44 protein-coding genes (2 of these 44 cut by a window edge) are annotated in these 57671 nt (G+C 45.2%); 23 read left to right on the top strand and 21 right to left on the bottom strand.

What is annotated here, in order from left to right:
* The 9 genes from AEA42_RS20525 to ampD form a co-directional block, all read right to left on the bottom strand.
* Positions 1–1649, bottom strand: partial view of a M13-type metalloendopeptidase gene (locus AEA42_RS20525; RefSeq protein ID WP_055648712.1) — the 5' portion only. 394 nt of this gene lie to the left of the window's left edge; only the first 1649 of its 2043 coding nucleotides appear in the window; its start codon is at positions 1647–1649; its stop codon lies off the left edge, out of view.
* A 211-nt stretch (positions 1650–1860) separates the two neighbouring features.
* Complete coding sequence (locus tag AEA42_RS20530; RefSeq protein ID WP_055648713.1) at positions 1861–4080, bottom strand: patatin-like phospholipase family protein; 2220 nt, start codon at positions 4078–4080, stop codon at positions 1861–1863.
* A 225-nt stretch (positions 4081–4305) separates the two neighbouring features.
* Positions 4306–8778 (bottom strand): EAL domain-containing protein, encoded by a 4473-nt coding sequence (locus AEA42_RS20535; RefSeq protein WP_055648714.1) that lies wholly within the window; start codon positions 8776–8778, stop codon positions 4306–4308.
* A 137-nt stretch (positions 8779–8915) separates the two neighbouring features.
* Positions 8916–10343 carry a dihydrolipoyl dehydrogenase gene (gene lpdA / locus AEA42_RS20540; protein ID WP_011715641.1) on the bottom strand — a complete coding sequence of 476 codons (1428 nt, stop codon included), beginning with the start codon at positions 10341–10343 and terminating at the stop codon, positions 8916–8918.
* Between the two features lie 149 nt (positions 10344–10492).
* Positions 10493–12499 (bottom strand): dihydrolipoyllysine-residue acetyltransferase, encoded by a 2007-nt coding sequence (gene aceF, locus AEA42_RS20545; protein ID WP_055648715.1) that lies wholly within the window; start codon positions 12497–12499, stop codon positions 10493–10495.
* 12 nt (positions 12500–12511) lie between these two features.
* Positions 12512–15178: a pyruvate dehydrogenase (acetyl-transferring), homodimeric type gene (gene aceE, locus AEA42_RS20550; RefSeq protein WP_055648716.1), complete on the bottom strand. Its 2667-nt coding sequence runs from the start codon at positions 15176–15178 to the stop codon at positions 12512–12514.
* Between the two features lie 80 nt (positions 15179–15258).
* Positions 15259–16011, bottom strand: a complete 753-nt coding sequence (gene pdhR, locus AEA42_RS20555) for a pyruvate dehydrogenase complex transcriptional repressor PdhR (RefSeq protein WP_011070781.1) — start codon at positions 16009–16011, stop codon at positions 15259–15261.
* 450 nt (positions 16012–16461) lie between these two features.
* Positions 16462–17313, bottom strand: coding sequence for a beta-lactamase regulator AmpE (ampE, locus tag AEA42_RS20560; RefSeq protein WP_037426342.1), 852 nt, complete (start codon positions 17311–17313; stop codon positions 16462–16464).
* A 223-nt stretch (positions 17314–17536) separates the two neighbouring features.
* The gene (gene ampD / locus AEA42_RS20565) at positions 17537–18082 is read right to left on the bottom strand and encodes a 1,6-anhydro-N-acetylmuramyl-L-alanine amidase AmpD (RefSeq protein WP_055648717.1); all 546 of its coding nucleotides are present in this window, start codon (positions 18080–18082) and stop codon (positions 17537–17539) included.
* A gap of 237 nt (positions 18083–18319) precedes the next feature.
* On the opposite strand from ampD, the gene nadC reads away from it, so the two are divergent.
* Both nadC and AEA42_RS20575 read left to right on the top strand, forming a co-directional pair.
* On the top strand, positions 18320–19201 hold the full coding sequence (gene nadC, locus AEA42_RS20570; RefSeq protein WP_055648718.1) for a carboxylating nicotinate-nucleotide diphosphorylase: 882 nt from the start codon (positions 18320–18322) through the stop codon (positions 19199–19201).
* 604 nt (positions 19202–19805) lie between these two features.
* Positions 19806–20234 (top strand): prepilin-type N-terminal cleavage/methylation domain-containing protein, encoded by a 429-nt coding sequence (locus tag AEA42_RS20575; protein ID WP_055648719.1) that lies wholly within the window; start codon positions 19806–19808, stop codon positions 20232–20234.
* 46 nt (positions 20235–20280) lie between these two features.
* On the opposite strand, the gene AEA42_RS20580 is transcribed toward AEA42_RS20575, so the two are convergent.
* Positions 20281–21114: an O-antigen ligase family protein gene (locus tag AEA42_RS20580; RefSeq protein ID WP_197278470.1), complete on the bottom strand. Its 834-nt coding sequence runs from the start codon at positions 21112–21114 to the stop codon at positions 20281–20283.
* A 916-nt stretch (positions 21115–22030) separates the two neighbouring features.
* On the opposite strand from AEA42_RS20580, the gene pilB reads away from it, so the two are divergent.
* From pilB to AEA42_RS20620, 8 genes are all read left to right on the top strand, one after another.
* Entirely contained in the window at positions 22031–23740 is a 1710-nt protein-coding gene (gene pilB, locus AEA42_RS20585; RefSeq protein ID WP_055648721.1) for a type IV-A pilus assembly ATPase PilB, read from the top strand.
* A gap of 119 nt (positions 23741–23859) precedes the next feature.
* A complete protein-coding gene (locus AEA42_RS20590) occupies positions 23860–25131 on the top strand; it encodes a type II secretion system F family protein (protein ID WP_037426357.1) in 1272 nt (423 codons plus the stop codon).
* Positions 25132–25265: 134 nt separating this feature from the next.
* Complete coding sequence (locus AEA42_RS20595) at positions 25266–26192, top strand: A24 family peptidase (protein ID WP_037426360.1); 927 nt, start codon at positions 25266–25268, stop codon at positions 26190–26192.
* Between the two features lie 133 nt (positions 26193–26325).
* Complete coding sequence (coaE, locus tag AEA42_RS20600) at positions 26326–26943, top strand: dephospho-CoA kinase (RefSeq protein ID WP_047534370.1); 618 nt, start codon at positions 26326–26328, stop codon at positions 26941–26943.
* Positions 26936–27670 carry a cell division protein ZapD gene (gene zapD, locus AEA42_RS20605; protein ID WP_037413632.1) on the top strand — a complete coding sequence of 245 codons (735 nt, stop codon included), beginning with the start codon at positions 26936–26938 and terminating at the stop codon, positions 27668–27670. The genes coaE and zapD overlap by 8 nt, the downstream gene beginning before the upstream one ends.
* Positions 27671–27737: 67 nt before the next feature.
* A complete protein-coding gene (gene yacG, locus AEA42_RS20610; protein ID WP_037413634.1) occupies positions 27738–27947 on the top strand; it encodes a DNA gyrase inhibitor YacG in 210 nt (69 codons plus the stop codon).
* Between the two features lie 86 nt (positions 27948–28033).
* On the top strand, positions 28034–28429 hold the full coding sequence (gene mutT / locus AEA42_RS20615) for an 8-oxo-dGTP diphosphatase MutT (RefSeq protein ID WP_037413635.1): 396 nt from the start codon (positions 28034–28036) through the stop codon (positions 28427–28429).
* Positions 28430–28572: 143 nt separating this feature from the next.
* The gene (locus AEA42_RS20620; RefSeq protein WP_011070769.1) at positions 28573–29109 is read left to right on the top strand and encodes a thioredoxin family protein; all 537 of its coding nucleotides are present in this window, start codon (positions 28573–28575) and stop codon (positions 29107–29109) included.
* A gap of 73 nt (positions 29110–29182) precedes the next feature.
* On the opposite strand, the gene AEA42_RS20625 is transcribed toward AEA42_RS20620, so the two are convergent.
* Together AEA42_RS20625 and rhlB are read right to left on the bottom strand one after the other, a co-directional pair.
* Positions 29183–30109, bottom strand: a complete 927-nt coding sequence (locus tag AEA42_RS20625) for an exopolyphosphatase (protein ID WP_055648722.1) — start codon at positions 30107–30109, stop codon at positions 29183–29185.
* On the bottom strand, positions 30110–31429 hold the full coding sequence (rhlB, locus tag AEA42_RS20630) for an ATP-dependent RNA helicase RhlB (protein WP_037413639.1): 1320 nt from the start codon (positions 31427–31429) through the stop codon (positions 30110–30112).
* Positions 31430–31580: 151 nt separating this feature from the next.
* Between rhlB and trxA the strand changes: the two genes are divergently transcribed.
* Both trxA and rho read left to right on the top strand, forming a co-directional pair.
* Positions 31581–31907 (top strand): thioredoxin TrxA, encoded by a 327-nt coding sequence (gene trxA / locus AEA42_RS20635; protein ID WP_011070766.1) that lies wholly within the window; start codon positions 31581–31583, stop codon positions 31905–31907.
* Positions 31908–32119: 212 nt separating this feature from the next.
* Positions 32120–33385 carry a transcription termination factor Rho gene (gene rho / locus AEA42_RS20640; protein ID WP_037413641.1) on the top strand — a complete coding sequence of 422 codons (1266 nt, stop codon included), beginning with the start codon at positions 32120–32122 and terminating at the stop codon, positions 33383–33385.
* A 113-nt stretch (positions 33386–33498) separates the two neighbouring features.
* Here the strand turns inward: rho and AEA42_RS20645 are convergent, their stop codons facing one another.
* From AEA42_RS20645 to AEA42_RS20660, 4 genes are all read right to left on the bottom strand, one after another.
* A complete protein-coding gene (locus tag AEA42_RS20645; protein WP_037426369.1) occupies positions 33499–36957 on the bottom strand; it encodes a zinc-dependent metalloprotease in 3459 nt (1152 codons plus the stop codon).
* A 22-nt stretch (positions 36958–36979) separates the two neighbouring features.
* Positions 36980–37849, bottom strand: a complete 870-nt coding sequence (locus tag AEA42_RS20650; protein ID WP_037426371.1) for a hypothetical protein — start codon at positions 37847–37849, stop codon at positions 36980–36982.
* 62 nt (positions 37850–37911) lie between these two features.
* Positions 37912–38331, bottom strand: a complete 420-nt coding sequence (locus AEA42_RS20655) for a hypothetical protein (protein WP_055648723.1) — start codon at positions 38329–38331, stop codon at positions 37912–37914.
* A 301-nt stretch (positions 38332–38632) separates the two neighbouring features.
* Positions 38633–39562, bottom strand: coding sequence for a LysR family transcriptional regulator (locus AEA42_RS20660; protein ID WP_037426378.1), 930 nt, complete (start codon positions 39560–39562; stop codon positions 38633–38635).
* 119 nt (positions 39563–39681) lie between these two features.
* Between AEA42_RS20660 and AEA42_RS20665 the strand changes: the two genes are divergently transcribed.
* Positions 39682–40704: a zinc-binding alcohol dehydrogenase family protein gene (locus AEA42_RS20665; RefSeq protein ID WP_055648724.1), complete on the top strand. Its 1023-nt coding sequence runs from the start codon at positions 39682–39684 to the stop codon at positions 40702–40704.
* Entirely contained in the window at positions 40701–40985 is a 285-nt protein-coding gene (locus tag AEA42_RS20670; RefSeq protein ID WP_037426384.1) for a putative quinol monooxygenase, read from the top strand. The genes AEA42_RS20665 and AEA42_RS20670 overlap by 4 nt, the downstream gene beginning before the upstream one ends.
* A 64-nt stretch (positions 40986–41049) precedes the next feature.
* On the opposite strand, the gene AEA42_RS20675 is transcribed toward AEA42_RS20670, so the two are convergent.
* The 4 genes from AEA42_RS20675 to AEA42_RS20690 all read right to left on the bottom strand — a co-directional run bounded on the left by AEA42_RS20675 (position 41050) and on the right by AEA42_RS20690 (position 45479).
* Entirely contained in the window at positions 41050–41781 is a 732-nt protein-coding gene (locus AEA42_RS20675; protein WP_055648725.1) for a fumarate reductase iron-sulfur subunit, read from the bottom strand.
* Positions 41781–43787 (bottom strand): fumarate reductase flavoprotein subunit, encoded by a 2007-nt coding sequence (locus AEA42_RS20680; protein WP_055648726.1) that lies wholly within the window; start codon positions 43785–43787, stop codon positions 41781–41783. Before AEA42_RS20680 ends, AEA42_RS20675 begins: the two co-directional genes overlap by 1 nt.
* A gap of 63 nt (positions 43788–43850) precedes the next feature.
* The gene (locus AEA42_RS20685) at positions 43851–44522 is read right to left on the bottom strand and encodes a fumarate reductase cytochrome b subunit (RefSeq protein WP_037413654.1); all 672 of its coding nucleotides are present in this window, start codon (positions 44520–44522) and stop codon (positions 43851–43853) included.
* A 231-nt stretch (positions 44523–44753) separates the two neighbouring features.
* The gene (locus AEA42_RS20690; RefSeq protein WP_047534338.1) at positions 44754–45479 is read right to left on the bottom strand and encodes a fumarate reductase cytochrome b subunit; all 726 of its coding nucleotides are present in this window, start codon (positions 45477–45479) and stop codon (positions 44754–44756) included.
* 427 nt (positions 45480–45906) lie between these two features.
* On the opposite strand from AEA42_RS20690, the gene prmA reads away from it, so the two are divergent.
* The 3 genes from prmA to fis all read left to right on the top strand — a co-directional run bounded on the left by prmA (position 45907) and on the right by fis (position 48253).
* On the top strand, positions 45907–46788 hold the full coding sequence (gene prmA / locus AEA42_RS20695) for a 50S ribosomal protein L11 methyltransferase (RefSeq protein ID WP_037413663.1): 882 nt from the start codon (positions 45907–45909) through the stop codon (positions 46786–46788).
* A gap of 174 nt (positions 46789–46962) precedes the next feature.
* The gene (gene dusB, locus AEA42_RS20700; RefSeq protein WP_037413666.1) at positions 46963–47931 is read left to right on the top strand and encodes a tRNA dihydrouridine synthase DusB; all 969 of its coding nucleotides are present in this window, start codon (positions 46963–46965) and stop codon (positions 47929–47931) included.
* 16 nt (positions 47932–47947) lie between these two features.
* Complete coding sequence (gene fis, locus AEA42_RS20705; protein ID WP_006083371.1) at positions 47948–48253, top strand: DNA-binding transcriptional regulator Fis; 306 nt, start codon at positions 47948–47950, stop codon at positions 48251–48253.
* Between the two features lie 97 nt (positions 48254–48350).
* Here the strand turns inward: fis and yjjG are convergent, their stop codons facing one another.
* Complete coding sequence (yjjG, locus tag AEA42_RS20710) at positions 48351–49055, bottom strand: pyrimidine 5'-nucleotidase (RefSeq protein WP_055648727.1); 705 nt, start codon at positions 49053–49055, stop codon at positions 48351–48353.
* Between the two features lie 378 nt (positions 49056–49433).
* Between yjjG and AEA42_RS20715 the strand changes: the two genes are divergently transcribed.
* The 6 genes from AEA42_RS20715 to AEA42_RS20740 form a co-directional block, all read left to right on the top strand.
* Positions 49434–50336, top strand: a complete 903-nt coding sequence (locus tag AEA42_RS20715; protein ID WP_055648728.1) for a LysR family transcriptional regulator — start codon at positions 49434–49436, stop codon at positions 50334–50336.
* Positions 50337–50496: 160 nt separating this feature from the next.
* Positions 50497–50853, top strand: a complete 357-nt coding sequence (locus tag AEA42_RS20720; RefSeq protein WP_122040767.1) for a hypothetical protein — start codon at positions 50497–50499, stop codon at positions 50851–50853.
* Between the two features lie 116 nt (positions 50854–50969).
* Positions 50970–51200 carry a hypothetical protein gene (locus tag AEA42_RS20725; RefSeq protein WP_055648729.1) on the top strand — a complete coding sequence of 77 codons (231 nt, stop codon included), beginning with the start codon at positions 50970–50972 and terminating at the stop codon, positions 51198–51200.
* Between the two features lie 420 nt (positions 51201–51620).
* The gene (locus AEA42_RS20730) at positions 51621–52781 is read left to right on the top strand and encodes a DNA cytosine methyltransferase (RefSeq protein WP_055648730.1); all 1161 of its coding nucleotides are present in this window, start codon (positions 51621–51623) and stop codon (positions 52779–52781) included.
* Between the two features lie 49 nt (positions 52782–52830).
* On the top strand, positions 52831–55848 hold the full coding sequence (locus AEA42_RS20735) for a sensor histidine kinase (protein ID WP_055648731.1): 3018 nt from the start codon (positions 52831–52833) through the stop codon (positions 55846–55848).
* Positions 55848–57671, top strand: the 5' portion of a protein-coding gene (locus AEA42_RS20740) for a response regulator receiver domain (RefSeq protein WP_055648732.1). 87 nt of this gene lie beyond the right edge of the window; the window shows 1824 of its 1911 coding nt (coding positions 1–1824); its start codon is at positions 55848–55850; its stop codon lies off the right edge, out of view. The genes AEA42_RS20735 and AEA42_RS20740 overlap by 1 nt, the downstream gene beginning before the upstream one ends.

A 57671-nucleotide genomic window follows, 5' to 3' on the forward strand; every position in this document is an offset into this window, starting at 1 on the left:
TTTTGGAACTCTTCACGGTCTTTATCCGACCACCAATCACGCAGGTTGCCGTCACCATCGTACTTAGCACCTTGGTCGTCGAAACCATGGCTGATTTCGTGGCCAATTACCGCACCGATACCACCGTAGTTAACCGCATCATCGGCTTCCATATTGAAGAATGGCGGTTGCAGAATCGCCGCTGGGAATACGATTTCATTGCCAACTGGGCTGTAATAAGCGTTCACCGTTTGCGGTGTCATATGCCACTCGGTACGATCGATTGGCTTACCGAGCTTGTTGATCATGTCTTGATATTCAAACTGGGCGTAACGCATATAGTTGCCCACCAGCTCATCAGGCTTGATTTCTAGCGCAGTGTAGTCTTTCCATTTGTCTGGATAACCAATCTTGTAGGTAAACTTAGACAGTTTTTCCTGAGCCGCGACTTTAGTTTCTGGCGTCATCCACTCGAGCTCATTAATACTGACTTCGAAACCTTTGATCAGATTTTTGATCATAGTTTCCATGCGGGCTTTTGCTTCTGGTTTGAAATATTGCTTAACGTACTCCTCACCGACTAACTCACCAATCACTTGGTCGGCGCCATCTACCGCCTTTTTCCAACGTGGTTGTTGTTCTTCAATACCCATTAAGGTTTTGCCTTTAAAGGCAAAGTTAAGGTCAACGAAGTTTTTGCTTAACAGCTCAGCATAGCTATCCACTAAGTGGAACGTTAAGTAATCCTGCCAAGCTGAAACGGGGAAGGCATCAAAATTAGCGCCTAACTTTTCTAAGTATGATGGCTGACGCACGATGACTTCAGTCACTTTATCGCCAAGGCCCGCACTGGTCGCAAAGGCATTGATATCAAACTTGCCAGTGAGTTTTTGCAGCTCGGCACGGCTCAGTTTGTTGTAAGACTTGTTAGCATCGCGAGATTCAACGCGGCTCCACTGGCTCTTAGCGATCATCATCTCGATGTCGGCTACGTTTTTCGCGGCACGTTTTGCATTTTTATAGCCTGCTTCAGTCAGAATATCAGTCACATATTTCGCCATTGCTTGGCGATTAGCGACAAACTTAGCGTCATCTTTTAAGTAGTAATCGCGGTCTGGCAAGGTTAAGCCCGACTGGCTTAAATACACTGCATATTGGGTAGAATTTTTCGCGTCGTTATTAACGTAGAAACCAAAGGGAATACCTGAACCGCTGGTGAGTAATTTCCCCATCACCGCGGGTAATTCACTGTGATTTTTCACTGCAGAGATGTCCGCCAGTAATGGATTTAATGGGGTTACACCTAAGGATTCGAGCAAATCGGTATTCATAAAGCTGGCGTTAAAGTCACCGATTTTTTGATTATTAGAGCCAGGAGCAGCATCTTTTTGCGCTGCGGCGGCATCGATGATTTTTTTCAACGCATCTTGGCTTTGATCGTACAGCACAGAGAATGCACCGTAGTTAGACTTGTCGGCAGGGATAGGCGTATTCGCTAACCATTTACCGTTCACGCTGTAATAAAAATCGTCTTGATGGCGAACTGAGGCATCAAAGTTTTGTAATTCAATGCCAGAAACCGCGGCGACTTCAGTTTTAGGCTCGCTGCTGCAAGCGGCTAAACCTAGGCTCAGGGCAATCCCCAGCGCCAGTGTGCTAATCTTCTTCATTGTTTTCCCCAGCTTCCGTTGAGAGTGTTGTTATTTTTTCCTGCAAAACCTTAGCATTTTGCCTAGTTTGGCTGTAGCAAGATTTTGTAAAAGGTTATGACACTTAGTGATATTTGCGCAAACCAGTATAAACGCGATTTTTAGATTATGCGGGAATAGTGTTCAGCAGGAAAAACGAAGGGCATAACCTTAGTTATGCCCTTCGATCGATTTAGAAGGCTTTACCGACAAATAAATACAAGGATTTATCACCCATATCTGTAATACCAAAGCCCAGTGCTGCCGGCCCCATGGAAGTATCTGTGCCTATGTAAAGGCTAGAAGCATAGATAAGGTCTGAGAGGGATACCTCTGAGCGTTCATACCATACATTTCCCGCCTCTAAACTTAGCCCTAAATAGAGTGGGTAATCTCTCATACCTAATAAGGCATCTCGGCCCAGATCATACTGATAGACAAAGGCGCCAAAGAGCTTATGCGCCCCTGTGAGCGAGTCCTTGTGATAACCAGAAAGGTTTAAGAAACCGCCCAAATCGGACAAGTGTAACGTATTAAGTCCGTCATTATTATTTGTCGCAAGCGACGCTTTACCCACAAAGGCATGATTGCCAACGCTGAGCGCGCCTTTCCAATCGGCTTCAACCTGAACACTAAATTCGTTTTTATTGTTATCAACGACATCGTCAAAATCTTCATTACGCACATACACATTTAAGGTGATGCGGTTACCCGAAGTCGGGAAACTAATACTGTCTAAGCTGTCATAACCAACCCTCAAGTAAGCACCGTAGGAGTTAAAATCAAAATCCTTCAGCAACCAGGCATCGTTGACGATAACGCCCTTTTCCGCCACAAGACCAAACTCGATAAATCCTTGTAAAACATAGTTATAGCCAATACCCAGTTCAACTGTGTGAGTCTTCTTGTCGAAGATTAGGGCGCGGTTGTTGTTATCGTACAAGTCCCAATTATGAATATCGTATTGATAACGGGCTCGACTATAAAACTCTTGGTCCCTATCCAAGGGTTGATAAAACTCGGTCGCAAATAGTTTTTCAAAGCCCAATTTGACTTCGTTACGCCACTCGCCGCCGTTAAAGGTTAAGTCGGTCATGGTGTAAGCCATGTCGAAACTGATGGCTGAATCGGTACTAAAATCATCTTCCCAGTTAAAGCCAAGTTGGAAGTAATTTGGCCCCCAGGATTTAGCACGGGTAGTCACAGTCAGCACTCGGCCTTCTTCGCCTTCCACAAACTCGGCATCCACGCGCTCAAATTTGTTTAAGGCATAAATCCGTTTTAACGCCTCGTTTAGCTCATCCTTAGTCACAGCTTGGCCGGCTTTCAGATCTAAGGTTTCCTTCAATAGGTTTAGACTGACCTTAGACTGGTTATCGAATACGATTTCTTTAATAGGATGCGCCACATCCGCCATTAATAACTTGCCCTTGGCCTTCTTCGCATCCACATAGGCGGCATATTCTTCAGCGCTGACACTCATGCCCTGCAATTTATCTAGCTGGCCGTTGGCGGCTTCTTTCCCTAACGTCAGGGCCAAGGGCATGATGGTAAAGTCTGTGGTGCTTAAGGCATCGATAGCGGGACGGATCAATACGTCTTTATCTGTTAGTAATTGTTTTTGCTTTTCGGTACTGGCATTGGTCAGGAAGTTAGATAACTGGTCGAGCACCGCAATCGTGCTATTCAATTTGTCTTTTTTCACCAGCGGCGAGCCGATATCTACGGCAATGATGATATCCGCGCCCATAGCCTTAACCACATCCACGGGCATATTGTTGGCAATACCGCCATCGACTAATAACTTGCCATCGATCTGAGTCGGTTGCAGTGCACCCGGCACAGTCGCAGATGCCTGCATGGCTTTGACTAAACTGCCGTGGTCGATGACGACGGGCAAACTGGTTTCTAAATCCGTCGCGACCGCACGATAGGGAATGGCTAAGGCATCAAAATCGCCAAATTGCTGTACCAGATCGGTTGATTGGCGTAATAGCTGCGACATGGTTTGCCCACGCAACAATCCACTCGGTGCCCTAACCTCTCCTTCGTTGTAACCTATGTTGAGCGGAATATTGTAACGATCACGTAACTGCTTATCTCGATAACTCAAGACGTTACGCGGAATGGTATCCGAATAACCGCTGTCCCAATCGACCCCCATCATGATGGTTTCGACTTCACTTGCACTGTATCCCAAGGCATACATACCCGCGACATAAGCGCCGATACTCGTACCTGCAATATAGTCCACAGGAATATGATGTTCTTCTAAAATTTTAAGTACACCAACATGGGCGGCGCCTTTAGCACCACCACCGCTTAACACTAATCCTATTTTTGGCCGTTCAGCCGCACATAAGGGAGTCAGCAACACACATAAAAAGAGAGAAGCTACTATTCGGCGCATCATAATGAGTACTTTTATAGGATAAAAAATTTCGAGTTAATATTAGCAAATTTATCTATTTAACCATCAGTCATATTTTATCTGAACCGATGAGTTGAAAATTTGCCATTAATGATCGCGTTATTTCATTTACGTTTAAACACAAGTGCTGTAAACAGATAATTCAACATAAAACCCCAACTTGAGCCGAGGCTAAAAATGCGCAATTAAACACACATAAATTGCAGATTAAGATTGCAATGAGTCAAGCGGAGACTGTAACTGAAGATATTTTTCAAAATCACTGACAGACATTGGTTTGGCAAAGTAATAGCCCTGAACAATATAACAGCCACGGCTAAAAAGCTGCTCTAACTGCTCAACGGTTTCAACCCCTTCAGCTACTACGGTTAATTTTAAGTTACGTGCCAATTCAATAATACTACTCACAATAGCCTGATCGGCAGAATTCGAGGCGATATCGATCAAAAATGAACGGTCAATTTTGAGTGTATTCACCTCAAAATTGCGTAAATAAGCTAAAGAGGAATATCCGGTGCCAAAGTCGTCAATCGCGACTTCAATGCCAAGCTCGTCAAGCTGCATTAAGTGGGCTTTAGCCACTTGCAACTCTTTCATTAACACTCCTTCGGTAATTTCTAAGCATAAAGATGAAGCTGGCATACGGGTGGCATCGAGAATTTTCTTCACGCCATCGATAAAGTCTGGTTGACGGAAATGCACAGCTGAAATATTGACCGACAATTTAAATGGCTCAGCGGTTTGCATTGCCCATTTTGCCCCATCCGAACACGCACGGCGTAAAACCCAGCGATCAATATCAACAACCAAACCACAAGCTTCGGCAACTTTAATAAAAATATCGGGTCGCACAAAACCATCGACGGGATGTCGCCAACGAATGAGTGCTTCCATGCCAATAAATTTATCCCCCTGCAAAATATCAATTTGTGGTTGATAATACAGTTCAAATTCTTGCCGCTCTATCGCTTTACGTAAATCAGCCTCCAAACGTAAATGGTATAACGCTTGGGCATTGCGCTCTGATGAATAATATTTGAAGTTACCACGACCTTCTTCCTTGGCATGATACATGGCCAGATCCGCATTTTTTATGAAGGCTTCTGGCTGCATTGCATCATCGGGCCAAATACTGATCCCAATGCTGGTTGAAATATAAAACTCGCGGCCAAACAACCTAAATGGCGCGACGATTTGTGCCAACAACTGTTCAGCTAAGTGGTTAATATCACTTAACTCTTTAACATTCTTCAGCAAAATAACAAATTCATCGCCACCAAAACGGCAGAGTAAATGGTCACTTCCGATACAGGATTGTAATCGATTAGATGCTTCAACTAAGAGTGCATCGCCCATACTGTGGCCATAGGAATCATTGACATGCTTAAATCTATCTAGGTCAAGAAACAGCAATGCTAACTTTTCACCACTTTGCTCAGCCGCTTGAATAGATTGCATCAAACGATTGGCGAATAACGAACGGTTAGGGAGTCCTGTTAATACATCGTAATTTGCCAGACGTCTAAGGTCGGCCTCGGTGCGTTTCCGCTCAGTGATATCTGAAAATACTACTACATAGTGAATGGCATTTTCATTCAGTGACTGCATCACCGATACGTTAAGCCATACGGGATAAACTAGGCCGTTTTGTCCGACTAACTCACGCTCACCCGTCCATGAGCTATCCTGACCAAGTAACTGGGCAACTTCCGTAGATAACCCATCCTTCATTTGCACAAATTGCGAAAATGATAGGCCGACTAAGCTCTGTTGTTCTGAGCCTATAATGTGCTGAGCGGCATGATTGGCAACACGAATATTTTCATCTACGTCTAAAATAAGTACACCTTCTGATGTATTTTCAAACGCTTGGGCTAAAAGACTGACTTCATCTTCAAGCTGCCGCTGCAAGGTTATATCACTATAAATCCCCGCTACCCGCTCAATAACTTGGGTTTGTTTATTACGAGCCACAGGACGCCCACGCACCCTCAACCAGCCCCAGTTACCATCGCGACGATGATATCGATATTCGGCTTCAAACCGATCAACCTCTCCTGCAAGCATGCTATTCCATTGCACCAGTACTTTTTCCCGATCCAAAGGATGTACGGGAAGTGATTCAAGAGTAAGTACAATTTCGTTGGCATGACTTCCCAAGACATAACCGCGGTTATCGAGATAAAAACATTGGCTATCCCTGTGCCATTCCCAAAGATCAGAGTCGCTGCCACGTAACGATTGCCTGAGACGATCATCACTCTCGGTTAGCGCTTGGTTCATCGCCATAAAGGTGCGAACCTGACGCTGTCGATACCACGCTAAACTCAGTGCAATAATTGAAAACACTAATAATAATAGACCTTTAAACCCTTGAGTCAGCCACCAGTGCTGCTCAACATAGAAGGGAAAAGTAAAGGGCTTATCTGACCAGATTCCATTGACTTGGCTTAACACCTCAAGTAGATATTCTCCCGCTGCTAAGCCTGCGAGGTTTACCTGCGACTCACCTTGGAGCAGCACGTAGTTATCTTCCTCCCCTTGATATCTGAGTCGATATTTAAATTGTATTGGCGAATCATCAAGATAATCGAGGTTAGTGATCTGCAGGCTTACCATATTGGCGTCAGGCTTAATCACCATCAACGGTTTGGGTAACAACGAAACTTGGGTATTGTTGTCGTAATAAACCGATACCGACTCCAACATCACATGATCATCGGCAATACGGTTGACCATCTTGTCCACATCAAGGTTCATCACCCCTTCAGGAGTACCAATATACAGACCTGAAACGGCAGAATAAAAATAGGCGCCTTCATTCATTTCATTAGAAATTAGGCCATCAAGTTGGTTAAACATTGAGATTTGCCCTGTCGCTCTATCTTGACGAATTAGCGAATCAGCACAGGCAACGACATTGGCATTGGTTGTTTTTTGGATAAAAAATACCGAACTACAATTTACTTGCCATTGTGAACTTAACGATACCAGTTTGCCGCCGTGGAGATTTAATTCGAATAAGCCCCTTTCATAGGAGCCAAACCACATCACACCGGGAGATATTTCTTCAATATGGCTAATTGAGGGCACAGAGTTTAAGCCACTAAACAATTGTCTTTGATCGTGAAAAAGATTTTGCTCGTCAATATAACCAAATACCTTTCGTCCACCTATCCATAACTTGCCGTCAGAGGCTCGATATAAAGTACGAATGGTCGGCCGCTTAAGCTCTGGCGAATTCCCAGTTGCCCCATCAAAGTTAAATGGCTGCGGCTCAAACAGTCCTTGCTCCCAAAAATACAGCCCCGTACCCGTTGCAATCCAAAACCGTCCTTTGAGTTTGGGATCGGCATAAGTGCCATAGATGAGTTTATTTTTAAATGCTTCACCACCATGCGTCCACTGGGCAAAACTGATCCCTTTTAAGGTCAACTTATCCACGACAAACAAACCACTCGTGGTCGAAACTAATAAATAGTGGTCAATAAAGCGACTGATCCCGTAAACACTCTCGTGCGGCTTTAATCCCTCAATATCTACGGTAATTGCTTTTTGAGTGTTTCGCCCGACAAAGCTGACATTTGACGCCCCAAACCATAATCCTTCATCACTCGCAAACACCGACCACACCATAGCGTCAGATAATTGGTGTGGCGGTTCGCCAGTATAAGTATCAAGAATGAAATCCGGTTGCGAGGCCAGTAAGGCTAAACCATCTCCAGAGCCCCCAACCCACATCAAACCTGATTTATCAAACAATATCGCCTTTAATGTTTCCATATTGGCTTGAGTTTTAAGCTCTTGTTGATAATTTTCAATCTGATGGGTATCTGGAGACCACTTTAATAAACCTGCCCGACTCGAAAACCAAATCTCACCATTATGGCCTTCAGCCATAGCAGTGCTCCAATCGGGTAATTCAGGAACAGGGAAAATCTGTAAGGTTTTTGGTTCTAATCGGTAAATCCCTCGACTCGTTGCAATCCAAATACGCTGTTTTGAATCCTCAAGCATATCCAGAATACTGCCCATAGGTTCAGTCCATTGGTAATCAACAACTTTTTCCCCGGCACTGTTAAGGAGTAACAATTGAAATTGACCCGCAACAAGAAACTGACCATCAGGCATGCTCAATAACTTGCGCCAGGGTAGATCGCGATTAACGGGTAACTGACTCACTAAAGTTAAGGTCAAGGTTGAGGGGGATAAGTCGTAAATCTGGCCGTTATCAATCAACAAGCGCCATTCTTGGGCATTTTTACGAGCAGCAGAAATTAACACTCCACCAGGGAAATGAGGGAATAAATTAGGTGACCCCATCTGGGTAAATTGATTTTTTGCGATGTCATAAAGATAGGTTGCGGCATTGGTACTGACTAACAGCATATCGCGATCGATATTGACAACTGTTGTCAAAAACTCATCAGCAAGGCGTAACTCAGAACCCGTTTTATCAATTCGCCTCACTTTAGAATTACTAACCCGATATAAACCTTGCTCGGTTGCAGCCCATATAAAACCATGGTCATCGAGTGTGAGCGCGCGAATACTGGTCGCTTCAAGTCCGTCCCTGTCGGAAAAAACCCGTTGTACAAAACTACCCGCCCAAGCCGAATGAAGACCTGAACAAAAAACCAATATTGATGCCAAAAGGAAGTGGATTATTATTTTTTTCATTTGACGACTTACTTAACACCATAGTTTTACTGTAGCAGTTCAAAAGCCTCAATTCACCCGCTTATTCACATTAGCGTTACAATTTTCTCAAGACAATAAAAAAGCGCCCTTAAGGCGCTTTTTGTAGCTCGGCTAAATTACTTTTTCTTTGCCTTTGGGTTTGGCAGGTCAGTAATAGAACCTTCGTAGATTTCAGCCGCTAGACCCACTGACTCGTGCAGAGTTGGGTGAGCGTGGATAGTTAATGCTAAATCTTCAGCATCACAACCCATTTCGATTGCCAGACCAATTTCACCTAACAGTTCGCCACCGTTCACACCCACGATAGCACCACCGATAACGCGGTGAGTGTCTTTATCGAAAATCAGCTTAGTCATACCTTCGCTGCAATCAGAAGCGATTGCACGGCCAGAGGCTGCCCATGGGAAAGTCGCTGTTTCGTAAGCAATACCTTGCTCTTTAGCTTCTTTCTCAGTCAGACCAACCCAGGCCACTTCAGGGTCTGTGTAAGCGATTGATGGGATAACTTTTGGATCGAAGTAGTGCTTCATACCCGCGATCACTTCGGCCGCTACGTGGCCTTCGTGCACGCCTTTGTGAGCGAGCATTGGTTGACCAACGATGTCACCGATAGCGTAGATGTGCGGTACGTTAGTACGTAATTGTTTGTCTACGTTGATGAAACCACGCTCATCAATCTTAACGCCCGCTTTTTCAGCGTCGATCAGCTTGCCATTTGGTGTACGGCCGATAGCCACTAATACTGCATCGTAACGTACTGGCTCAGTTGGCGCGCTCTTACCTTCCATCGAAACGTAGATACCGTCTTCACGGGCTTCAACCGCAGTGACTTTGGTTTCGAGGATCAGGTTGAATTTCTTCTTGATTTGCTTAGTGAATACGCGAACAACGTCTTTGTCAGCCGCAGGGATCACTTGGTCGAACATTTCAACCACGTCGATTTCACTGCCTAAAGATGAATACACCGTACCCATTTCTAAACCGATGATACCGCCGCCCATGACCAGCAGTTTGCCAGGAACTTCTTTCAGTTCTAATGCGTCGGTCGAATCCCAAATACGTGGGTCTTCATGGGGAATGAATGGCAGTTTGATTGGGCGAGAACCCGCAGCGATGATCGCTTGGTCAAACTTAACAACGGTCACTGTGCCGTCTTCAGCAGTCACTTCTAAGCTGTTAGGGCCTGTAAATTTACCGAAGCCATTAACAACGTTTACTTTACGCATTTTAGACATGCCGCCTAAGCCACCAGTCAACTGGCTGATCACTTTTTGCTTGAAGCTGCGTAACTTGTCTAAATCGATGGTTGGCTCGCCGAACACCACACCGTGTGCAGCAACGGCTTTGGCTTCTTCGATGACTTTAGCAACGTGTAACAGGGCTTTAGATGGGATACAACCCACGTTCAAACACACGCCACCTAAAGTGCTAAAACGTTCAACGATAACGGTTTCCAGACCTAAGTCAGCCGCACGGAAGGCAGCAGAATATCCCGCAGGACCTGCACCTAATACCACTACCTGAGTTTTGATTTCGTTACTCATGTTTTCCTCTAATTCTCATTCAATCCGTTGGAGGGGAGTAATCCTGCCAACCGAAAATGCGCCAGCGCGTAAGGTGGGCGCATTTTAACCTGTGTTTGATACTGATCACAATAAACAAAAGGCCACTCAAGATGAGCAGCCTTATTTGTTTACAGAATCAAAGTACGAATATCGGACAGAATTCCTGACAGGGTCACGCTAAAGCGTGCAGCCATTGCACCATCGATCACGCGGTGATCGTAGGATAGCGACAGTGGCAACATCAATTTAGGCTCGAACTCTTTACCATTCCACTTAGGCTTAATTTCAGATTTAGACACACCTAAAATCGCCACGTCTGGGTAGTTAACGATTGGGGTAAATGCAGTACCACCAATGCCACCTAGGCTTGAAATAGTGAAGCAGCTACCCTGCATATCAGCAGATTTGAGCTTACCATCGCGAGCACGGATAGAAATATCGGCCAGCTCACGAGATAACTCGATAATGCCTTTCTTATCCACGTCACGCACCACTGGCACAACCAAACCGTTTGGCGTATCAACCGCCACACCGATGTGGTAGTACTTCTTCTGGATCAGTGATTCACCGTCGCTGCTTAAGCTTGAGTTGAACACAGGGAACTGTTGTAGCGTTTTCGCCACAGCTTTCATCATAAAGACCAGCGGAGTGATCTTATAATCGGCTTTCTTCTTCGCCGCCGCGTCGTTCTGCTGCTTACGGAACTCTTCCATTTCAGTGATATCAGCTTCATCGAACTGAGTCACGTGAGGAATAGTTACCCAGTTGCGGTGCAGGTTTGGACCAGAGATCTTCTGGATACGGCTTAATGGAATCTCTTCCACTTCACCAAACTTGCTGAAATCCACTTTCGGTGCGGCAATCACTTGCAGACCACCACCGTTACCCGCTGCAACGGAAGTTGCCGCTGTCGCCTTAGGACGAGACAGTTCGTATTTCACATACGCCTGAACGTCTTCCTTCATGATGCGACCTTTACGGCCAGAACCCGTCACTTGAGTAAGATCCACACCAAATTCACGGGCCAAACGGCGAACCGCAGGAGATGCATGAACCGCACCAGTAGACACAGGCGCACCTGCACTTGGGTGATGTGGAACCGGTGGACGGCTCGGCGCGGCTGCAACAGGAGCTGGTGCCACTTCTTGGGCGACTGGTGCAGGTGCTGGCGCGGCGGCTTGAGGTGCAGGAGCTGCACCAGCAGTCACAGTTTCAATCGTCGCAATCACGCTACCTTGCGAAACCTTATCACCCACTTTAACGGTTAACGACAACAGTTTACCGGCGAATGGCGCAGGCACTTCCATGGTCGCTTTATCGGTTTCTAACGTGATCAAACCTTGGTCGGCGGTGATCATATCACCCACAGACACTAGCACTTCGATCACATCGACATTGCTGGCATCACCAATATCTGGCACTTGGATTTCTTTAACAGCAACCACTGGTGCTGCAGCTGCAACTGGAGCAATTGGCGCAGCAGGAGCCGCTTGAGCGACAGGAGCTGATGCTGCTGGCGCGCTCGCTTGTGGCGCTGCAGCAGGAGCCGCGCCGCCCACTTCGAGCATGATCACTAATGAGCCTTGGGAAACCTTGTCACCCACAGCCACTTTCACTTCTTTTACCACACCCGCGAATGGCGATGGTACGTCCATGGTCGCTTTGTCGGTTTCAAGCGTGATAAGGCCAGCGTCAACCTCAATCTTATCGCCAGCGGCGACTAAGACTTCGATAACTGACACATCGGTGTCACCACCGATATCTGGCACAGTGACCTCAACTAATTTGGTTGCACCCGTTGCCGGCGCTGCAACAGCAGGGGCTGGAGCCGCTTGTACTGGAGCTGGCGCAGGAGTGGCAGCTTGAGCAACTGGCGCAGCAGCTTGAGCGAATGCACCCGCTGCTTGCATCATCGCAATTAAGGTACCTTCGCTGACTTTGTCACCGACGGCCACTTTCAATTCGGCTAACACACCCGCGAAAGGCGCAGGAATGTCCATGGTCGCCTTGTCGCTTTCAACGGTCAGAATCGACTCTTCCGCTGCTAAGGTATCGCCCACAGAAGCACAGATTTCGATAACCTGTACTTCATCGCCGCCGATATCAGGAACAAAAACTTCTTTTAATTCAGCCATTTTTATTGCCTCTTACGCGTACTGTGGATTGATCTTGTCAGCGTCGATGCCGTATTCCTTGATGGCATTCGCTAACACATCAACAGGCAGCTCTTTACGATCAACCAGTGACTTCAGTGCCGCGATAACGATGAACTTAGCGTCCACTTCGAAGTGGTGACGCAGGTTGTCACGGCTGTCTGAGCGACCGAAACCGTCAGTACCTAACACTTTGTAATCGGTTGGCATAAATGCACGTAACTGCTCGCCGTAGATCTTCATGTAGTCAGTTGCTGCGATTGCAGGCGCATCACTGGAGATCACTTGGCTGATATACGCTCGTTTTGGCGTTTGCGTTGGGTGCAGCATGTTCCAACGTTCTGCCGCTTGACCATCGCGAGTCAGTTCGTTGAAGCTGGTCACGCTAAATACGTCGGCAGTGATACCAAAGTCCTTCGCCAGCGCTTGCGCCGCTTTACGGGTTTGCTCAAGAATGGTGCCACAGCTCAGTAACTGCACTTTGCCTTTACCAGAACCACTCACCGTTTCCAGCTTGTAGATACCTTTAACGATACCTTCCTCGGCACCTTCTGGCATTTCAGGCTGGATGTAGTTTTCGTTCATTGTGGTCAGGTAGTAGAAGATATCTTCTTGTTTTTCGCCGTACATACGACGAATACCATCTTGAACGATAACGGCAATTTCATAACCGTAAGTTGGATCGTAGGTAATACAGTTAGGAATAGTGTTAGCCAGTACGTGACTGTGACCGTCCTGATGCTGTAAACCTTCGCCGTTCAGGGTTGTACGGCCTGAAGTACCACCGACTAAGAAGCCACGTGCACGCATATCACCCGCAGCCCATGCCATGTCGCCAATACGTTGGAAACCGAACATTGAGTAGTAGATGTAGAATGGGATCATCGGTGTATCGTTGACTGAGTAGCTGGTCGCAGCCGCAACCCAAGATGACATTGCACCCAGTTCGTTAATACCTTCCTGCAGCACTTGACCGGTTTTATCTTCACGATAGTAAGCCACTTGGTCAGAGTCTTGCGGTACGTATTTTTGGCCTTCGTGAGCATAAATACCCACTTGGCGGAACAGACCTTCCATACCGAAAGTACGCGCTTCATCAGGGATAATTGGCACAATGTTTTTGCCAATTTTCTTGTCTTTTAACAGCGCAGTCAGTACGCGAACAAACGCCATGGTCGATGAAATTTCACGGCCATTTGAGCCTGCTAAGATCGAATCGAAAATCTTCAGTGATGGCACTTCCAACTCTTCGCTGAACTTCTCACGACGTTGTGGCACGCTACCATGCAGCGCGGCACGACGGCTCATCATGTACTTCACTTCTTCCGAATCTGGACCTGGGTGGTAGAACGGCAGATCTTCTAATTGATCGTCAGGGATCGGGATATTGAAACGATCGCGGAAGTAACGGATAGACTCGATACCCATTTTCTTCACGTTGTGGGCGATGTTCTTACCTTCACCCGCATCACCGAGGCCGTAACCTTTAACGGTTTTCGCTAGGATCACCGTTGGGCGACCTTTAGTCTTACGCGCATGGTCTAATGCCGCGTACACTTTAACTGGGTCATGACCACCACGGTTTAAGCGCCAAATGTCATCATCTGACATGTTCGCTACCATTTCTGCGGTTTCTGGGTATTTGCCGAAGAAGTGTTCGCGAGTATAAGCGCCACCTTTGGCTTTACAGTTTTGGTATTCACCGTCAACGGTTTCTTCCATTAACTGCAATAACTTACCGCTGGTATCACGGGCCAATAATGGGTCCCAGTAACGACCCCAAATCACTTTCACGACTTCCCAGCCAGCGCCGCGGAATTCGCCTTCCAGTTCTTGGATGATCTTACCGTTACCGCGTACTGGGCCGTCCAGACGTTGCAGGTTACAGTTGATGATAAAGACTAAGTTATCTAATTCTTCGCGGGCAGCTAAACCAATCGCACCTAAGGCTTCTGGCTCGTCACACTCACCGTCACCTAAGAAGCAGTAAACGGTTTGCTCAGAACAATCTTTCAGACCTCGGTCAGTCAGATATTTTAAGAAGCGCGCTTGGTAAATCGCTTGGATTGGGCCTAAACCCATAGAAACTGTTGGGAATTGCCAGTAGTCAGGCATCAGCTTAGGGTGCGGATACGAAGACAGTCCTTTGCCATCCACTTCTTGACGGAAGTTAGCCAGTTGATCTTCCGTTAAACGACCTTCCAAGAATGAACGCGCATAGATACCTGGGGCAATATGACCTTGGAAATACACTAAGTCGCCGCCGTCTTTCTCGTTTGGCGCACGGAAGAAGTGGTTAAAGCACACGTCATAAATGGTTGCGCTCGACGCGAAACTCGAAATATGGCCGCCTAACTCTAAATCTTTCTTAGAACCACGCAGAACCATAGCTAAGGCGTTCCAACGGATGATGGCGCGAATGCGACGTTCCATCTCTTGGTTGCCTGGCATGTGCGGCTCTTGACCCGCTGGAATGGTGTTCAAATAGGCTGTGGTCGCCGTGTAAGGCAAGTGTGTGCCATTGCGACGGGCTTTATCGATCAGTTTCTCTAATAAGAAATGGGCGCGTTCAGGGCCTTCCTGTTCTAATACTGCTTGCAGGGCATCAACCCATTCCTGAGTCTCTAACGGATCTAAGTCTTGTAGCATATCTTCAGACATGACACTGTCCTTCTCTATATACATGATAATGAATGGTGTTTGCGGCATATTCCGCTTTAGCGAGTGCTAAAGTCGGGAACTTAAGCGCCACTCTTTAAACGGCGCAAACTTCGCTGCAACCGGCTATCTTCTTCCCGCACAGATAACATCACCTCTTCGATGTAACTTAAATGTTCATTCGAGGCTTCTCTAGCGGCTTCAGGATCACGACGAACGATAGCAGCGAGCAGAGCACGTCTGTGATCGTTAGCCATAGTGGAAGCTTCTTCGCGGCGGCTTAAAAGCTCCAGGTTTTGCGCCACATTCTTATGCAGCACAGGGGTTAAACTGAGTACGAGATGCAACATAGCCACATTGTGTGACGCTTCAGCGACGGCGCGATAGAAGCGCACAATAGCAGCAGCTTGTTGTTCGATATTGGTGGCGGCTTCTACCTCAAGGATCATCCGCTTGATATTTTGCATATCGGCGTCTGTGCCACGCAGGGCGGCAAAATAGGCCATCATACCTTCGGTCGCATGACGAAACTCCAGCAAGTCATATTGGCTTTCTGGATCGGCAGTCATTAATTCAACGATAGGATCGGCAAGACTCTGCCAGAGTTGCTCTTTGACATAAGTACCGCCGCCTTGACGACGCATTAATAGCCCTTTCGCCTCAAGTTTTTGAATCGCTTCACGCAATGAGGGACGAGATACTTCGAACTGGATGGCCAGTTCACGCTCCGGTGGCAATTTCTGACCCGGCTGTAAACTGCCTTCGAGGATCATTTGCTCGAGTTGCGCCATGATCACATCAGAAATTTTTGGCTGATTAATTTTACTATAGGCCATTTGGCGCTCAGCTCCGTTGTAAATTGGTCTTACCAATTTTTATGAGTGAGCGCACTTTATCAAATCACACTTTTGATGTCCAGATTGAAAATCAACCTTAAAAGGTGATCTCACTCAAAACCGCTCACGATGAGAGAGCATAGCCTAAAAAACTCATCATGGGGTCAGACCATTAAACCACAACGAGAGCAAGTGCTAGCGGCTAGGTTCTGGAGCGCTGTAAAAAGCGCAGCTGCTAGAAAAAGCAGAACGGGCTGCGCCCTTATAGATTCTAGATTCTAGATTCTAGATTCTAGATTCTAGATTTTAGGTTCTAGGTTCTAGGTTTTAGGTTCTAGGTTCTAGGCTCTAGATTCTAGAGCCACGAAGTGGCGTCCTAGAGCAGCGCTTTTTGCTGCGTCCTAGCAGCGAAGCGTCCTAGATTCTAGAAGCCGCGCAGTGTCCTTCTTATTAACTCACCAACCCAAAAATAGTCAGCAGTGATAACACAGCAACCATCAGCGTAAAGTTGCGTTTGCTTAATACTAACAATGCTAAGGTCGACTGCACACAAACAGGCGCGCTAGACATCTCGGGCAAAGGCTGGGCAGCGAGTGCCGTTTCAGTGACTACTTGCCTAGCACTGGCATTAATATTTAACGCATTATTGCGCCACGCCGCGAGCCCTTCACTAAACTGACCACTGAGCGCATAGCCAAAGGAAAACACTCGGCTTGGGAGCCAATCAAACGCAAACATAATATCTTCAATCAGCGGTAAATTAAGTGACTTACGTATATTTTCCTCCGCATAAAATCGCGCAGTGCAATATAACACTGCCCCCACAGGTCCAAGAAAAATAAGGCATAATGCCACTGCACCGTAGTAACGATAGTTAATCCAAGCAACGCTCTGCCCGACCTTGGCACCTAAATCTTTTTCCGAAACCGCCTCCAAACACTCACTGCAATCTAATTCAGCGGCATAGTGATAACAGGCCTGCACATCGGAGCGACACGCCGCCTGCATATATTTTTTAAAGGTATCGCGCTGTTTTTGATGATTAAAACAAATAATCGCCACCAGCACCCATAGCGCGAGACTTAATACTCCCCAAAACATACCCGACGCAATCCAACCCAACAGATAAACCACACCCGCGGGCAATATCAAAGCCAGCAACATATTAGTGTTATTAAGCGACGCTTTATCGCCAAAAAAGCTGGATTGGTAAGATTGCAGTACACGATCACACTGCCAAGAGGCGGGAAGAAACTTTAGTCGCTCCACAAGAATGGCGACCAGTAATGAAAATAATGCCATCGATAGTACTCCTTGTAAAAAAGCAGGACGGACTAGAAAAAGCAGAGCGGGCTTCGCCCTGCTAGGCCCTAGGTTCTAGGTTCTAGGCTCTAGAGCGCTGCAAAAAGCGCAGCTGCTAGAAAAAGCAGAACGGGCTGCGCCCTTATAGAATCTAGATTTTAGGCTCTAGATTCTAGAGCGAGCTTGCGAGCGTCCTAGCAGTTGCGCAGCAACGTCCTAGATTCTAAAAGTCGCGAAGCTTTGCTAAATATCTTTGCCAGTCAAAGCTTGGGCCAGGGTCAGTTTTACGCATTGGCGCAATATCACAATGCCCAACAATCCGCTCGGTACTCAAGCTAGGGTATTGTGCAAACAAGGCTTGAGTCAATTCAACAAGTTGCTGATATTGTGCGGCAGTATAGGGCTTAGTATCCGTCCCTTCGAGCTCAATGCCAATGGAAAAATCATTACAATTTTCCCTTTCACCATAACGGGACACGCCAGCGTGCCAAGCTCTATCTTCACAACTCACATACTGCACACATTCACCATCGCGGCGAATTAAAAAATGCGCTGATACCTTAAGCCCCGCTAAATCGGCGAAAGTTTCATCGGCACTGGTATCTAAACAGCCTTGAAATAATTGATCGATGTAAGGTAAGCCAAAACATCCAGCGGGCAGGCTGATATTGTGGATCACCAACAGACTAATCTCCCCAAAGGGGCGTTGATTAAAATGTGGCGATTCACAGCGCCGCGCCGCGCGATACCAACCAAACTCAAAACTCATGTTTACTCCTTAAAAGCAGAACGGGCTGCGCCCTTATAGATTCTAGAGCGAGCTTGCGAGCGTCCTAGCAGTTGCGCAGCAACGCTCTAGGCCCTATATCCTAGCAGTTGCGTAGCGACGCTCTAGCACCTAGCGGCGCAGCCATGATAATCTTAAGCCCAAATGCAAGCAGGCAGACGATTGACCCATGTTAACCCATGCCCACTCGCCCGACGTATAAAAGCAAGGACTCCGATCATGCTAGAAAACGATATTCGCCACGCCGTAAAAACCGCGCTCAATGAAGATCTTGGCGGCACTGAAATCAACGAGCATACCAAAACCATTGCCTACGGTGACATTACTGCCGAACTGATTCCGGTAGATAAATATGCCGAAGCGACCTTAATCACCCGCGAAGAAGGAGTTTTTTGTGGCAAAGCCTGGGCAGAGCAAGTCTTTAATCAATTAGGTGGCGAAGTCGCGCTGCATTGGCATGTCGATGATGGCGATCTTGTGTTACCCAATCAAGTCTTGTGTGAATTATCCGGCCCCGCTCGCGCCTTATTGACTGGCGAACGCACCGCGATGAACTTTATCCAAACCTTATCCGGTGTCGCCACCCTCACCAAACACTATGTAGACAAACTTGCAGGCACTCACACACAGCTGCTCGATACCCGTAAAACCATTCCAGGACTGCGCACCGCCCAAAAATATGCTGTCACCTGTGGCGGCGGTAAAAACCACCGTATAGGTCTATTTGATGCCTTTTTAATTAAAGAAAACCACATTATGGCCTGTGGTGGCATACGCCAAGCAGTGGATGCAGCGCGCAGTTTACACCCCAATAAACCCGTTGAAGTCGAAGTCGAGTCCTTAGCCGAACTGGCATTAGCTCTGGATTCTGGCGCAGATATTATCATGTTAGATAACTTTGATATCACCATGATGGTCGAAGCGGTTGAACTGAATGCAAAAAGCCAAGCTAAAGGCAAAGGTGCAAAACTTGAAGTCTCTGGCAATGTGACCTTAGATACCTTGGCAGAATTTGCCAAAACGGGGGTGGATTATATTTCCGTCGGCGCCCTCACCAAGCACGTTCGCGCCTTAGACCTATCAATGCGACTGAAAGGCTAGAAAAAGCAGAGCGGGCTGCGCCCTTATAGATTCTAGGTACTAGGTTCTAGTAGCAGCCCATAAGCCGTCATCCTCGCGAACGACTGCATGGATGCAGGAGGTAGAATAACGCAGGAGCAGTTATCGACGAGGGGATCCAGCTTTATGCATTTCAGCTCTAGCTTCTAGAGCGAGCTTGCGAGCGTCCTAGCAGTTGCGTAGCAACGTCCTAGATTCTATCTTCCCAACCTTTACAGCATAACCCCACTAAATACGCACATTAAAAACAGGTATAACTCGCGCCGATGTTTTGACGTTGTTTTAAATGCGTCAACTTAACTAACATTGTCAAACATTTGTTAGAACGCAATACGTTTTAGCGTCAAGTTTTTAGACAAAATAATCATTTAATTAATACTTTATGCGTAAAAGTTGTTTCATTTTACTTAACTTTGTACTAACTTTTACCTAGGCGAGATGGCCGTTTCGGCCTTCCTTATCAAAATTAGCTCAAAGTGAATTGTCGCTAGCCAAAAAACCAGCAATTCATGTCAAGCAATCAAGATAAGCAGCCGAAACGAACACAATCGATAAACAACAATTTGCATTATATTTGGAGCAAAAAATGAAAGGTATCAAGATGAACAAGCAAGCTCAGGGTTTTACCTTGATCGAATTAATGATTGTAGTAGCCATTATCGGTATTTTGGCTGCAGTGGCATTACCTGCTTATCGTGAATATGTTGCAACCTCGCATGGTGGTGCATCAATGAAAGGCCTTGCAGGATATGTAACTAAGGCCCAAGCATGTATCCAAACAGGTGTCGGATGCACAACTCTCGGAACTGAAATTACCGCTGACCCAAAAGTTGAGGCAGACCCAGCAGTTACAGAAGCAACTGGAACAGATTTAACATATGATGACGGTACTTGTACTGTTACAGCTACAATCGGTGCTACTGGCGGTGTATCTTATGCTGCAGACACTAAAGATGCTAATAAAGCAACCAAAAAACAATGTGAAGAAGGTGCTGGATTAAAAGCTAGTAGTTAATCTTATTGTTTTATAGAAAGCCCCTTTTGGGGCTTTTTTATTTTTATCAATTAATTATCCCAGTTAACCATAATCTTGGATAAAGTTGCTGATTTAGTGCGGTATCACCAAGGCTCACGATTAATAGCGCAGCACAGGTTATCACTGCTGCCATTAATACCACTTTCCAAGGTAACGCTATCACTCGCAGTTGATAGTGGCGGCAATTAAGCGCCAATAATGCCATTAATAATGCCTGGGATAATGGCATCACTATCACCCCATCAAACATGGCATACATCCATATTGCACACAGGGCAAATGCCAACACTATATCGGTTGTGTCCTTATCTATATCTGAGACTGTGTCGAGGCTACTTTGTCGGTTTTTAGCTAAATGCTCACTCGGTTTTCCCCCTACTTTTTCCCCTAATAAGGTAAGCCGCTTTAATTTTGCCCATAATGTTATTAACGACCAGCTCGTAGCCAAAATAAACGCAACCACACCAAACTCATATAAAAACTGTAGTAGGGCATTATGCGGGTGAGCATTAGGCAAAGGCCTTGCTTCTGCCCAGGCAAAACTCATTGGCCCGTAACCTAAACCAATACGTTCTGGGATCATCTGTAAAATATAAATCCACATATCAATCCGGCCGGAGCTATTGGTTCTTAATTGCCAAATTGGGCTATCAAAAATAAACAGTGGAATAATAATAATCAGCACTAGCCATAAAAGCGTGCCAAAAACTACAGCCTTCAGCATTGGGCGAATAAATGCTTGACCTAAGTTGGCGGGCAAAAAGCGATACACCACAACAGCCGCTAAAACTATTGCCAACAATGCGCCGCGAGCCTCTGATTGCAGCAGGATTAACCACTGCACACTAAAAGCCAACATAGCTGTCCGTTTATATTTTTTAAGTGGTTCGATATAAAAAGACAAACACAACAACGGTAGCAGCATAACTTGCAATTGATTGAAAAACCTTACATTCATAAAGCCTGCCACTAAAGAATGCACATCTGGCCGATTAGCATCGAGTGCATGAAAAAACAGCAGCAAAAAAAACTTAACCGCAATACAAATCGAGAAAAATAATGCAAATCCAAAAAAATATTGTAGCGTCAGATTTCTGCCAATGTCAGTTATGAGTACACCTAAGATATAAAACAAACAGAGCAGCAAAAAAAAGTTGGCTAATTCAAGTAATGACCAAAATGGATGCTGGCTAAAAATGGTTGATATAAAACCAAGTATAAATAGGCTTACCACCACCCAAAGTGTCAAAGGCGATGGTAGGATTATTGGAATACTCGAGCGCCACAAAAGGCCAATCGCTGAACACACGATAAATATAATTACTAGGATTCGTTTAAGATCGTAAGCGTTATCCACCCCCAGATATCCTGTGATATAACCTGATAATACCGAGCCAAGGAAAAATAGCGCGAAGAAAGTGAGCAGGAAAATCCGGCTAAAAATTGGGATTGATTGCAATATCTGTTTCCTTAATTGAGCATTCCATCACGTATTTATCCCCCGACATTGGCGTTAAAGTGCATCACCAAATCACCGATTATTTACGCGTTCTAGTCAAGTAAATCGAAGTGACTTTATTATAAGGCATTGTTATTTATCGACCATTAACCCACAGTACAGTTTATGGTAAAATATAGCCACTTTTGAAAGCTGTACATAAATTCGCATCCTTATGATGATACTCATTTTTTTGTGATTATTTGAGCTTTTTTATATATGACAAATAACCATTTTGCCGCTATGATGGAAAAACTAATGGAGATAGGAGTTTTTCATGCCATCCGCTGGCCTTCACCTGGGATTATCCACCCTTTTCATCCGTAAAGGTCTGCTTAATGAAGAGCAGATGGCGAGTGCCATCACCAAATCCCGCCAAAACAAACAAACTTTAGTCACTACCTTAGTGCAGACTAAGCTCGTGTCGGCCCGCAGTATTGCCGAGCTTTGCTATGAGGAATATGGCACTCCGCTGTTGGATTTAGCCGAATTTGATGTTAGCGCCATCCCTGAAGAGTTTCTGAATAAAAAACTGATTGAAAAACACCGCTGCTTACCGCTATTTAAGCGCGGCAATCGCCTCTATATCGCCACTTCCGACCCCACAAATATTGCCGCCCTTGAGGAATTCCAATTTAGTGCCGGCCTACATGCTGAAGCGATTTTGGTGGAAGAAGATAAGCTCGCTAAGGCCCTTGAAAAGATACTAGAAGAAGATATTACTGGCCTTGATTTAAGCGGCATGGATGAAGCAGCGCTTGCTGGTATCGAAATTACCGATACCGATAAACGCAATGAAGACAATGCTGGTGAATCCAGTGACGATGCCCCTATCGTCATTTATATCAATAAGATATTAACCGATGCCATTCGTAAGGGCGCTTCAGACTTACATTTTGAGCCCTATGAAAAACGCTATCGTATCCGTTTTCGTATCGATGGTATTTTGCATGAAGTCTCCGAGCCGCCAATCAGCCTAGCCGGACGACTCTCAGCGCGCTTAAAGGTAATGTCAAAGCTCGATATTGCCGAGCGTCGCGTCCCCCAGGATGGCCGGATTAAAATGAAGCTATCCCGCACTAAGTCTATCGACTTTCGGGTAAGTACCCTGCCGACTCTGTGGGGCGAAAAAATTGTAATGCGGATCTTGGATTCTTCTTCCGCACAGCTCGGCATCGAAAAACTCGGTTACGAGCCGGATCAAGAAAAGCTCTACCTTGAGATGCTGGCCAAACCCCAGGGCATGATATTAGTGACAGGCCCAACGGGCTCGGGTAAAACCGTTTCGCTTTATACAGGCTTAAATATCCTCAATACCGCCGAGCGTAATATTTCTACCGCCGAAGATCCGGTGGAAATTAACCTTGAGGGGGTAAACCAAGTCCATATTAATTTAAAAGCGGGTTTAACCTTCGCCTCGGCACTGCGCTCCTTTTTACGCCAAGACCCCGATGTGGTGATGGTCGGGGAAATCCGTGACCTTGAAACCGCCGAAATTGCCATTAAAGCCGCGCAAACTGGCCACTTAGTATTATCAACCCTGCATACCAACTCGGCGGCAGAAACGCTCACCCGTTTAATTAATATGGGCGTCCCCGGCTATAATATTGCCAGCTCAGTCAATTTAATTATTGCTCAGCGACTTGCACGGCGACTTTGCCCTGAATGCAAGCAACCCGAACAAATACCTGAACATGAGCTAAAGCGTTTAGGCTTTAGTGATGCGCAAATAGCCCAAGGGTTTATCACCTATAAACCCGTGGGTTGTGAGCATTGTTCTGGTGGCTATAAAGGACGGGTAGGTATTTACGAAGTGATGAAGATGTCAGATGAAATTGCCCGTACTATTATGGAAGGGGGTAATTCATTACAAATTGCAGCCCAAGCCAAGGCCCAAGGCATGCGCGATCTGCGGCAATCAGGACTACTAAAAGTGCTCCAAGGTGTAACCAGTATTGCCGAAGTGAATCGGGTAACCAGTTTTTAATAGCGGGACGGACTGCGCCCTTCTAGGAGCTAGGCTCTAGATGCTAGAGCAAGCATGCGAGCGTTCTAACAGTTGCGCAGCAACGTCCTTCTTAGCTTTACAACCAACAGGGATAATTTATGGCTACGGCAACCACAGTAAAAAAGCCTCGCCCAAAAAAGATTGAGCAAAAAAGCCAACCTAAAATTTATACCTTTGAATGGAAAGGTGTTAACCGCGACGGCCAAAAAACCAGTGGCGAACTGAGGGGGGCCTCTGCTGCAGAGGTTCGTAGCAAGTTAAAATCTCAAGGGGTAAATCCTAAAACCGTTCGCAAACAATCGGCCGCCTTATTTAAATTAGGCGATGCCAAAATTACCCCTATGGATATTGCTATGGTGACTCGGCAAATTGCCACCATGCTTGCCGCTGGGGTGCCATTAGTGACTACCATTGAACTACTGGGTCGCGGCCATGAAAAAGCAAAAATGCGTGAGCTGTTAGCGACAATTCTATCGGAGATCCAGTCAGGTATTCCGTTATCTGATGCTTTGCGTCCCCACCGACGTTATTTTGATGATCTTTATGTCGATTTAGTGGCGGCGGGTGAACATTCAGGCTCACTCGATGTAGTGTTTGATCGTATTGCGACCTACCGTGAAAAATCTGAAGCATTAAAATCTAAGATTAAAAAAGCCATGTTTTATCCGGCAGCAGTAGTAATAGTCGCTATTTTAGTAACGGCACTATTATTACTGTTTGTGGTGCCACAATTTGAAGATATTTTTAAGGGCTTTGGGGCCGAGTTACCTGCATTTACCCAATTGGTTTTGCATATCTCCCGCGGCCTACAATCCTCTTGGTATATCTTTTTGGGTGCCATAGTGGCTGGCGTATTTTTATTTGTGAGGGCTCATAGGAACTCGCAAATCGTGAGAGACAGAGTTGACGAAGTCATCTTAAAAATTCCAGCTATTGGTCCCATTCTACACAAAGGCGCTATGGCGCGTTTTGCCCGTACCTTAGCCACCACCTTTGCCGCTGGTGTCCCCTTAATCGACGGTTTAGAATCCGCTGCCGGAGCATCGGGAAATGCGGTATACCGTAAAGCCATTTTAAAAATCCGCCAAGAAGTGATGGCCGGGATGCAAATGAACGTGGCAATGCGAACCACAGGGCTGTTCCCCGATATGCTGATCCAAATGGTGATGATTGGCGAAGAATCAGGCTCTCTTGATAATATGCTTAATAAAGTGGCCAATATCTATGAGATGCAAGTAGACGACGCTGTCGATGGTTTATCCAGCCTAATTGAACCTATCATGATGGTGGTCATTGGCACTGTTGTTGGTGGTCTTATTGTCGCTATGTATTTACCTATCTTCCAAATGGGTAAAGTGGTTGGTGGCTAGAACGTTGCAAAAACCGCAGCAGCCAGAAAAAGCAAAACGGGCTACGCCCTTATGGATTCTAGGTTCTAGAGCAGCGAAGCGTCCTAGAGGCCTAAAATCCGTTTTACATTGAACAATATAATTAAGTAAGAATAATGACTGAATTTTTCACTTTATTGGGTCACACTTTTGACCAAGCACCATGGCTTTTTATCTGCTTAAGTTTTGTGTTTGCCGCCACCATTGGCAGCTTTTTAAATGTGGTGATTCACCGCTTTCCGGTGATGATGAAGCGCGAATGGCAACAGGAATGCAATCAATATCTGCAGGAATATCATGCAGATATTGTTAAGCAAGTAGGAATAGAAAAGCTCAATAAACCGATCGATCACTATCCTCCCAAATACAATCTTGTGGTACCTGGCTCTGCCTGCCCTAAATGTAAAACCGCCATCAAGCCTTGGCATAATTTACCCATTTTAGGTTGGTTAATGTTGAGGGGAAAATGCGCTGCCTGTCATGCCCCCATTTCCTCACGCTATCCGATTATTGAGCTAATAACAGGGTTACTCGTTGCAACACTCGCCTGGCATTTTGGCCCCAGCGGGCAATTTATATTTGCTGCAATACTCACTTTTGTGTTGATTGCGCTCACCGGAATCGATCTGGATGAAATGCTGCTTCCCGATCAAATGACCCTTCCCCTGCTATGGTTAGGACTACTCATAAACCTCAACCATACCTTTACCAACCCAACCGATGCGATTATTGGTGCCGCAGTAGGCTATTTAAGTTTATGGTCGATTTTTTGGCTATTTAAGCTGTTAACCGGTAAAGAAGGCATGGGCTATGGTGACTTTAAGCTACTTGCCGTATTTGGTGCTTGGCTTGGTTGGCAAATGTTGCCACTGGTGATTTTACTTTCATCCTTAGTGGGTGCCCTCGTAGGCATCACGCTGATCGTGACCAAACGTAATCAACTGGCAAATCCGATTCCCTTTGGTCCTTACATTGCCGCCGCAGGTTGGATCGCCCTAATATGGGGTCAACCTATAGTGGATTGGTATTTAAGTACGTTATAGAACTGGCTTCGGCCTTATAGGTTCTAGGCTTTAGGTTCTAGGTTCTAGAAGGAGCGCAGCGACGCCCTAGCAGGACGAAGTCCGCTCTAGGTCCTAGCAGCGTAGCGTCCGTCATCGCTTTTAAGAGAGTTTTATGTCCAAATTTGTTGTCGGTTTAACGGGCGGAATTGGCAGTGGTAAAACGACCGTGGCGAATCTGTTTGCGGCAGAAGGTGTTTGCCTAGTCGATGCCGATGTCGTTGCCCGAGAAGTCGTCGCACCAGGCACCTACGGATTAAACGCCATTATTGACCATTTTGGGACAGAAATATTAACGGCTTCGGGTGAGCTTGACCGCGCAAAACTTAGGCAGCGAGTGTTTAGCGATGAACAAGCGCGTCAGTGGTTAAATCAACTGCTGCACCCTATGATCCGCCAAGAAATGCTTTTGCAAGTCAAAAATGCCACCTCAGACTATGTAATTATGGTTGTACCCTTGCTATTTGAGAACGGGTTAGATAGGTTAGTCAATCGGACTTTAGTGGTGGATATTTCGCCAGAATTACAAATAAGCCGTACCGTAAAGCGGGACAATGTCGATGCAACTCAAGTAAATAACATCATTGAGAGCCAGTGTAGCCGCAGTGAAAAACTCGCTAGAGCCGATGACATTATTGATAATCAGGGAGAGATATCAACGCTAAAACAAGAGGTGCAAGCATTGCATCAGCGCTATTTACAATTATCTGGTAATCACAACGCCCATGACTGACTTAGTTTATGAACAGCCTTTAAATGAGAAGATCCGCAGCTACTTGCGGCTCGAATACCTCAACAAGCAGCTCTGTAATAACCTAAATCACGACCACCAGCATAGATGTTTCTACCCTCTGTTTTCCCTGTGCGAGCTCTCGGAGCGCTGCGACTACCGCAATGAGGTCCTCAAAGATATCGAGCGAAATCTACTGCAACTGAGCAAATGGCAAGAACTCGAGCATGTCGATAGCGAACAAATCCGCTTTTATATTCAAGCCTTAACCCAAGCCAGAGAACCATTACAACGTCCCGAACGCTGTGGGAGCCAGCTAAAGCAAGACAGATTCTTATCTGCTCTCAGGCAACGCTTTGGTATGCCAGGTGCCTGCTGTAACTTCGACCTTCCCCAACTGCATTTTTGGCTCGCCAAACCCTGGGAAGAAAGACGACAGGATTATCAAGCTTGGATAAGTCATTTCGATCCCCTACTCACACCCATCACGCTTTTGCTTCAACTGACCCGCAGTACCGCTGATTTCGATAATGCCACCGCTCATGCCGGTTTTTATCAAGGGGATAGCACTCAAGCCCTGTCATTAGTTCGAGTCAAAGTCGATGCTTCCCACGGTTGTTATCCCACGATCAGTGGCCATAAAAATCGTTACGCCATTCATTTTGTACAATTCGATCAACAACGCCACTCAGACCGTAGCATCGAATTCTTACTAGCGACCTGCGCGTGAAGCCTTTACACTAACGCCATTGATAACCGTTATTCGTTATTCAGCAGTAAATCAAGAGATCCCCATTATGCCGTTAACCGTCAACTGCCCAATTTGTAAAACCCCAGTACAATGGAGCCCTCAGTCAGAGTTCAAACCTTTTTGCAGTGAGCGCTGTAAGATGATCGATCTCGGTGATTGGGCATCTGAGAAACACGCCATTCCAGTCAAATCTGAGTTTGATGTCGACGCTTTAGACGAACTTGGTTACGACGAAGAAAGCTTCTTTAAAGAATAAGCCTCATACAACAACTCCGTATATTTACCAACGACCAGAACCGACGAGTCTCGGATTGTTGTTCATACAGTGATAAGTAGAAATTTATGACAAAACGTATTCATGTTGCCGTGGGCATTATTCTTAATACTGACGGACAAATCCTACTCGCCAAGCGCCCAGAGCATTTACATCAAGGCGGCAAATGGGAATTTCCCGGTGGAAAAGTGGAGCAAAACGAAACCGTTACCCAAGCCTTAATTCGTGAGTTAAAAGAAGAAGTGGCGCTTAACGTCCATTCGAGCGAACCTTTTATGGCCTTAAGCTACGACTACCCAGATAAACAGGTACTACTCGATATTCACACTGTGAGTGACTTTACGGGCGAGGCGCAAGGGCTTGAAGGACAACAAATCGTCTGGGTCGATAAGCACGAGCTCACCCATTATGACTTCCCTGATGCTAATAAACCTATCCTCGCCAAGCTATTAGCACAAAACTAATCACATCTTTTTATGGGTAATAGCCAGATTTACATTAGCGATACGTGATCTGGCTTGCAGCAAATTCATTCACAACTTTTACAAAACGTAAATTAGTGCTTGAATGCAAATTCATTATTCTTCTTCGATTTTGAGGGCATATCATGCACAATAACGTTAAAGCATTACTCGCCACGACCGCGTTATTTTTTAGTTGCCAAGTACTAGCAAATGGCGGCTGTGGCTTTGAAGAGCAAAAACAGGGCTTGATTGCCACCTGCAGCGAGGAGAAACAAGAAGTGATTTTAACCGGTGTAGTTGAAGCGCAACATTTAGTAAAAGATCTCAATGAGTTTGCTGAGGGCTACAAAAGCTACCAAGTCGATACCGACGCCTTAGCACCACTCAAAAAAGTCACTGAACCAACAGAAATCGTCGTGATTATTGGTACTTGGTGCCCAGACTGTCATCGCGAAACGCCACGTTTTATCCGTATTATCGAAGAAGTGGCGAACCCCAATATTAAAGTGACTTATATTGGTGTCGATCGCAGCAAGCAAGACCCTGAAGGACTGGCGGCAAAATACGAATTCAAACGTATTCCCACCTTTATCGTGCAACAACAAGGTAAAGAAATTGGCCGCATTGTTGAACGTCCAACCGTCTCGCTCGAAAAAGATTTAGCCGAGATCTTAAAGTAATCGTACCCGAATAATAACAAAGGCCGCCAAGTGTAAATTTGGCGGCCTTTGTCTTTTAATAATAGATGTGAGGTTAAATCGCTTCTTCTAAAATCCGCTGCGCCAGCATCACTAACACACCCTCACGCAATGCTCCACCTGATAGCGCCAACTGCTCAATTCCTAAGAGTTCAAAGAGCGCAAGTAAAATCGCCACCCCTGCGGCAAATGTTGGCGCACGTTCGGCGCTTAAGCCGATAATCCCCTCAAGACTCACATCTTCCTCGGCGAGGATTTCCGCTTTCAGCTGTGTCAGCACAGCCAAAGTGATTATTTCAGACTGCTTACGGTGCATTAGCACTTCGACCACAGATTGCACTGCGCCAGAAGCCCCCACCACACAGTGCCATCCTAAGTCTTTTAGCCTTTGCCTATTTTCACCTAAGACTGCTAGCACTTCCTGTTTAGCATCGTCAAAATCGAGCTCTTGCAACGGAGCGTTGTTGAAGAAACGGCGGTTAAAGATCACGCTGCCCATAGGCAAGCTAGTCTTAAACTGAACCTGATGACCATCCCCGATAATAAATTCGGTACTTGCTCCACCAATATCAATCACTAAGCGTCGACCTTGGCCACAGGTTGTTGCCACCATACCTTGATAAATCAGCTCAGCTTCACGCATGCCCGAAATAATCTCAATCGGGTGACCGAGAAGGGGAATTGCCCTCTGATTAAACTCGTCGGCGTTATTGATAGTACGCAGTGTTGCTGTGGCAATCACAGCAACATGATTAGGATGGACTTTATGCAGTGCTAACATTTGGGCAAACATGGCGAGGCAATCTAAACCTCGTTGCATCACTTCCTGTGATAAATAGCCGTCTTCGCCAATCCCTTCGGCTAACCTTACTTTACGTTTGTACTTAGCAATAATATGTGGCTGACCACCTTTTGTTTTAGCGATCAGCATATTAAAACTGTTAGAGCCTAAAGTAATGGCAGCATAAGCGGGTGTTGGCATTTACGGCTGTCTACGCGTCCTGTCATGGCGAGGTGGACGACCACCACTACGATGTGCACCTTGAGTACGACTCACCCCAGAGCGCTCACGTAAATTACGAGCTCCCGCTGGATGTTTGCGATGAATCTTAGCTGGCTGTGGAATATCATCTAGTAACGCATCGCGGTCATAATTACTCACTGGGATTGAGTGATTAATATAAGTCTCAATCGCTGGTAAGTTTAGTGCGTATTCCTCACAGGCAAAACTAACTGATACCCCTTTGTTACCCGCTCGCCCAGTACGACCAATACGGTGGACGTAATCTTCACAATCATCAGGTAAATCATAATTGTAAACATGGGAAACATCGGAGATATGCAGGCCACGTGCAGCCACGTCAGTCGCAACCAAGATATCTAATTGACCTTGCGTAAATTGCTCTAGGATTCGAATACGTTTCTTCTGCGGCACATCCCCAGTAAGCAAACCCACACGGTGACCATCACCCTCAAGCCAAGCCCATAAGTTCTCGCAGCTATGCTTAGTGTTTGAAAAAACAATGGCTTTCTCAGGCCAATCTTCTTCAATCAGCGTTAGCAATAAACGCATCTTATCTTCTTGGGAAGGATAGAAAATTTCTTCTTTGATATTCTTTGAGGTTTTTTCTTCGGGGGCAATTTCGACTTTCACCGGATCATTCATATGATCATAAGCCAACTCTTGCACCTTCATCGAAAGCGTCGCTGAAAACAACATGTTCAGGCGCTGATCGGCATTAGGCATGCGTCGGAATAAGAAACGAATATCCTTGATAAAACCGAGGTCGAACATACGATCGGCTTCATCTAACACCACGGCTTGAATCGCATTTAAGCTAATAATGCCCTGACGAACATAATCGATAATCCGTCCGGTTGTACCGATTAAGATATCAACACCTTGGTCTAGCACTTTACGTTGGACGTCGTAACTCTCACCACCGTAAACAATCCCCACCTTTAAGCGAGTATGTTTCGCGAGTAAAATCGCGTCCTTAGCAATTTGAATGGCTAATTCACGGGTGGGCGCCATGATAATGGCACGCGGTTGATTTAATTGACGTCCTTCAGGAACAGGGGTCGACAATAAATGGTTAAATGTGGCAACCAAAAACGCCATTGTCTTGCCAGTGCCCGTCTGAGCTTGGCCAGCGATATCTTTTGATTGAAGTAATACGGGTAATGATAACGCCTGAATCGGCGTACAAAATTCAAAGCCGTTCTCGGCAAGGGCCTGTTTAACCTCAGGATGCAGAGGTAAGTCGGCAAATTTTTGATTTGATAAATGTGTTTGGCTCATAGCGCAAGCATACCATTTGGGGTTGCAATAAGATACTCGATCGTTTGAAATAGCCACATTGTAAAAGGTAACTTGAAAAGCTATTTTTCAGCCCCAATATACATGGTAAGCCATTAACAAACCAGCAATGGCAACCAAACTGGAGAACATCATGAGCGATAAAATTATATACCTGAGCGACGACAGCTTCGAAAACGACGTATTAAAGGCCGATTTACCAGTATTGGTAGACTTTTGGGCTGAATGGTGTGGTCCATGTAAAATGATCGCGCCAATCCTTGACGACGTTGCCGAAGAGTATGCCGGTCGCGTAACTATCGCTAAATTAAACGTTGACCAGAACAACGTTTCTCCAGCGAAATACGGCGTTCGCGGCATTCCAACATTGCTGTTATTCAAAAACGGTGAGTTGGCAGCGACCAAAGTTGGCGCGCTCTCTAAAACTCAGTTAAAAGAGTTTATCGACGCACAAATCTAATTTGTTGTCGTTATGAGTGACCTCCGGCACAAGCTGAAATTAAATTGTGCCGGAATGCCCCTAAATTTCTGGACGCCCCGCTTTGTTAGTGCTACTTTAATAACCAGATTCTTTCTAACTAAACCACTTCTCGCTCGTCAATCACTATCCTGAATCACAAACTTTACTGATTGATCGCGGTAAGCTTTGTCGCGTAACACAAGATCCCCAACATGAACTTAACTGAATTAAAAGACACGCCGATATCCGACCTAGTTTCGCTAGCCGAAAACATGAAACTCGAAAATATGGCCCGTGCTCGCAAGCAGGACATTATTTTCTCCATCCTTAAAGCCCACGCCAAAAGTGGCGAAGACATTTTCGGTGGCGGCGTATTAGAGATACTCCAAGACGGATTCGGTTTCTTACGAAGTGCAGATGGATCTTACTTAGCTGGCCCTGATGATATTTACGTGTCACCAAGCCAAATTCGCCGTTTCAACATGCGAACGGGTGACACCATTTTTGGTAAGATTCGTCCACCAAAAGAAGGTGAACGTTATTTTGCCCTGTTAAAAGTTAACGAAGTTAACTTTGATAAACCTGAAAACTCTCGCAATAAAATCCTCTTTGAAAACTTAACGCCACTCCACGCAGAAGAACGTATGCGTATGGAGCGTGGTAATGGCTCAACTGAAGACATCACTGCCCGTATTCTGGATTTATGCTCACCTATCGGTAAAGGTCAACGTGGTCTGATCGTTGCGCCACCAAAAGCGGGTAAAACGCTATTACTGCAAAACATTGCGCAATCCATTACCTACAACAACCCTGAAGTGGTATTGATGGTTCTGCTGATCGATGAACGCCCAGAAGAAGTAACCGAGATGCAACGCCTCGTTAAAGGTGAAGTTATTGCATCTACCTTCGACGAACCAGCAAGCCGTCACGTACAAGTGGCTGAAATGGTTATTGAAAAGGCTAAGCGTTTAGTCGAACACAAAAAAGACGTGGTGATTCTGCTCGACTCTATCACCCGTTTAGCGCGTGCTTACAACACTGTTATCCCTTCATCAGGCAAAGTGTTAACCGGTGGTGTGGATGCAAACGCCCTGCACCGTCCAAAACGCTTCTTCGGTGCAGCACGTAACATCGAACACGGCGGCAGCTTAACCATTATCGCTACTGCGTTAGTCGATACCGGTTCTAAGATGGACGAAGTGATTTACGAAGAGTTTAAAGGTACTGGTAACCAAGAGCTGCATCTGTCACGTAAAGCCGCTGAAAAACGCGTCTTCCCTGCGATTGACTTTAACCGCAGCGGTACTCGTCGTGAAGAGAAGCTGACAAATCCTGACGAACTGCAAAAAATGTGGATCCTGCGTAAGATCCTCAATCCAATGGATGAAGTCAGTGCAATGGAATTCCTCATTGATAAGCTGGCGATGACTAAGACTAACGAAGAATTCTTCACCGCGATGAAACGCGCAAAGTCTTAAGCCATATAAGATTGTATGAATAATAAGGCCGCTCACTGAGCGGCCTTTTTTTACGTTTTACACATGGTGATGGATTGCAAAGCCGCGGGTGCGGCTCACTCGATTCAAGTGACTTAATCAAGCACAGGCAAATAACTGAGAACTAACTGATCTCGGCTTAGTTGCCCATCAATTATCTCACCTACTGTACCGTTGTTTAACTTGATGGCAAGCGTGGCCTCGCCGACCTGCGCCTTAAAGGTTTCCATTTCTTTAATTCGGTTGATCAGCGCCAATGCTAAAGTGTTTTCTGCGGTCGCAGCATACACACGGCCATTTACTGTCACTTCCGCTTGTGTGGCTAATGCAGGGCCGGCTAGATGAATACCGACGTATTCACGCCATACTCTGGCTTTTTGCTCGCCTTGATAATCACTGTCAACCGATGCAAGTACCACTTGCCGTAATATCATCTGCAGTAAATTGCTCTTACCTTTTGGTTGGCCGTTAACAGTATCAAATTGGAAGTAACGTGAAACTGAACGATCGTAATTAGGTAATGGCTCAATACTTTGTTGGGCAAAATCAGTGTAATAAGGCAGATAGCTATCGAGCTTACCACTCACGCCACAGCTTTCGGTAAAGAGCGGTGCATTACCACGAGTCAGCCCAGGGCCTTCACCCATGGTCATCTTACACAACATATCTTGGAACACTGGACCCACATTCGGTAAATCAACCAATGCTTTGTAACCACGACTCGATGTGCTGCGGGGCGTTGTACGTGATACTAAGGCTCGCACGGCTAACAATTTATCAGGCCATACACCTAACACGTCGCGCTCATTCACATACGGATGGTTAGGTGAGGATGCAGGCGTTTTAATACCATTGAGTAAGCGGCCCGAAAAGCTAACATCAGCCGTTAATAAATCCTGAAATTGAGGATTTATTTGCGATTTAATGATCAACTCTTTCAAGGCTTCTGGGGAATCAGAGAACTGACTGATCACCTCACCCGGCTCAAATTGCGCCTTCATATCGCCGCTTTTAAAACGATATTGCTCAAGTACCTTAGCAAAATTGTACTGCTGTCTTAACGCTACGCTGCCATCAGCTTGTTTGTATGTGACGTCCAATGTGGCGTCGTTTTCTCCCACTAGCTTAAGGAAGAAATCGGCCGACTGATTCATTGCCCGCTGATTCGCACAATACCAAGCCTCGCTACCTGCCGCAGCCAGTCGGTCGCACTCACCAGCAAAAAAGTTTTCTGATAGACCAAATAATTGCTCTAAAAAGCTCACATCTTCAATGAATTGACGTATCTCATCAAACTGAACTTTACGATTGATGGTGTAACTTAGACTATGATCCTCAAACAAAGATTGACGATTATGGCGTAGGTTCATGGTCTCGTAGCTATCAAAATACTTATCGATATAGAACTGGTTAATATCATCTAAGTTTTTACCCGCATCACCACGATTACAGTTGCTGTTAAGGGACACATGTTCATCTGTGCAATAAGAATACTGACGTAGGCTATTGTTTTGCTCAATATTGTAAAGCGCGCCAAATCGGGTATCCCCGTTAACAATGCCTTTGGCAAGTTCGTCGCGACGCTTAGCATCTTCCGCTTTGAGCGATACAAACTCGTTAGCCTTTGTTTCCACTTCGCGGGCATAGCCAAAACGTAACGCCGCTAAGTCATAGGGTTCAAACGTGGTTGCAAACCGATTCACGTTGTAGTCCATTTGGCTCGAAAACTCGGCATTAACAGTAATATCTGGGTAACCTGCATCGCTAAAGGCGGCTTTTAACTCCGTCAGTTGTGCTTGGTTAAAGGTATTGTCGTGGTCGCGACTCCCAGCAAAGTTATGTCTTAAGCCAAAGGTATGCCCTAATTCATGGGTCAAGGTGCCGGCAAATGCTTGTGCAGCAAGGGCTGTAGTTAATGAGTCTTGTAAACTTATCGGCAAATCTTCAAATGCCGCTAATTTACCGCCCACTTTGCCATCAACCCACATTTCGGCTTTTTTCCAATCAATTTCATGACCTTTGATACCGCGAGGTAATTCACGATTACTACCACCTGTAGCAAACACGGTATCCACATGCATCATTGAATTTTCAGACCAAAACGCTTGTGTTTTTTCATCAAAATCCGCCAAAGCATCGAGACTATTATCCTTAGGCGTTAATAACATTGATTTGGGTGCTGCAATAAGCTGCTGAGTCGGTTGTTCAAATGCCGCCGCCTCAACTGGCACAGTATCAACGCTGACATCTGGCTTGTTTAGATTCGACACATAAGGCTCGCCCGTTAACGATGTGACTGAATTCGCGTCCAATTTGCCTCTGTTATAATCTAAACGCACTTGGCGATAGTAACGTACTGCGCCTTGTTTTAGATTCGAGCTGTATTGATTGACTCGCGCACTCACAATTTCGCCTGTAAGCGGGTTTGCCGCGGATGGGCCATAACCCGCCAAACCATTATCCAGCGGTTCATCAAATAAAGTGATGTTGCTATAGCGCAGATCGCCATGGCGTTTATCGTGGGCTTGCTCAAGTTTTATCTGTGGAAAACCCGTTTTATACAACTTGTTTTGAATGTTAATTGCCGTCACGGACTCGATAGCAGCATCCAAAAAGGGTTTATTTTTCGCGTCGTAGAAATTATTACTCAGGTAATAAGTCAGTTCCGATTTGGCCGGATTGAAGCGATTCATGTAGGTACGCACATACCCGTCAACGCCCTCTGAATCAGTCGCATCACGATAAGTATGTGAGGAAGTAAAGAAACCAAATGCGCCCTTTTCATTTTCGGCATAGGGAATCGCTTGATAGTCTTTACTGGCTAACTGATCCACCGCCACAATCGAAATAAACTCAGTGGTCGTAAAGGATAGATTGTCGAGGTTGCCACCGTAAAATTGGTTAAAGCAACTTGGTGAAGCCTGATAGGTATGCTCAATTTCAAAGTTAACCACGCCCTTAGCTAAATCCATCTCATAGCCTTTTTGGCCTTGAGTATTCACTAGACGCGGGGCCTCTGTTTCAGTCACACATTCACCAAAGGTAAATATGTCATTAATGCCCAACTCGGCAATTTTAGCTTTGGCAAAATCGGGGACAAAGTAGCGCTTATCCTGCCATGTTAAATTAGCATCGGTGTTAACTTGCTCTACGTTAATACACTCACGCCATTTATCTTCGGTACATTTAAAGTCGATATATTCACCAGGAATGGTTAACACTGGCGCTTGGTTATATTCATTAGGATAACGGCTGTCATGGCCTAATCCGATATTATCTCGGTCAATTTGACGTACTTGGATACCATTCTCTGTTTTATGCAAGGTTACCAACTTAGGATCACCTTGGGTAAAACCTCGCACCTCGGCGGCATAACGCGGAGCCTTACCCACGCTGCGAATGTAGAGATATTGCCGCTCAGTGGCTTTATCGATGTCGGCAGTGGTGACTTGCTTTTCATCTTTGGGGAGTTCTTTATAAGGCTCATCACCGGCACCACACCCCACAAGGGTCAGTGCGCTGGTTATCGCCAGACATACCATGGACTTCTTCATAGATTCCTCTTAACTACTGTTTTTATAGATATTTAGTAACTGACAAATAAAAGGTTGAACTCTTTTTGTCATAAATCTCAAATCCCTGAGATGTCCCCACTTCTGGGTTATAGAAACGACCACTATTGTTATGACCAACAGCCAACACCCAGTCAGGCTTAAACGACCAACCGAGTTCTTGGGCGAAGGTAAATTGATCGTCGAGTCGGCGACCGTAATAGTTTTTGGAGACTCGATAACGACCACTCACGTCCAAATACCAATTAGCCGTAATTTGCCAATAAGCATCGAGTAATCCATCGAGTTGCTGTTCAACTAACACGCGCTCACCAGCGGTTTTGTATTGGTAAGCGTTGTAGCGATAGCGCGGTGAAAAATAAAAACTTAGGTTATCTAGCGGGCTCCAAAATAAGTACGCAGCAATACGCGGTGCATATTGCAACCTATCCAATTTTGATTCGCGCTCTGCGGGCAAATACACACCTAAACTGCCTTTGAATGAGACGGTATCGCTTAAGGCATACAGTGGTGTACGGTATTCCAGCAAAGGGTCATAAAAACTGGACTCTTTGCCATGCAATGTTTGCTTTTCGCCCCCAAGGGTAAACAGCACATTGCCCCAATTTGCCTTGTAATCGATCCGGCTATCGATGTTATAGGCTTGATAGGCGTAATAACTATCCGAGTCATAAATGTTTCGGGTAAACCCAACATTAACGTAGCCAGACCATTTTGCAGCTTGTGCATCCGTGGCTAACTCAAATTCATTGACAGCCAATACTTGGCCGACAAATGAAAAACTCGCCAGCATCACCTGCAAGCAGAAAAACACAGACCATTTATTTCGTCGACGAGAAATCGACGAATAATATTGATTATTCGTTGGTTGCATAATAAAACCTTGATTTATATTTTGATGAAAATATTGATAGTTAGGATGCGCTCTATATAGCGCTAGGATGTACTTGCTTGAATAGACTTTATCCAATTAAGTAAAATGGAATAACAATGTTCCAAATTAAGAATGTAACTACGCAGAAAAATAGCTGAAATGAAATAAATAACACTAAATAAAACAAAAAATGACAGTCCAATAAATATGCTTTCAAAATTAGTTTCACAAAACCAATTCCAAAGTGTAACACTATATTCATTCAGTACGATTGTCGATTTATGGCCCACAAACTCACTCTGCGCCACAAGTGTCGAAGCCATTAAAAAATCATTCTTTTCAAAAGAATAAATTTCATTTTTAGCAGAAACACTTAGCGATAAGCTCAACCATAATATTCCGAGCACCAGTAATCCACCGACTATGGGATAAAGATGTTTCGGTATTTTTGAGTAATTTGTTGTGGCTAATTTAGTTAACATTTTCAGTCAATACGTCATACTATAAATAATCTCCACTGTGACCCACAGTTAAAGATACAAAACGATACATTTATCGCATCATACGCACGAAAAAAAATGCTTTTCAACTCAAGCCAGCGACAACTCATATGCAATTAAAATAAATATGAGTTAGATCAGAAAAAATTAGCGACATTAAACATAAACAACACAATTCATAACAGAAAAAACCGCCATAAAACACAATTTAAAAACAGATTAAAAACAATAAATAACAACATGCAGTGCGATTATTTACATATGCCACCATAATGCAAATAGCTTAACGGTAGTTTGGGATAATATGATGAGCAGCCAGTTGAGTTTGCAATTCTTTACAACGGCGACGTAACATTTCGCGAAGCAGTAACACCACGGGTGTGACATGTTCGCGTCCTGGGCACACTAAGTATAAATTGACCGACTCGCCGCGATATTCTGGTAACAAGGGCACTAAACGCCCAGCCATAATATCCTCTGCCAAATCTAAGCTCGACTTAAACACTAACCCCTTTCCTGCTACCGCCCAGCGGCGCGCAATTTCAGCATCATTGGCACTACGATTCCCCGTGACGCGGACTTTACATTCCTGGCCATCACGCTCAAATTGCCATTGATCGTGAGTTCTCTCATCTAACTTATAAAACAAGCAGTTATGTTGTGTTAGCTGCTCTAAGGTTTCGGGTTGACCAAATTTGGCGAGATAGTCCGGCGATGCACATAACACTCTGTCAGCACTGCAAATCGGAAAGGCAACTTGATTAGAATCCTGCGGCTTACCATAACGCACCGCCACATCAATTTTATCGTGGTAAAAACTGCTGATATTGTCGCCCAAATGCAGACGCACTTGCAGCTGTGGAAAATCCAAGAGAAAGTCATCGAGCCAAGGGACAAATAAGTTTCGCCCAAAGTCAGATGACACCGACAGGCTTAAGGTGCCAGAGACCTTACCTTTATCGCTGGCAATCGCCTGCTCTCCAAGGGCGAGATCACTTAAGGCGCGGCGGCAATGGATCAGGTAACGCTCCCCTTGAGCGGTTAATCTCAGGCTGCGAGTCGTGCGCACAAACAAACTCGTATCAAGCTGTTTTTCAAGACGTTTAATCGCTGCGCTCGCTGAAGCAGCAGAGAGGTCCATTTCGGCCGCTGCGGCCGAAATGCTGCCGCAATCGGCAACGCGAACAAATAAGGCGAGATCATTAAGCAACATGATTATCAAATTTCCTTTGAAAAAATAACAAACTTTACCCCGTTTATCTAAAGGTTAATATTTCACACAATGGTGCTCAATGACAAGTGACAGACATGAGTCGCCAGTGAGGAATGATTATGAGAGCCGTAGGTTACCAAACAGCAGGCGCAGTCAATGCGCATAATGCATTAGAAAACATAACATTAGCCAAACCAACTCCAACGGGTTTTGATTTGTTAGTCGAGGTTAAGGCCATATCGGTTAACCCCGTTGATACCAAGATCCGCGCATCAAGCTCAGCGCCTGCTGGGGAGTATAAAATCCTCGGTTGGGATGCCGTCGGCGTTGTAAAAGCTATCGGGGACAAAGTCAGCCTATTTAAGGTAGGTGATGAGGTTTGGTATGCTGGCGATATTAGCCGCAGTGGCAGCTATGCCGAATATCAGTTAGTGGATGAGCGCATTGTCGGCCATAAACCGCAAACCTTAAGCAACGCACAGGCGGCAGCCTTACCCTTAACCAGTATCACGGCTTGGGAATTGCTGTTTGACCGTTTAGGTCTACCACAAGATGGCTCCGCCACGGATGCACGTATTCTGATTATCGGTGCCGCAGGTGGTGTGGGTTCGATTATCACTCAACTGGCGGTCAAATTGACTGGAGCAGAGGTTATCGGTACCGCATCACGGCCAGAATCAGCAACTTGGGTGCAAACCTTAGGTGCCGATGCAGTGATTAATCACAATAAACCCCTCTCGGAAGAGCTGGCTAAGCTAGATATTGCCGATGTCACCCATGTGATTAGCCTGACTCAAACCGATAAGCACTTTGACGAAATTGTAAAAGTGCTCAAACCACAAGGAAAACTGGCACTGATTGATGATCCGGTAGCCCCGTTAGATGTGATGAAGCTTAAGCGTAAAAGCCTGTCGCTGCATTGGGAGCTCATGTTTACCCGCAGCCTGTATCAAACCGAGGATATGATTGCCCAGCACCATCTACTCAATCGCATTGCAGAGCTTATCGATACCGGCAAAGTAAAAAGCACCTTTGGTGAGCATTACGGCACGATTAATGCGCAAAACTTGCTAAAGGCCCATGCACAAATTGAGTCGGGCAAAGCGATTGGTAAAATTGTGCTTGAGGGATTTAGCCAATGAAAATCACGGTTTTTGCGCAAATCCAAGCGCATTCAGGCCAGAGTGATTCACTCTTTAAAGTCCTCAAACAACTGGTAAGTGACACCCACACCGAGGCAGGCTGTTTGGAGTATACGCTGCATCATTCTTTAGATAATACTAATCAGTTTTGGATGTATGAAGTGTGGCAATCCCAAGCAGCACTGGATGCGCATATGGCAAGCCCACACTTTAATACCTTTGTCGCCACCTCCGAGCAGTTAGTAGAGAAAGTCGAGATCCACAAGAGTTATGCTTGCTAGCATCACCAACAAGAAAGCGCCAAATTTGGCGCTTTCTATTTTTAAATCAACTGCGTAAATAAAGCTAAACCAACGTCATCGCCATTTTTCGGCGTAGATAAGCAATCTGTTGCATATGGGGTAAATCCTTCGGACAGTTGTCTTGGCAGCCGAGCAAGGTCATGCACCCAAACACCCCATCCTGATTACCGATCACATGGTAAAAATCCTCCGCAGTGCGGGCATCACGGCTATCGAGTTCAAAGCGGGCAATTTTCATCATGCCAACTGCACCGACAAAGGTCTCGCGGATTTGCTTGGTCGCGCAGGCTGATACGCAAACGCCACACTCGACGCAGCGCTCCAACTCATACAGGCGAGCAGCTTCTTCAGGAGCCATAGGATCTTCGAGGCGATGGATGCTGATATCATTCGCCTTAGGATGTAACCATAGCTTTAACCGCTCAGCGAGTTCACGCATAAATTTACCTGTGTTAACCGATAAATCACCGATCAATTCAAAGCCAGGTAACGGCATCAGGGTAATCTCGCCCTTGGGATATTTGGCGGTTAAGGTGCGGCAAGCTAATGTCGGAAAACCATTGATCACCATGGCACAACTGCCACAAATCCCTGCCCGACAGACAAAGTCAAACTGCAACGACGTATCTTGCTCTTCTCTCAGCTTATTGAGGGCAATAAATACTGTCATCCCCGGCGTTTCGGTGAGCTGGTAACGCACCATTTTCGGCTTATCGTTTGGCTCCTGTGGATCATAACGAAAAATATTAAAGGTTAACTGGCGACCTTGGGTCATTATGATTTTTCTCCTAACGCATTGGCAGAGGGTTTTTGTAAGGTATCACTTAAACGTTCATTTTTAGCTTGCAGGCTGGGCGGCAGCTCGAAAGGCATCAGCGCCGCTTGGCGTTGATAACGATCGGCATCCTCCCCAAGCCCTGCCAAAATTTCAGCAATTTGTTGCTCACGTTTTGCGGTATCGGGGTGAGCAATCGCATTGTCGATACCATAACCCCGGTATCCCGGTGGCAGTTCCATCTTCATCACATCTAGCGGCTCGTAGCTCAACACGGGTTCCAACGCATTGGCATCAGGCCAACTGGCGAGGGTGCGATTAAGCCAATCGCGGTCATTACGCTGTGGATAATCTTCACGGGCATGGGCACCGCGGCTTTCGGTGCGAGCGGCAGCGCCGCAAGCAACGGTCAGCGCTACCTTGAGCATGCGCTTCACCCTCAATGCCTCCACCAGCTCTGGGTTGGCGTGGCGTTTTTTACACTTAATACCGAGTTTGCGTGAACGTTCAAGCAGGGCTTTCAGCTCTGTCACTGCTTTATCGAGTTCAGGGCCATTACGGAAAATCCCCACGTAATCCATCATAATTCGCTGCATTGCGTGCTTAAGTTCGAAGGGGTTTTCTTGACCATCGCCATCGACTAAGGTGTCGATCTCAGTCTGTACCTGCCGCATAAATTTTTCGGCAAGCTGGGTATTGATTTCAAGGCTATTATTCTCACAAAAATCAGCGACATATTTACCAATAATCATACCGCCCACTACGGTTTCAGCGAGCGAGTTACCGCCCAAGCGGTTAAAGCCATGCATATCCCAACAGGCGGCTTCGCCCACGCTGAATAAGCCCTTGAGCTGCGGACTTTCACCGGTGGCTTTGGTGCGAATACCACCCATGGAGTAATGCTGAGTCGGACGCACGGGTATCCAATCCTTCGCCGGGTCGATCCCAAGGAAATTCTCGCAAATCTCCTGCACTTCACGCAGGTTGGTTTCGATATGTTTGCGCCCCAGCAGGGTAATATCGAGCCATAAATGCGGGCCATAGGGGCTATCGACGCCCTTACCTTTACGCATATGTTCGGTCATGCGGCGAGACACTACATCCCGCGATGCCAGTTCTTTTTTCTCTGGCTCATAGTCCGGCATAAAACGGTAGCCGTCTTTATCCCGCAGCAAGCCACCGTCACCGCGGCAACCCTCTGTGGTTAAAATCCCTACGGGCACAATCGCCGTTGGGTGGAACTGCACCGCTTCCATATTACCAAGGGTCGCCACGCCCGTTTCGAGTGCCAGCGCCTGACCTATCCCCTCGCAGATAATCGCATTGGTTGAGACTTCATAAATTCGGCCATAGCCACCGGTAGCTATGGTGGTTGATTTCGCCACATAAGCGCGCAATTCACCCGAGATTAGGCAGCGGGCAATCACCCCGTGACAACGCTCTCCATCGTGGATAATCGCCAGCGCTTCGACGCGCTCATGGACCGGAATATCCATCGAAATGGCTTTGTTATCCATGGCATAGAGTAAGGAGTGACCCGTACCATCGGCGGTGTAGCAGGTGCGCCACTTTTTGGTGCCACCAAAGTCGCGGGCATTAATTAACCCATGGGCTTCTTCGGCTTCCTGTAGAGTAACTTTTTGTGCGTTAACAATGACTTCCCGTGGACCAGCACTAACACGTGACCAAGGCACCCCCCAGTTGGCTAACTCACGTACTGCCTTGGGCGCACAATGGGCAAACATTCTCGCGACCTCTTGATCACAGCCCCAGTCAGAACCTTTCACAGTGTCTTGAAAGTGCACATCTTCATCATCACCCATGCCTTTAACTGCGTTGCCAAGGCTTGCCTGCATTCCCCCCTGCGCTGCGGCGGAGTGAGAACGTTTAGCAGGAATAAGCGATAGCACTAAGGTATCCAGCCCACGCTCTTTAGAGGCAATGGCAACCCTTAGCCCTGCCAATCCGGCACCAACCACTAATGAATCGGTATAAATCAGTTTCACGCCTGCTCCTTAACGGGTACTGCTGTTATTGTTTTAGGACAACACTCTTTTGTTATATCTCACTCAACTCGCATGGGGTAAAAATGCCAATAAAGAAGCAATCCCTACAGTGACAAACGCGATACTCACAATCGTTTTGATCTTACGTAAACGGCTGCGACTATTAAGATCACGCGCCGCGCCCCACTTCAGTGCTACGCGGTAAATCCCGATGGCCGCATGTAACTCCACCGTCAGCAATAGCGGCAAATACACCATCCATACACCTTGGTTCCAAATCCGCTCGGCGCTACCCTGCGGGCCAATGGTTTCAGGCGCCGAGCCGATAAGCCACAGATGCACCGGCAGCAATAAAAGGATCACCACACCCGTAATGGCTTGCCAACGCCAGAGGCGAGTATCGCTATGATTAATCACTTGCATCTGCTGTTGCAGCGCCCTTTGCTGACGCAAACTCATCGGTAGCTTCTGCAATGCCACTAGCACATGCACTAACGCTAAAGCGCCGATACCGATGGCAATACAAGTCACCACCCAGGGATAGCCATGACCATCACTAGAGAGAAAACTTAGCTCCATAGTGCGCGCCACCCAGTTCATGGCATCGCCACCCAACAAAATGGACGACACCAACACTAAGTGACTCCATAAAAACACCGCCAAAATGACACCCGACACACTCTGGCTTAAATCCAGCCACGCACTCCATTTTTTTATACTTAGTTTGATTGCCATTGCTTTCGCCTCGCGCCACAGGCTCTATTGAGCCAAGCTCATTAAGTGATCTTTAAAAATTAATATCGCTCACAAATCCAACAACAAACCTGAGTTAGATCAACTAGGAGGCGAATAATTAATCGAATGCTTAACTATTAGCGATAGAACCAATAAAAACGAGTGGCAGCGACACAAAATCCTGCTGCGAATTATCTCAGTGCAACGCGCGCAGCAGGGTTGGCATTCAAATTACTGGGGCACATAGGGCTGCACAGGAACACTCAACTCGCTGCCGATCAACATATAAGTAACTAAGCTAGCGCTACCTAGGCACAACAAATAGATAATCAATACCTTAGCGAGTTTACGTAAGCCGGAGCGTTGAGTGGTAATGCCCCACTTAACTGCCACACGGTACAAACCAATCATGGCGTGGATCACCACTGCGGGCAGCAATAAGGCATAAAGCAGCCAAGCATTATCGTGATAAACACGCTCGGCGGATAAATGTGGGCCAATCTCAGGATTTAAGATCATGGTAAACAGATGTACAGGCACCAAGAAAAACAGAATAAAGCCAGTAATGAGCTGCCAAAACCATGCATGGGTATCACGGTGATTAATGCCACCTAAATGCGAGCGCAATGCCCGCCACTGACCCAGTTGTGCCGGAAACCGCCTAAGCGCAACTGCGGCATGCAATATCACCACTAACAGCATAAAAACCGAGAAGACTTTAGTAACCATCGGAAAGCCATGGCCTGTACTACTAAACATACCGCCTTCAAGCAGTTGTACAACTTGGTAAAATGCCTCTTTGCCCAGCAAAATGCTCGACTCGAAGTGCATATGCAACAACAGGAAGCATCCCAACATAATGCCTGTCGCGCTCTGTAATCGATCAGCCTTAGCCGACCAAGGGTGACCTATCCCCTGTGTTTTCACCCTAGTGTGAACGCGCGTTACGCTTATCATCTTGCTTTTACCTTTGATGGTTTGTTGACACCTCTTTGCAAACTACACCATAGCAGTAACAAAATACCCGGCTGAGTGTCACAGATTTAAAGCGTGAGGTAACTCACGGGAGCAGCGTCAACTCTTAGAAGGCGATCACAAAAAGCAAGTAAAAAACCAAACAAAGGTAAAACCAATTAACCATTATATTTCATATGTTTATACTTAAAATCGAAACGACCGGTTCGCATTTTCGCACAAAAAGGATGACTGACTAACTCTTTGTCGGCGTAGAATAAAATCCATTTATCACTCGCCAATCCCCTGCTGCACAGCAACTCATTTATCTAATTGAACAATGCGAAATTGCCATCGAATTCTGCAATTTAGCGCGGTTTGGGTATACAATAGCGTGATATTTTTTAACCCTAGCCACAGGATTTAACCCATGCCTTGGATCCAACTCCGCATTAACACTAACAGTGATGATGCAGAAACCATCAGCGACTTACTCATGGAAGAAGGCGCAGTCTCCATTACCTTTGAAGATGGTAAAGACACCCCGATTTTTGAACCTAAACTGGGTGAAACCCCGCTGTGGCGTGATACCGTGGTTGTCGCGCTATTCGAAGCAGATACCGATCTAACCCCAAGCATTGAGATGCTGAAAACCCTGCCGTTTTTAGGTGAACACTTCAGCCATAAAATCGAGCAAATTGAAGACAAAGATTGGGTTCGCGAATGGATGGATAACTACCACCCAATCCAATTTGGTAAACGCCTATGGATATGCCCAAGCTGGCGTGAAGTGCCCGATCCAAGTGCAGTCAACGTGATCTTAGATCCGGGTCTGGCCTTCGGCACAGGCACTCACCCCACGACAGCACTGTGTTTAGAGTGGTTAGACAGCTTAGATCTAAGCAACGAAGAAGTGATCGACTTTGGTTGTGGCTCAGGGATTCTTGCCGTTGCCGCCCTAAAACTGGGCGCGAAAAAAGTCACTGGTATCGACATCGACTATCAAGCCATTGACGCCTCAAAAGCCAATGCCGAGCGTAACGATGTTGCCGACCAACTCGAGCTCTACCTGCCTGAAGATCAACCCGCCGATCTTAAGGCCGATGTATTAGTTGCCAATATTCTCGCAGGCCCACTGCGCGAACTCGCCCCCCTTATCGCCGACCGAGTCAAAACAGGCGGTAAATTAGCCCTCTCTGGACTCCTAAAAGAGCAAGCGCAAGAAATCTCTGACTTTTATAGCCAATGGTTCGACATGGACGAAGCGGCTCACAAAGAAGATTGGAGCCGCTTGACAGGTACGCGCAAATAACGCTAAAGGGTGGCGCAACATGCGCCACCACTGGCTTAGGCTTATTTTGTCGATGACTTCTCAAGGCTAAAAAGTCAAGAAAAAAAATTGCTCCTAGGTCATTTATTGACCTTTTCACGGCCAATAAAAAGGGCTACTATAGCGCCCCTTTGAAGAGCTAAGGTGAAACAGTAAATGCAGATTGGACCCTATCAACTGAAGAATCAGCTGATCGTGGCACCAATGGCAGGTGTCACCGATCAAGCTTTCCGTAATCTCTGTCTTCGTTATGGTGCAGCCTTAGCGGTGTCGGAGATGCTTTCATCCAATCCTGAGGTTTGGGATACGGATAAGAGCCGCCAGCGTATGACACATTCTGGTGAGGAAGGTATTCGCTCAGTGCAAATTGCAGGTGCAGATCCAGAGTTAATGGCGCAGGCCGCCCAGTTCAACGTTGAACAAGGCGCCCATATCATTGATATCAACATGGGATGCCCTGCAAAAAAAGTGAATAAAAAGCTGGCAGGCTCAGCCTTAATGCAAAATCCGCCCCTCGTAAAAGACATTTTACAAGCCGTGGTAGCTGCAGTAGATGTGCCCGTTACGTTAAAAATTCGCACAGGCTGGGAGCCTGAACACAGGAACGGTGTTCAAATCGCCCAGATTGCCGAGGATTGTGGCATCGCCTCGCTGGCCGTTCATGGCCGCACGAGACAATGCATGTACAAAGGCGACGCCGAGTACGACACCATTAAAGCAATTAAACAGAATGTCTCGATTCCTGTTGTCGCAAACGGGGATATCGACAGTCCGGAGAAAGCCCGCTTTGTGCTGGATTACACCGGTGTCGATGCTCTGATGATAGGACGGGGTGCTCAAGGACGACCTTGGATTTTCAGAGAAATCCAGCACTACTTGGAGACGGGTAATAAGCTAGCGCCCATTGAGGTGGTAGAACAGCGTCAAGTGATGCTGGAACACCTCACCAAACTTTATGATTTGTATGGTGAATATAAGGGTATCCGCTTCGCCAGAAAACATATCGGATGGTACCTAGACCAGGAGGATCAGCGCCAGTTTCGGGCTGACTTTAATCAGCTGGAAACCGCTGCAGAACAGTATTCCCTCGTGGAATATTATTTTGATGAATTAGTAAAGAATTAATAAAGAGCAGAATAGAATGTTTGATCAGACAACTAACACAGAAGTTCACCAGCTTACCGTTGGCAAAATCGAAACCGCAAACGGCACTATCAAGCCCCAGTTATTACGTGACGCTGTTAAGCGTGCCGTAACTAACTTCTTCGCACAGTTGGACGGTCAGGAAGCACAAGAAGTGTATGAAATGGTGCTAAGTGAAGTTGAAGCACCTCTGCTTGACATCATCATGCAACACACTCGCGGCAACCAAACCCGCGCAGCAAACATGCTAGGTATCAACCGCGGTACTCTGCGTAAGAAATTAAAGAAATATGGCATGAACTAATCTTTTAGATTAAGTGATTGTTAGAAAAGGGGTTAACCTGCAAAGGTTAACCCCTTTTCGCATTATGTGTACGGCAATATGTACCCCAAATGTTGTCTTAAAGCCCCAGTATCTGTTGCAGCTCTTGATGGGAGTTCACTTGATAATGTGGGGTGATCCCCGCTGGCGCAGCATGGCCATGGACGTTGTACCAGCAAGTATGAATACCAGCATTGATACCACCTTGGATATCGGAATGGGGATTATCACCGACCATTAATACTTGCTCACGCGCTGGCCGCCCCATTAACTCAAGCGCATGCTCAAAAATACCCACATCGGGTTTGGCGATGCCGACTTTCTCTGAAATCACTAAAATATCAAAATGATGCTGCAAGCCTGTTCGCTGTAAACGCACCGTCTGCAACTCAGTAAAGCCATTAGTGATAATCCCCAGCTTAGCCTTACCTTGCAATGCCGATAGCAATTCGCGCGCACCAGGCAGCGGCGCACAAATCTCTGCCATGGCGGCTAAAAATGCACTGTTTAAGGTTTGTGGCGACACATTAAGCTTTGCCGCCCAAGGCTCAAAACGGATAGTTTGCAGCTCGGCGGCGCTGATCTTGCCATCCTGATAAGCAACCCAAAGCGGTTTATTTACCCTTTGGTATTCCTCAAAATCGGCCTGAGTAAACTCAACACCAAAGCCAGCAAACATCAACTTTAGTCCTTCAAAGGCATCGAAATAAAATAACGTTTCATCGGCGTCGAAAAGCACCCAAGCATAGGGCGTGGCCGAGGAATAGGTTTGGTTTGAGGACAAAATAACACTCCTAACAAAAGATAAAATGTAACTAATTAAAAATTGCCACCACTGGCAGTATAGGGAAGCCGCTAACACCATAGCAAATTAACGCATCGCCAAACTCAACTCGGGATCATGCAGTCGGCCTCATCCAACATGACATCGAACGCGCAAAACAGGCGCAAGATTCTATTTATAGGAACACGGTTTTTGTTGCAAAATAGTCTACTATCTTTATCCATGACGGATAATACCGTGACAATGCAACCTATCGTTGAACATAACTCAACAGTAAACGTGCCCTGTCTGGTTTATCTCTTGGCCCGCTTAATTGAAGACTGATTACATCGAATCGAAATACAGTAACCGACCTCGCCTCAACAGAATAGGACGCTCATGGAACATTTTTCTGCTCTACCCATTTTTGTCACTGTGGTCGAATGCGGTAGTTTTTCTGCGGCGGGACAAAAGCTTGGACTCAGTAAATCAGCCATCAGCAAACGAATCACACAGTTGGAGCAGCACTTAGGGATTCAACTATTACAACGCACCACCCGCAGCTTAAGCCTAACCGACGCTGGCGCGCGCTATTTCGAGTACATTCGCCCGGCGGTACAGCTCACCCAAGAAGGATTGGATGCCATCTCTGAATTGCAGCAAACACCTAGAGGCAATTTGCGGATTTCAGTACCTATGGCGTTTGGACGCAGATATATTTCGCCATTAATAGCTGAATTTTTAAGGCGTTACCCCGATATCCAGCTGCAAATGCAAATGGATGACAAGACCACAGATTTAATCGCAGGCGGCTTCGACTTAGCCATTCGTATCGGCGAATTACCCGACTCCAGCCTTATCGCCCGTAAAATTGCCCCTTGTTTGAGCGTGATTTGCGCGTCCCCCGCATATCTCGCGCAGCACGGTTTACCCATGACTCCTAGCGAGTTAACTCAGCACAACTGCTTGTTTTACAGTTACTTTCAAGATGGTGTGGAATGGAGTTTCCACAGTCCCGATGGCGTGCAACGTGTTCAACCCAAAGGAAACTATCAGGTCAATAATAGTGATGCCATCCATCAAGCCTGTCTCGATGGCCTAGGTATCGCCAACCTGCCACATTTTATTATTGAGCCAGCTCTGCAAACCGGACATTTACAGGCGTTACTTACAGACTATCCGTTACCCGAACATGGCATTTACGCCGTGTATCCACAGCGAAAATACCAACCGACCAAAGTGACGGTATTAATTGAGTTTTTGATGGAGTTCTTAGCAAAAAATAGGGCAATTATTAGCTAGGGTTAACGATAAATACGGCTTTACATGATGGTTATAACGAACATAACCACACAGCCAAAACAGACTAATGAAAACACATTTAAACCAAATAAAACAGTTCGTTAAGCAAATGCCTCAGCTATACTTAACATCACTTAATGCGATGATTTAAGGCAAAAAAATGAGTGCTTATCAGCAAACATTTGGCGATAAATTTGAGCTTGGCTTCGACCTAAGCTTATACACATTTCTTATCGATAAAAGCTACCAAAACGACATGTGTCCCAGCTTTTACTTCAAACACAACAACCACTATTTTATTCTTTGGGTCGACTATGCCGACCCCATCTGCCGCGAAGAAGATTATCCCCGCTACAGCATCATTTCAGCCGTAAATGACGGCGACAACCTACACCCAGAAATCCGTACCGCTTCTCAACCAACACTACAGCTTGAATTTGAACAACCCAGTGACCTAATTCACTACCTTGAGCAGATAAAACAGCAACTGAGCGCCAAAGTCGTTTCAATACGATAACCACGACATAAATGCCCGACTAATAAAATAAAACTATTCGATGTGACTCATAGTCCGTGGGACATACAACAGCAATGACTGAAAATATAAGCCTACCAATACACTAGGTTTAAATCATGGAATACCAATCCGTTAGCCAGTTTGAAGAGGCTTATTTTGTCGCTTATGAAGAAGAATGGTGTGGATACGTGATCTACATCGAACGAAACCCAGATCGGTTCAGAGGAGGCTTTGAATGGTTCGTATGCTTTGATAATAAAGTAATTCAATCAGGGCTAGTATTTCATTTTGATTTTGCACTGGCAGATGCACAACAATTTATAAATTCTAGGGCAAAAGAGGATTAGTTGCTTATGGGTGTTCCACTCATTACCAATTGATATAATGATCAAATTTAAAAAACAGAGTAGAAAGTGATACATAAAATGAGTCACTTAACCTCCATTATTTCCCCAGTGACACGCCGTTCATACCTCCATGTAGGCTCGACTAAAACCTCCCTGTTTTAGACGGTCACTGGTGCAACAATGTCGATTCTAATACGGCCTCAGCTCTATCAGGTATCTGTACTTATAGCCCCAAAAGCATTTCTGCAAAAAAGCTTTCTAACGACTAAGCATGTGGCGTTATTTTGTACGATGTGAATATAAGTTAGTCATTAAGTTTTATCACAATTACAAACTCCTCAATCACAAACTAAAAGCTAGCGGAATAGTGCTTGCCATGTATAATTTGCGGTTCGAAATTTGAGTTTGGACTGATGATTAATGAAAGCGATAGATCTATTTTCGGGTGCTGGCGGCTTATCTCTTGCCGCACATCAATGTGGCATTGATGTCATCGCAGCTATCGAACTAGATACAGCCGCTACCGTTACTTATCAACGTAACCTCATTGAACGCCTAAAAGCGCCAACTAAATTAATTAATGGCGATATTAATGCTGTCGACTTGCCCGCCTTAATGACAGAGTTAAAGCTCAAACCAGGAAAATTGGATTTGCTCCTTGGTGGCCCACCATGTCAAGGCTTCTCGACTCATAGGATTAACGGTGCAGGTATTAATGATCCCCGAAATCAGCTTCTGTTGAAGTATTTTGATTTTGTTGATGGTTTACGACCAAAAGCGTTCTTGATTGAAAACGTGGCGGGACTTTTATGGAAACGCCATGAAAACTATCTCAATCAGCTTCTAGCTCTCGCAGAAACCCATGGCTATACCATTCATTTTTGCGACATTCTCAACGCTAAAGACTATGGCGTGCCACAAAACCGTAAACGTGTTTTTATCTTTGGTACACGTAAAGACCTGAATGTTGATGCTGCAAATTTTCCGCCAGCAGCGACACACTCCTCACCGTCTAGTAATAAATCACCTTACTGGAAAACGGCCTCAACTGTATTTGAAAAAATACCAGCAGACCTTATCGAGCAATATATTGAAGAGTATTTTCGACCAAAAACTAAGCTTGCAGATGATGAAGCAAGAGATCTCCTACTCAACCTAGAATATGGTGAAGCCGTAAAAGAGGGTGATCCTTGTAACATCACAATGCGGCCAACACCCAAAATGATTAGGCAATTTGAAGCCACACCTTTAAATGGAAGCCGCGAAGACGCTGGCGAAGAATTTAGACTGCCCTGCCATTCAAATGGATATAAAGGTCATAAAGACGTATATGGCCGAGTAATGATCCACTTACCAAGTAATACCATCACTACCGGATGTAACAATCCCTCTAAAGGTCGTTTTGTTCATCCTTGGAAAAACCAAGGTATGACACTACGCCATGCCGCTCGATTACAAACCTTCCCTGATAGCTTTATTTTTTTGGGTACTTCGACTCAACAAGGTAAACAGATTGGTAATGCTGTTCCCCCTTTACTCGGCAAAGTTCTAATTAAATCGATAATAAATGGATTGAATTAAAAAAAGTGCATAGAATAGGTTGCATTACTTTCCAATGTAACCATTTGATATGAGAAATGAATCTTCAAGAAAATCGGTTTCGTTTAAAGCTCAAGCTCGCACTGTCGACCACCTAGGCAAAGGTCAAATCGCAGATGCCCCCACAGCTGTTAGTGAGCTTTGGAAAAACTCTTACGATGCTTATGCTCGAGATGTCGCCCTCCATTTATTCGATGATGATATAAAATGTGGTGCCATTATTGATAATGGCTGCGGTATGACTTATGAGCAGTTAAGTAATAGCTGGCTAACCATTGGCACTGCATCAAAAACCAAGAAAAGCCTTCTACCTGAAGAAGACCGTTTTGGTTTAAAACATCGATATACTCAAGGTGAAAAAGGGATTGGCCGACTTTCTACTGCATTTTTAGCACCAGTCACCCTTATCGTAACTAAAAAGGTTAATACACAATACTCCGCGGCACTGATTGACTGGCGTTTATTTGAAAACACCTATCTGGGTTTACATGATATTAAAGTGCCAATGCAGCAGTTTGATAGTCTCGATGAGCTCCCCGAAGTATGTTCAGGCCTGCAGCAAGAGATGCTTAATAACCTCGCTCTCAACCCACAAACTGAAGATGAAAAAATTCTCCGCCATATGTGGCAGCGCTTTAGCGAAGACGAGAAAGAAGCTTTCGATTTAAGGCATAATCCCCAAGATAATGAAGAATTTATATCAACGGAGCAAAAAGTTAGGCTGCTAAGTGAAAACTTTATATTTAAATCAAGTCACTCTGAAAGTTGGGTCCCCCTTTTAAATAAAGTGGCAGAATTAGATGGCGCAGAGCACGGTACAGCTCTTTTTCTATTGGACCTTAGTCGTGATTTAGCTTTGCTTACTAACAGAGGTGATATAAGTCGTGAAGCTAATGAGTATCAAGCTATCCAGCAAGATTTAGTAGATACTCTGCGCGCGTTTGTCGACCCATTTAATCGAGAATCGGATGAGAGCAACGAATTCCATTATGAGATTATTGCCTTTGATCGCTCCGGGTACCCTTTTGGTGAGAAGACAGCAATTCTCAATTATCAAGATGTATTCAAGCTATCTGAATTTGAAACTCTAGAACATAAAGTGGTTGGGCAAGTTGATGATAAAGGCTGGTTTAGGGGTCATGTGACAGCTTTTGGAAAGGAATACCCGAATGTAGTCATTCCCTGCCGAACGCCTGGTATGGACGCGTTAACAAAAACGGGAGCTTTTGATGTTAAATTAGGCACCTTTGAGCTAGAACTTTCTAAATCTACCCATGATCCAGAGCATAATTCGTACCTACAAGGACAAGCCAAAAAATACGCAGGCTTTATGATCTTTCGCGATGGATTACGAGTCCTACCCTATGGTCGTTCTGATAATGATTTCTTTCAGATTGAAGAAAGTCGGGGAAAAAATGCGGGGCGTTATTATTGGGCTTCTAGACGCTTATTTGGCCAAATACTCTTAAACCAAACAAGTAATCAACAACTAAAAGATAAGGCAGGACGAGAAGGTTTTGTTAAAAATCAAGCGGCCAGAGAGTTAAAAGAACTTGTCAGGGCACTTCTATTAAAATTAGCAGACACGTATTTTGGAAGTTATTCCGAAGAACGAAAAATAATGCTTGAGCAGTTATCGAAAGATAAACAAAAACAACTTAAAGCACGTAACTCATCTGCAAGGCTATCAAAAAAAGCTTTCACCAGTGCAATGACAATCAATTTGCCTAAGCTTAGTATCCATGTGGAATCAGCTCGAAGCGTGCATAAGGAGCTAGAAGAAGGCGTTGCAATATCGCTTCATCATTTAGATGAGTTAGTTACAAGTATTGATAAGCTAGAAGCACTTAGACCTGAGCTAAAAGCGCCCAACAAGCCTGCAAAAATGGACGATCATCTTGAAGAACAATACCGGAACTACCGCGATTTATTTGGTGAACTCAGTGAACTATTACAAACATGCCGCGAGCGCTTAAATAATCTAGAAGCACTGAGTCAGCAGCGCTCGCCTATGGAAAGTGCACTGAACAAATACAATGCGATTGATTCTGCACTAACTAAGCAGGTGAATCGATATGCCAACGAAATAGATAAAACCCTAGAACGTTTATTGACAACTTGGAAAAAAACAGCGCGAACCGACAAAGAAGCATTTGAGCAGCAAGCTTTGCCATTACTCGATGCAGTGACCAATGCCAGTGATCCAACCCAAGTACTTAATTCGTTGGATAAAATCTATCGCGACTTAGCCGATGATATTGCCACCAAATATGAAGGTTTTTTACAGGCCCTTGATAAATTAGAGCAAGGTGTAGACCTCGAATCGGCATTTACGTTAGCAGAAGATGAACGAGTTAAAGCAGAGCAAGAGATTACCCAAATGCGCAGTCTTGCGCAGCTCGGTATCAGCTTTGAGATTTTAGCCCATGAATTAAGTGCACAAGATAAAGCCGTAACTCGCTCACTCAATTCGATGAGCAGTAGTGCAAAAGCAGAGCTTGGTTTTAAAAATGCCATGAAAGCACATAAACAGTTTACCGAATACCTCAGATTTCTATCACCACTTAAGCTTTCCGGTTATCAGACACGCGATGATATTACAGGGCAAGAGATTGTCAAAAATGTTAAATTATTCTTTCAAGATCAGTTTGAACAACAAAACATTAATCTTGAGTTCAGTGATACTTTTATACGCATGAATGTTGTAGATGTGAAATCTCGGATTATCCCGGTATTTATCAACTTACTGAATAATGCGCTATATTGGGTGGCGTTAGCCGAACATGAGCGTGAAATAAAGGTTGGTATCATTAATGATTTGGTTGTTATTGCTAATAATGGTCCCGCAATTGATCCCGACGATATTGGCAATTTATTTCAATTGTTTTATAGCCGCCGACCAACAGGTAACGGTGTAGGTTTGTACCTTTCTAAACAAAATCTTGCAATAGCTCGCCATAATATCTGGTACGCAGAAAAGCCAGAAGAAAAGCTAATCCAAGATGGTGCTAATTTTGTAATTCAATTTCGTGGAATGGAAGTAAGATAATGCCAGCATTATATAGAGAAAAAATTGTAAGTGCATTTCGCGATAATGCGATTAAATCAGTGCTATTAATTGATGATCATTATCTTCCATATCAGGGAATTGGGCAGAGTTACATAAATACAAAGAATGAACTGGGTGAACTGATCTCAGCCCCAGCAGAAGAACAAGAAACAATTGAACAACTAAAACTAAAACTAACAGCAATTCGCAATATTGTTAACAGATCAAGTTCTGAATTGATGTCTTCTGAAACTGCTGGGCAATTTGTTGATTTTTTCCACACAAAAAAACTGATTTGTGATGTAGAAAACCAGACTAACAACTTAGATATAGACAAAATACGGAAAAGCGATCTAATCGTACTCGATTACCATCTGAAAGCAGCTACTGAACACAATCCTGCAGAGCATTCACTGAATCTAATATCAGAACTCAGTCGCAGTAAACATATGAACGTCGTGGTTGTTTTTACTGCTGAAGACTTAAAAGATGTTTGGCGAGAAATTGCAGCAACTTTAAGGGGGGCTCACATTGGCAATGTTGATGCATTCTTCAATAATGACGAACGCTTGATTGACTCTTGGAATGATTTTTATGGTGACTGGAACAATGAATGGGATCAGTTTTATAACGCAAACATTGAAGCTGAGTATTTAAAAGCTGAGCTCAACATTGAAGTCACTACTAATGAATTTCAGGTTATCTGTGAAGGTAACGGTTATGAAAAACCCGAAGCTGAGCATGTTAAGTGGTTATTAGAAAAAAGTGTGATTAAGTTCAATAAAAATTCTAAGCCTCTGTCAAATGTTGATGTTCATGGCAAAAAGAATTTATGGCTTCAAGCTGGTGCTGTTTTTATCGTTCTTTGCGAAAAAGAAAGACCTGCTGGAGAGGACAGAGTATTGCGCGATACAACCCCTGAAGAGGTTTGGGGACAAATAGAACGAGCACTCGTTGATTGGTACCCTAGCTTCTATCGTGTAATTACATCTGAGCTTCAAAACCAAATAGAAGATGCAAATCTTTCGATGGAAAAAGTACTTGCTAAAAGTTCTTTTGAACAGATAGCTGCTCTTTGGGGTATTTTAAGAGTGCATGATGATAATCGTATTCAAGCAAGTAGAGAATTACTAAACACTTTACTATCTGACGTGGTAGATAAAGTTAAATCTAGCTGCGAGCTACTTAATTTTGTCAAAGATACAGCAAACAATGTAGCTGATAACATTCCCACATATGTAGATCCAAAATCTGAAGCTAATCTGTACAATTTATATTTAAAAAATGTAATGTCCGCAGCAAGAAAAAATTATGACCGTTCAGCTTCGGCCGCTGATAAAGAATTTTGTGCCGACGTTTTACATGCTCTCAATGAGCAACTATCTACAGAAAAGGAACTACCAAATTATATATCTACAGGCGTTGTTCTTAAAGATTTAGATGATGGTTCATTCTACTTATGTATTGCACCGAGTTGTAACACGGTACCAAACCAACCTACAGGGCAGATAGCTAAGCGCATGACACCTCATCGGCCAATGCGGTTTATAAAGCTTGCTAATAAAACTGAAAGCTTACTGAAATGCTTAAAGGATGCGCACCAATCAAACACTATTTTTATTAGTGATGCTGATAACAGACTTGCTTTAAGTGTTTATGAAGACAAAGATACTCCAACTATTGAACAAGGTGTCGTACTTAATCACGATTCGAACTTGATTGGAGGTGGGGAACATAAGGACGTACAATTTTTCAATACAAATAAGGAAACTAAAGAGTTGGAAATAATTACTAAAAAATTGAAACCTATAGCTAAACTAAGA

The sequence above is a fragment of the Shewanella sp. Sh95 genome, assembly GCF_001308045.1.
In the GTDB taxonomy this organism is placed as follows: domain Bacteria; phylum Pseudomonadota; class Gammaproteobacteria; order Enterobacterales; family Shewanellaceae; genus Shewanella; species Shewanella xiamenensis.

Coding starts and splice junctions, on each gene's coding strand:
- AEA42_RS20530 (WP_055648713.1), bottom strand. CDS start 4,080: ATGATGCGCCGAATAGTAGCTTCTCTCTTTTTATGTGTGTTGCTGACT.
- pilB (WP_055648721.1), top strand. CDS start 22,031: ATGCCATCCGCTGGCCTTCACCTGGGATTATCCACCCTTTTCATCCGT.
- fis (WP_006083371.1), top strand. CDS start 47,948: ATGTTTGATCAGACAACTAACACAGAAGTTCACCAGCTTACCGTTGGC.
- AEA42_RS20625 (WP_055648722.1), bottom strand. CDS start 30,109: ATGCCAACACCCGCTTATGCTGCCATTACTTTAGGCTCTAACAGTTTT.
- AEA42_RS20675 (WP_055648725.1), bottom strand. CDS start 41,781: ATGACCCAAGGTCGCCAGTTAACCTTTAATATTTTTCGTTATGATCCA.
- trxA (WP_011070766.1), top strand. CDS start 31,581: ATGAGCGATAAAATTATATACCTGAGCGACGACAGCTTCGAAAACGAC.
- AEA42_RS20580 (WP_197278470.1), bottom strand. CDS start 21,114: ATGTTGGCTTTTAGTGTGCAGTGGTTAATCCTGCTGCAATCAGAGGCT.
- nadC (WP_055648718.1), top strand. CDS start 18,320: ATGCTAGAAAACGATATTCGCCACGCCGTAAAAACCGCGCTCAATGAA.
- lpdA (WP_011715641.1), bottom strand. CDS start 10,343: ATGAGTAACGAAATCAAAACTCAGGTAGTGGTATTAGGTGCAGGTCCT.
- AEA42_RS20720 (WP_122040767.1), top strand. CDS start 50,497: ATGAGTGCTTATCAGCAAACATTTGGCGATAAATTTGAGCTTGGCTTC.
- AEA42_RS20665 (WP_055648724.1), top strand. CDS start 39,682: ATGAGAGCCGTAGGTTACCAAACAGCAGGCGCAGTCAATGCGCATAAT.
- AEA42_RS20655 (WP_055648723.1), bottom strand. CDS start 38,331: ATGTTAACTAAATTAGCCACAACAAATTACTCAAAAATACCGAAACAT.
- ampD (WP_055648717.1), bottom strand. CDS start 18,082: ATGAGTTTTGAGTTTGGTTGGTATCGCGCGGCGCGGCGCTGTGAATCG.
- AEA42_RS20715 (WP_055648728.1), top strand. CDS start 49,434: ATGGAACATTTTTCTGCTCTACCCATTTTTGTCACTGTGGTCGAATGC.
- AEA42_RS20725 (WP_055648729.1), top strand. CDS start 50,970: ATGGAATACCAATCCGTTAGCCAGTTTGAAGAGGCTTATTTTGTCGCT.
- mutT (WP_037413635.1), top strand. CDS start 28,034: ATGACAAAACGTATTCATGTTGCCGTGGGCATTATTCTTAATACTGAC.
- AEA42_RS20690 (WP_047534338.1), bottom strand. CDS start 45,479: ATGATAAGCGTAACGCGCGTTCACACTAGGGTGAAAACACAGGGGATA.
- AEA42_RS20535 (WP_055648714.1), bottom strand. CDS start 8,778: ATGAAAAAAATAATAATCCACTTCCTTTTGGCATCAATATTGGTTTTT.
- rhlB (WP_037413639.1), bottom strand. CDS start 31,429: ATGAGCCAAACACATTTATCAAATCAAAAATTTGCCGACTTACCTCTG.
- aceE (WP_055648716.1), bottom strand. CDS start 15,178: ATGTCTGAAGATATGCTACAAGACTTAGATCCGTTAGAGACTCAGGAA.
- AEA42_RS20650 (WP_037426371.1), bottom strand. CDS start 37,849: ATGCAACCAACGAATAATCAATATTATTCGTCGATTTCTCGTCGACGA.
- ampE (WP_037426342.1), bottom strand. CDS start 17,313: ATGGCATTATTTTCATTACTGGTCGCCATTCTTGTGGAGCGACTAAAG.
- dusB (WP_037413666.1), top strand. CDS start 46,963: ATGCAGATTGGACCCTATCAACTGAAGAATCAGCTGATCGTGGCACCA.
- AEA42_RS20685 (WP_037413654.1), bottom strand. CDS start 44,522: ATGGCAATCAAACTAAGTATAAAAAAATGGAGTGCGTGGCTGGATTTA.
- AEA42_RS20660 (WP_037426378.1), bottom strand. CDS start 39,562: ATGTTGCTTAATGATCTCGCCTTATTTGTTCGCGTTGCCGATTGCGGC.
- coaE (WP_047534370.1), top strand. CDS start 26,326: ATGTCCAAATTTGTTGTCGGTTTAACGGGCGGAATTGGCAGTGGTAAA.
- AEA42_RS20645 (WP_037426369.1), bottom strand. CDS start 36,957: ATGAAGAAGTCCATGGTATGTCTGGCGATAACCAGCGCACTGACCCTT.
- prmA (WP_037413663.1), top strand. CDS start 45,907: ATGCCTTGGATCCAACTCCGCATTAACACTAACAGTGATGATGCAGAA.
- pdhR (WP_011070781.1), bottom strand. CDS start 16,011: ATGGCCTATAGTAAAATTAATCAGCCAAAAATTTCTGATGTGATCATG.
- zapD (WP_037413632.1), top strand. CDS start 26,936: ATGACTGACTTAGTTTATGAACAGCCTTTAAATGAGAAGATCCGCAGC.
- AEA42_RS20595 (WP_037426360.1), top strand. CDS start 25,266: ATGACTGAATTTTTCACTTTATTGGGTCACACTTTTGACCAAGCACCA.
- AEA42_RS20730 (WP_055648730.1), top strand. CDS start 51,621: ATGAAAGCGATAGATCTATTTTCGGGTGCTGGCGGCTTATCTCTTGCC.
- yacG (WP_037413634.1), top strand. CDS start 27,738: ATGCCGTTAACCGTCAACTGCCCAATTTGTAAAACCCCAGTACAATGG.
- AEA42_RS20670 (WP_037426384.1), top strand. CDS start 40,701: ATGAAAATCACGGTTTTTGCGCAAATCCAAGCGCATTCAGGCCAGAGT.
- AEA42_RS20590 (WP_037426357.1), top strand. CDS start 23,860: ATGGCTACGGCAACCACAGTAAAAAAGCCTCGCCCAAAAAAGATTGAG.
- AEA42_RS20735 (WP_055648731.1), top strand. CDS start 52,831: ATGAGAAATGAATCTTCAAGAAAATCGGTTTCGTTTAAAGCTCAAGCT.
- AEA42_RS20620 (WP_011070769.1), top strand. CDS start 28,573: ATGCACAATAACGTTAAAGCATTACTCGCCACGACCGCGTTATTTTTT.
- AEA42_RS20575 (WP_055648719.1), top strand. CDS start 19,806: ATGAAAGGTATCAAGATGAACAAGCAAGCTCAGGGTTTTACCTTGATC.
- rho (WP_037413641.1), top strand. CDS start 32,120: ATGAACTTAACTGAATTAAAAGACACGCCGATATCCGACCTAGTTTCG.
- aceF (WP_055648715.1), bottom strand. CDS start 12,499: ATGGCTGAATTAAAAGAAGTTTTTGTTCCTGATATCGGCGGCGATGAA.